We start from the raw sequence: 57,671 nt of genomic DNA on the forward strand, positions 1-57,671 counted from the left end.
CCTGCTGTGCCTGTGGTCAGGTGGGTACCTGCCCACACCCTAGGCAGGCACCCACCTGCGGCGACACCCGGCGTCCACGATCTGGGACCACGATGTGAGACGAGCTGCCTCTCGGCGGCTCCGGGAGCGTCCTAGACTGACGTGACCACCGCACGACGACGTCGGAGGCGCCATGCTCGACCGTGCTGCCGCGCAGGATCCCACCCGGTCCGCGCGTGAGGCGGGTCGCGCGCCCACGACCCGTGGCGGCGTCCGCCGGGACCGCCGGTCCGTCCGGACCGCCTACGACACGTTCCTCGGCACCGGCTGCCTCTCGCCCGGGGTCGACCCCCTCGTCGCCGCGTCGTGGCGCCGCAGCCTCAGCTCCGGCGTCGACCCCGACTCGCCGCGCGCCGCGGCCGGGCTCGCCGACCGCGAGCTGGACGAGTACCGCGCCACCCACCCGCTCGCGCCCCTCATGCCGGTCGTGCGCGACCTCGTCGTCGACGCCGCCCGCGACGACGGGCTCGTCGTCGCCGTGTGCGACGACGCCGGCCGGCTCCTGTGGGTCGAGGGCGACGCCCGCACGCGCACGACGGCGGAGCGCGTCGGGTTCGTCGCCGGCGCCGTCTGGCGCGAGGAGAGCGTGGGCACCAACGCGCCCGGTACCGCGCTCGCGACCCGGCGAGCCGTGCAGGTCCTGGGGGCCGAGCACTTCTCCCGGCCGGTCCAGTCGCTCAACTGCGCCGCCGCCCCCATCCGGGGGGCCGACGGCCGGCTCCTCGGGGTGCTGGACGTGACCGGCGGCCGCGCCGCCGCCTCGCACGTCGCGCTCTCGCTGGTGCGCGCGACCGTGGCGAGCCTCGAACGCGAGCTCGCGGCGCTCGGGCCGGGCAGGCCTGGTGGCCGCGCGGGGACCGGTGACAGCACCGCCCGGGCCGCGCTCCAGCTCCTCGGCACCCCGGTGCTCCACCGGCCCGGCGGCGTCCACCGCCTCTCCCCGCGGCACGCCGAGATCCTCGTGCTCCTGGGCGAGCACCCGCGCGGGCTCACCGCCGAGGAGCTGGCGGTGCTGCTGCACCCCGGCGAGCTGTCCGACGTCGCCGTCCGCGCCGAGATCTCCCGCCTGCGTCGCGTCGCCGGTACGCTGGTGGTCGGGTCGCGCCCCTACCGGCTCGCTCCGGGGGTGCGCAGCGACGTCGACGTCGTGCGCGAGCACCTCGCCGCGGGCGACCCGACGGCGGCGCTCGCCGCCAGCGCCGGCCCGCTGCTCCCGCGCTCGCTGGCTCCCGGCGTCGAGCGCGTCCGCGCGGAGCTGGCCGCCGAGCTGCGCTCCGCCGTCCTGAGCAGTACGGGTACCGCCGCCCTCGACGCCTGGACGCGCACCGACGACGGCGCCGACGACGTCGAGGCTTGGAGCCTCCTCGTGCAACGGGCCGAGCACGGCAGCCCGCTGTGGAGCCGGGCGAGGGCGCACCTCGCGGTGGTCGACGCGGCGCTGCGCTGAGGCGCCCCGGCACCGTTGCAACGGTGCTGCAACACCCCGCCCCTAGCGTGACGACCACGGCGCGCCGAGGCGCCGCCGTCGGGCACCGGACCGCAGGTCGCGGGCCCGACGAGGTGTGTACTGCGAGGAGGCAGCCAGCATGACCGTCTACACGCCCCCGGGGCAGCCCGGGTCGATCGTCGAGTACCGCAGCCGCTACGACCACTGGATCGGCGGGGAGTACGTGCCGCCGTCGAGCGGGGAATACTTCGACAACCCCAGCCCCGTCACCGGGGAGACCTTCTGCGAGGTGGCGCGCGGCAACGCCGACGACATCGAGCGGGCGCTCGACGCGGCCCACGGCGCGGCCCCGGCCTGGGGACGGACCTCCGTCACGGAGCGGGCCAACGTCCTGAACCGCATCGCGGACCGCATCGAGGCGAACCTCGAGAAGATCGCCGTCGCCGAGAGCTGGGAGAACGGCAAGCCGGTGCGGGAGACGCTCGGTGCCGACATCCCGCTCGCCGTCGACCACTTCCGCTACTTCGCCGGGGCGATCCGCGCCCAGGAGGGCTCGATCTCCGAGATCGACGGCGAGACGATCGCGTACCACTTCCACGAGCCGCTCGGCGTCGTCGGGCAGATCATCCCGTGGAACTTCCCGATCCTCATGGCGACCTGGAAGCTCGCGCCGGCGCTCGCGGCGGGCAACGCCGTCGTCCTCAAGCCGGCCGAGCAGACACCCGCGTCGATCCTCTACCTGATGGACATCATCGGTGACCTGCTGCCGCCGGGCGTGCTGAACGTGGTCAACGGGTTCGGCGCGGAGGCCGGCAAGCCGCTCGCCTCCTCGTCGCGGATCCGCAAGATCGCCTTCACCGGTGAGACGACGACCGGCCGCCTGATCATGCAGTACGCGTCGCAGAACATCATCCCGGTCACGCTCGAGCTCGGCGGCAAGTCGCCGAACGTCTTCTTCTCGGACGTCGCGGCGGAGCGGGACGACTTCTACGACAAGGCGCTCGAGGGCTTCACCATGTTCGCCTTCAACCAGGGCGAGGTCTGCACGTGCCCGTCCCGGGCGCTCATCCAGTCCGACATCTACGACCAGTTCCTCGGCGACGCGCTCGAGCGGACGAAGGCCGCGGTGCAGGGCAACCCGCTGGACACCGACACGATGATCGGTGCCCAGGCGAGCAACGACCAGCTCGAGAAGATCCTGTCCTACATCGACATCGGCAAGGCCGAGGGCGCCCGGGTGCTCACGGGCGGTGAGCGGGCCGACCTCGGCGGCGACCTCACCGGCGGCTACTACGTGACGCCCACGGTGTTCGAGGGCAAGAACTCCATGCGGATCTTCCAGGAGGAGATCTTCGGCCCCGTGGTGTCCGTGACCGACTTCGCCGACTTCGACGACGCGATCAAGACCGCCAACGACACCCTCTACGGGCTCGGTGCGGGGGTCTGGACCCGTAACGGCACGACGGCGTTCCGTGCGGGCCGCGCCATCGAGGCGGGCCGGGTGTGGACCAACTGCTACCACGCCTACCCGGCCGCGGCCGCGTTCGGCGGGTACAAGGGGTCCGGCGTGGGGCGCGAGAACCACAAGATGATGCTCGACCACTACCAGCAGACCAAGAACCTGCTCGTCAGCTACTCCGGCGTGCGTGACGGGTTCTTCTAGACCGATGGCCGACGCGACGCGCGTCGCCCTCACCGACGCCGCGGCCGAGCTGCTCGCTCGGCTGCGGCGCCGGCACGGCGACCTCATGTTCCACCAGTCCGGTGGCTGCTGCGACGGGTCCAGCCCGATGTGCTTCCCGGCCGGCGACTTCCTCACCGGCGACGCGGACGTCCACCTGGGCGACCTCACCGTGCCGGAGGCTCCCGGCGGGCCCGACGACGGCGGTGCCACGTTCACGGTGCCGGTCTGGATGAGCCGGGCCCAGTTCGAGTACTGGAGCCACACGCACCTGACCATCGACGTGGTGCCGGGACGCGGCGCCGGGTTCAGCGTGGAGGCACCGGAAGGCGTGCGGTTCCTCATCCGGTCCCGGCTGTTCACCGACGCCGAGGCGGAGGCGCTGCGCGGCTGAGCGCGCCTGGCGAGCTCGGGCCCGTCGTCCTAGCGTCGAAGGATGGCCACGAAGTCCGAGCACGACGACGACCGCTGGTCCCAGGACGTCACCGAGCACTCCGACGCGCTCGACCTCGAGGAGGACGTCTTCACCTGGGACGACCCCGCCCGGATCGCCCGCTCGCTCCAGCGGTCCGCCGAGGCGAGCGCCCGGCGCAAGGGAACTCCGTACCAGTCCGCGATGTCCATGCTGACCTTCTACCTGAACCGGGCCGGGTCCACCCTCCCGGAGGAGCGCCGCCGGACCTTGGAGCAGGCCAAGGACGAGCTACGCGCCGTGTTCGGGCGCTGAACCGCCGTCGACGGCTGCCGCACCCGGGTGACCGAGCGGGGTACCGCAGCAGGGCCCGGACCGGCTATGTTGCACTCCGTGAGCACCGAAGCAGAGGCCTTCCCGTCCGTGTCGTCGCTGCCCGCATGGCTCGTGCCGTCGGTGTACCTGAACTGGTCCACCGACTGGCTGAACGAGTCCATCGCGATCGCGACCCGCTCCCACGAGCACTCGCTGCCCGGCGGTCCGGACGGCCCCAAGCGGGGCGACGTCGTCGTCACCGTCCTCGGTGACGCCGGTGTCGTGGCGTCCGTGGAGCTGATGGGTTCGTCCGACGGCGACTCCTGGGTGACCGACGAGCTGTTCGGCCCCGACCGGCCCATCGTGTGGGCCGACCTCTTCGACGGCGCCGACGCCTACATCGGATCCTCCGGCTGGCTGCCCGCCGAGCACGCCCGCGCGGTGCTGGACGGCGTCGCCAACCAGTTCCACGACGGGCCCGTGCACACCATCGACCCGGGCGACTGCGCCGAGGGCACGGCGGCCCCCGACGTGCACGTGCTGCGCGTGCTGGGCCACCGGGCGGTGTCCGGCTGGGCCATGCGCCGCGAGGAGCGCTGCGCCACCTGCGAGCGGTTCGTGGACGTCCACGAGCTGCAGGCGCACGACGACGGCGCCGTCCGGCTGGGCACGACGACGGCCGGCGGGCGCACCCTCGAGCAGGTGATCCGCGACGTGCACCTCATGTGCCCGCAGTGCCACGACCTCATGCACGCCCACTCCGTGTCCGCCCAGCGCGCCCGGCTGCGGCCGCAGTGCCCCGGCTGCGGCGTGCGCGGCAAGACCAAGCGCATCGTGTGGGGGATGACCTTCTCCGACGACGTCGTCAGCTCCGAGCCCGACGTCGTCTACGGCGGCTTCGAGGTGCCCGTGCCGGCCCCGGACTGGTACTGCACCGAGTGCCACGCGAACTTCGGCAGCACCGTCGTGGCGTCCCGCGTCCTCGACGCCGAAGGGCCCGCGGTTCCCCAGCCCGTCACCGGGACGATCGCGCGCGTCGGGGAGGCCGACCTCGCCGCGGCCGAGGGAGAGCCGGAGGGTGCCGAACGGCGCTGGGAGCCGGCCGACGGCGTCTGACGATGCTCAGGCGGCCACGGGTCTGGCGCGGCGACGGCGCCGCACCAGCCCGTGGTCGAACGGTGGCACGTAGGGGGCGAGCCGGAGCGGCATGCCGGCCTCGAGCGGCGTGCGGTCGGCCTTGCGGTGGTTACAGGGTCGGCACGCGGCGACGAGGTTGAGCCAGGAGCTGTCGCCGCCCCGCGACCGGGGCACCACGTGGTCGACCGTCTGGGCGGGGCCACCGCAGTAGGCGCATGCGCCGTCGCGCCGCTTGATGCCGTCCTTGGTCACCGCCGGACGGCCGCCGCCGCGGTAGAGCCAGCGCATCGTCACGTACCGCACGAGCCGCAGGACCCGGGGGAGCGGATAGGGGCCGAACGACGCGCCCTCGACGAACTCCTCGACCACCGCGACCTCGCGCACGAGCATCGTGATGGCGTGCTTCACCGACACACGGTGCAGCGGCTCGTAGCCGGCGTTGAGGACCAGTACGTCGGTCACGGTCCTGCTCCCTCCTGCGGTGCGCGGGCCGGTCGGGCCAGCGCGGTGTCGGCGGCTCCCTCTGAGTCGGTGTCTCGGACGACGACGGTCCGGGCAGGACCGCCGGACGGGCGCGCTGTGGCGTCCGTCACGGAAAATGTAAGGGGCCAGGGCGCGAAGGTCCAGGCCTTTGCGCGCGGTTCTCGGCCCCGGCTCGCGTCCCCAGGTGCCGAATGTGCAGGTTCGGCCCGGTATGGATCGTTCACGCCGGTCCGGGCTCGGGGTCGCGCACGGCCTCGGCTGGGGGCCGTCCACAGGCTGGGACATGCGGTTCCGCCGGTGGGCGGTGGTCGCTAGGGTCGGTGGCTGGTCCTGGCCGCGCTGGCCTGTCTGACGCCCTGGAGACGCGATGATGCGCACAACCCGCCACGATCCCTCTGTCCTTGCGCCACGGCGGCCGGCCGCCGCTCTGGTCGCTGTGCTCGCGACAGGGCTGCTGGTAGCCGGCTGCACCGGCGCCGACCCCGAGCCGACGTCGGAGGCGTCGGAGCTGCCCCTGCCGGCGTCCGTCACGGCGTCGCCGTCCGCGACGGCGTCTCCCGAGCCATCGCCCGAGCCCTCGGACGAGGTCGCAGCGGCGGGCCCGGAGCGACCGGCCGCGATGGACAAGAAGGATGCCGAGGGAGCGGCGGCTGCGGCGAAGTACATCCTGTCCCTCGAGCAGCCGATGATGGTCACCGGGGACACCGCCGAGTGGGAGGCGCGGAGCCACCGGTCCTGCGAGTACTGCGAGTCCCGCCTCGATCAGGCCAAGACCATCGCAAAGCGCGGAGACGTGTTCACCGGCGGTGACGTCGAGGTGGTGGTGGACAAGGTGTACCAGCGCGATGTCGTGACAGGGATCTGGCCGATGGATATCACCGGCCACGAAAGTCCCACGACCATCCTTGATGCGTCAGGAGACACCGTCTTCACCTCCGAGGCGGGCGTGGCCAAGAGGCGTGCTGAACTGGCCCTCCGGGACGGCGAGTGGGTGCTGGTTGAACTCGGTCAGATTCCGGAGGAGTGAGCCATGTCGACGGCCTCTTTGCTCTGCGCCGCATGCTTCCTCTTCGCGCCCGCGATTCCACCGCTAGCGCTCGACACCGAGCCTGGGGGTGGCGCGGACGACCCCTACGAATCGTGGATCAGTGCCGGTGAGGATCCTGCGATGAATGTCGGTTCGACCCTCGAGGAGCAGCAAGCGGCCATCGACGGCTCCGGCGGCGATGGTGCCGACTCGGACACCGTCTACTTCCGGGCCACCGTCCATCAGTGCTGGCTGCGGGACCTGGACTACACCGTGCTGGCGGACGTCTGCGCCGAAGGCACCGAGATCGCCTACGACGGTCTGGAGTGCGACGAGGACTCCTACGAGCTGGCCGGACTCTGGGCTGTCACGAACCAGCCCGGAGGTGCCCAGACGCCTCCACAGCTGATCGACGAGGGCGCCTGCGTCACTCCCGCCGACCTCCTCGCGGCCGCCACCCGCGAGTTCAAGACCATGCCCATCGATCCGGCCGAAGTCACCCTGCAGGTCGAGCGCGACTGGGCCATCGTCAACTTCGGTGTGCACCCCCGCACCGACGACACCCCGCGGGTCATGGCCACGAACCTGCTCGGCGTGCCGGTCGAGATCCGCGCCGTGCCAGCCGAGTACACCTGGGACGCCGGCGACGGCACCGAACCCGTGGTGACCGACCACCCCGGCGGGCAGTGGGACACCAACACCGCGATCCACCTGCCGTACCCCGCGCCCGGCACCTACACCGTGAGCCTGACCACCACGTGGCACGGCCAGTTTCGCATCACGGGCACCCTCACCTGGACCGACGTCCCCGGCGAAGCCACCACGACCGACACCACCTACCCGATCGAGGTTCACGACGCCGAGGTCCGACTCGTGCAGCCCTGAGTGGCGTCCAGCCATCCAGTGTCGCAACCGGTCCAGCGCCCGACCTGACCAGCCGGAGGGTCTGTCGGGGCGGCCTCGAGCCAGCACCGGGTCGCCATGCTTCCCGGCGCACATCGAAAGATCGCCCGCGACCGTGCCTCAGAAGGGTGGGTCGCTCCCTCGCTCGTACCGACCCGGCGCCGGGCCGGCCCGAGGATCTGTCCGGCCGGTCGATGTCTCGTCGCCGCCGGAGTTCGGCACGGGGACCAGCTCCACCGCGAGGGACGCCGCCTCGGCCGCCCAGCCATCGAGCTGTCCGATCGCGTGGTCAGCAGCGCCAGGGCTCGTGAGATACGTGCGGCCCCGCGGTGATGTCCAGGCCAGCACTCCGCCGTCGAGCTGCTCGACGGTCCAGCGGCTCTCGTGCTTGAGCGTGTGATGCGCGCGGCAGAGGTGGGCGAGGTTCCCGGCGTCGGTGGTACCGCCGCCGGCCCAGTCCACCGTGTGGTCGACGTCGCAGCGTGCCGTGGGCACGGCGCAGCCAGGGAAACGGCACGTGACGTCGCGGGCAGTCAGGAACGCACGGAGGTCTGCCGGGACGACGTAGCGTCGGCGATCCACGGTGAGCATCGCGCCGTCGACGGGATCGGTCAGGACACGTCGCAGCGTGGGCGCACGGGCGGCCAGGTGCCGTGCCGCCTCGGCGTCCACCGGCGTGGCCCCGTCGAGCGTGCCGGGCTGCTCGCCGTCGCCGCTCAGGGTCTGTATCGGCACGGTGACGTGGACGATCGGGCGGACGCCGCGTGCCAGCGTCACGAGAAAGTCTGGTGGGCCGGGTGGCTGCACCGACGACGGCGCTGTCGTCGGGCAGCCAGCGGCCGGCCCGGGTTCATCGCCAGTCGGTTGCCCGTCGAGCAGGAGCGCCGCCAGCGTGGCGGCGCGCAGCTGCCCCGTACCGCGGGCATCACCAGAGGCTTTCGCCCCCGCCGCGGTACGGGCGAGACGGTCGTACGCCGCGTGGGCCACGGGCGTGGGGACGTGCGCGGTGAGCCATGACATGCCGTCCTTGCCGTCGTCCAGCCAGACGTCGGCCTTCAGTGCGGCGGCCTCCCGGCGCACCTCCGCGGGTACCGGGTGCAGCCGGTCCCTGGCCGTGCGCACCAGCGTGCCGAATCGACCCGGCGGCAGCGACGCGGCCCGTTCCAGCACGGCTGCCTCGACCTCGGCGGCGGCCGACGGCGGCAGGTCGGCCACGCCGTCGGCCAGCTTGGCGGCGTGCTGGTAGGAGATGCGGCCGGCGCACAGCGCCGCCATGGTGCCCGGAGCGCGGTCGGCCAGGACCTCGGCATCTGCGAGCAGTGCGCGTGCGCGGTGCTCGCTCACGCCGAGTGCACACGCCACCTCGGAGACGAGCGCACGGTGCGCCACCTGCGCGCGCCGCTGCGCCGTCGTCGATGCCACGCGGGCGACCGCGACGTCGAGCATCGCCGTGGGCTCGGTCCGGGCCGCGGCAAGGGCCTGACCGAGTGCCATGGTGCGGCGGCCCGCCGCCTGGTTCACCGCGACCTGCTCCGCGGCGGCGGCGTCCAGCGCGGCATCGAGGCTCGGGCCGTGGCCCGGCCCGCCGTCGTCCTGGTGCGTCGTCATGGTGACCAGTCAAGCAGCAGCCACCGACACTCACTCGAACACACGTACGAGTCGGCTCTGGCCCCTCGCCAGGGGTGGAGCAGTCAGGCCGCGTCGTCGAGAGCGAGCGGACGCACGGCACCGCCGGCGGCGACGAACAGGCCGTGCAACCGGAACCCGCGCTCGGCGGCCTGGGTGCGCAGGGCGGTGTTCCAGGCGCGATCGGCCGCGGTCACGGACTGCTCGCCGGGCCGCTCGAGCATCGCCACGACGGAGCCGCCCGGCACCGACTGCTGCGTCACCGACGCGATCACGCTCCCGAACCGGGCGGCGTCCTCCGGGCTGGGCCGTTCGGGGACGTCGCGCACGGGCACCGCGATGCCGGTGACGCGGTCGTCCGCGTCGAGCCAGCTCAGGGTGAGGATGCGCTCGCGGGGGAGGACCCCGCCGGACAGGAAGGTGGCGAGCTCGAGGACGGCGCCGTCGTCGGCCACCTTGTCGCCGGGGCGGAAGGATGCGGTGAGGTTCATGCCCGCTACCCTGCCGAACCGGCCCCCCCGCCCGCAGGCCTCGTCCACAAGCTTCGGCCCCGAGCCTGCCCTGTGGACGGTCTCGGGCGCCCGTCTCAGCGACGCCCGCGGACTCGGGCGATCTCCACGCGTCGGTCATCTCTGCCGGCGGAGCGCACCGTCTGGGCGTTGACCAGCAGACCCACCAGGGCGCCGAGCAGCAGCTCCCCGCAGACCACCCACGTTCCGGCGCGTAGTCCGTACGGGAATCGCTCGGTGGCACCGAGCGCGGCGCCGACCGCCCCGGATGCGAGGACGAGCAGCATCGGCCACCACCACGCCAGGCCGGAGTAGATGAGGAGCGCAGCACACAGGCTCAGCCCGAAGACGGTCGGTAGCGCCCCCGCTGACGCGCCCTGCCACCACGTCCCGGCGAGGTCGTCATAAGCCAGATCGTTCCCGTCGACCAGCTCGTCGGTCCACACCCAGGCGAAAACGGTGGCGAGCGCCCCCGTCACGCAGGCGACGGCCAGGATCGCCCCGACCCGCAGCCAGGTCCAGATGCGGTCGCGTCGGCCAGCGCCCATCAGTGTCCCCTCGTCGACCCCCGGTACCCGCACGCTACGGGACGACTTCGGCTCACGTGACAGGCCCGGCGCGCGAAAGTCGAGGTCCGGACCGGTATGGGCATCCATTCCGGTCCGGACCTCGACGTTCGGCGACGAAGGGGGAGGCGTCAGAAGTAGCGGGCGTACGCGCTCGTCGTCAGGAACGGCGGGAACTCGTCACCCATCGCCACCTCGCGGAAGATCGCCGCGGCCTCGTCGAGCCGGTCCCCGCGCGTCCGCGGCGTGGACCGCAGGAACTCACGGAGCATGGCGTCGCACAGCGTCCGGGTGATCGTCACCCCGTCGGCCGTGACGGTCCCGGAGTGCATCCACTGCCACACCTGCGACCGCGAGATCTCCGCCGTCGCGGCGTCCTCCATGAGGCTGTCCAGGGCAGCGGCCCCCGCGCCCCGCAGCCACGAGGCGATGTACCGCACCCCCACGGAGATGTTGGTCCGCAGACCCTCCTCGGTGATGGTCGCACCCTCCCGCCGGGCCGAGGCCACGTCGAGCAGCTCGGCCTGGCCCACCGTGACGTCGTCGCGCAGTCTCCCCACCTGGTTCTCGGCCGAGCCGAGCACGGCGTCGAACGCCTCGCGGGCGATCGGGATGAGGTCGGGGTGCGCCACCCAGGAGCCGTCGAACCCGTCGCCGGCCTCGCGCTCCTTGTCCGCGCGGACCTTGGCGAAGGCCTGTTCCGTCACCTCGGGGTTGCGCCGGTCCGGGATGAAGGCGCTCATGCCGCCGATGGCGTGGGCCCCGCGGCGGTGGCACGTCGCGACCAGCAGCTCGGTGTACGCCCGCATGAACGGCGCCGTCATCGTGACCTGCGCGCGGTCGGGCAGCACGTAGGAGTCGCCGCGGTTGCGGAAGCACTTGATGACGCTGAACAGGTAGTCCCAGCGCCCGGCGTTGAGCCCGGCGCAGTGCTCGCGCAGCTCGTAGAGAATCTCCTCCATCTCGAACGCCGCGGGCAGCGTCTCGATGAGCACCGTGGCGCGGACGGTGCCCCGCGGGATGCCGAGGGCGTCCTGCGCCAGCTCGAAGACCTCGTTCCACAGCCGCGCCTCGCGGTGCCCCTCGAGCTTGGGCAGGTAGAAGTACGGCCCCCGCCCGCGTTCGATCAGCTCGCGCGCGTTGTGGAAGAAGTACAGCCCGAAGTCGACCAGCGAGCCCGAGGCGGGCTGCGTGGAGCCGTCCGTCCCCGTGTACGCCAGGTGAGACTCGAACAGGTGCCAGCCCCGCGGCCGGAACACGATGGTCGGCATCTCGGTCAGCTCGGACGTACGCAGCGCGTACTGCTTGCCCGGGGTGCGGCCCCCGTCCGACGACGGCGCCTCGAACGTCAGGTCGCCGCGGATCGCGTCGCGCAGCGCCAGCTGGCCCGTGATGACGTTGGACCACGTGGGGGACTGGGCGTCCTCCGCGTCGGCCAGCCACACCTTGGCGCCCGAGTTGAGCGCGTTGATCGTCATCTTCGGGTCGGTGGGTCCGGTGATCTCGACGCGCCGGTCGGCGAGCCCGGGGGCCCCGGCGCTACCCGCGACGCGCCACGACGGGTCGTCCCGCACGGGCCGGGTGACGGGCAGGAAGTCCGGGTCGGCGCCGTCGGCGATCTCCCGGGTGCGGCGCTGTCGCGTCAGCAGCAGCTCGCAGCGGGCGTCCGCGAACTGGTCGTGCAGCAGGGCCAGGAACTCCAGGGCCTGCGGCGTGAGGATCTCGTCGGACCCGGGCTCCAGCGGGCCCACGACGTCGATGGTGCCCTCGGCCACGGTGGCCGAGTCGGACAGCGCGATGCCGCGGGGCGGCGTGGCCGGCGAACCGGTGGAGCGGGTGGAGCGGGGCAGGTCGGTGATCGTCATGGCAGGTTCCTCCTGGGAGGGCCGCCGCGGGGGTGGGACCCCGCGGCGGCGGGAAACGGGTGAGTCAGAACTGAGCGGCCTCGGTGGAGCCGGCGAGCGCGAGGGTGGAGGCGTCGGGGTTGAGCGCCGTCGACACGCGGTCGAAGTAACCGGTGCCGACCTCCCGCTGGTGCTTCGTGGCGGTGTAGCCGCGGGTCTCGGAGGCGAACTCGGCCTCCTGCAGCTGCACGTAGGCCGTCATCTGCTCACGGGCGTAACCGTGGGCCAGATCGAACATGGAGTGGTTGAGGGCGTGGAAGCCCGCCAGGGTGATGAACTGGAAGCTGTAGCCCATCGCCCCGAGCTCGCGCTGGAACTTCGCGATCGTGTCGTCGTCGAGGTGCTTCTTCCAGTTGAACGACGGCGAGCAGTTGTACGCCAGCATCTGGTCGGGGAACTCGGCCTTGACGGACTCGGCGAAGCGACGGGCGAGGTCGAGGTCCGGCGTGCCGGTCTCCATCCAGATGAGGTCGGCGTACGGCGCGTAGGCGTGGGCGCGGGTGATGCAGGGCTCGATGCCGTTGGTCACCTCGTAGAAGCCCTCGGCGGTGCGGTTGCCGGTGAGGTAGGGCCGGTCCCGCTCGTCGACGTCGGAGGTCAGCAGCGTGGCGGCCTCGGCGTCGGTGCGGGCGATGATGACGCTCGGCACGTCGGAGACGTCGGCCGCGAGGCGCGCCGCGTTGAGGGTCCGCACGTGCTGCTTGGTGGGGATGAGCACCTTGCCGCCCAGGTGGCCGCACTTCTTCTCCGAGGCGAGCTGGTCCTCCCAGTGCACGCCCGAGGCGCCCGAGGCGATCATCGACTTCATGAGCTCGTAGGCGTTGAGCGGACCGCCGAAACCGGCCTCGGCGTCCGCCACGATCGGCGCGAGCCAGTTGCGCGACGGTCCGTCCTCCGTGTTCTCGGCGACGTCGATCTGGTCGGCACGCAGCAGCGCGTTGTTGATGCGTCGCACGACGGCGGGCACCGAGTTGGCGGGGTAGAGCGACTGGTCGGGGTAGGTCTGGCCCGAGAGGTTCGCGTCGCCGGCCACCTGCCACCCCGACAGGTAGATGGCCTTGAGGCCCGCCTTGACCTGCTGCACGGCCTGGTTGCCGGTCAGCGCGCCGAGCGCGTTGACGTAGTCCTCGGTGTGCAGCAGCTCCCAGAGCAGCTCGGAGCCGCGGCGCGCGAGGGTGTGCTCCTCGCCCACGGACCCACGCAGCGCGACGACGTCCTCGGCCGAGTAGTCCCGCACGACGCCCGACCAGCGCGGGTCGGTCGCCCACTGCTCGGCGAGCGCCGCCGCGGTGGTGACCTGGTCGCCCGGGCGGGTGCCCTGAGCAGGTGCGGAGGTGGTGCCGTTCGTGGAGCCGGTCTCGAGCGTCGCGGTCATGATCGTGCCTTCCGGTCGTGGTGCCTTCGTCGTGAGGAAGGTGCCCTCGAGAACGACTCTGCGCCCTGCGCAACCCCCGCGGCCAGGATTCGTGAGAAGAAGTATCAGCATTCTTCTGCTTCCCAGAAGCAGTGGCCCATGTCACGCTGAGGCATGGCCATCACGACGACGAACCGGACCGGCGCGGCGCTCCCGCCGCCGGCCCCGACCGGCAGCGAGCCCGACGCCCTGACGATCGGCCGGCGCATCCGGCACCTGCGGACCCGTCGGGGAATGACCCTCGGCGAGCTCGGAGACGCCATCTCACGTGCGCCGTCACAGGTCTCCATGCTCGAGAACGGCAAGCGCGAACCCACCATCGCCCGCCTGCAGGCCGTGGCCCGGGCCCTGGGCACCAGCGTGGACGACCTGCTCTCGCCCGAGCCGCCGTCGCGCCGCGACGCGCTCGAGATCGAGCTGGAGCGAGTGCAAAGAGGCCCCCTCTTCTCCGCGCTGGGCGTCCGGCCCGTGCGGGTGGGCAAGTCGCTGCCGAGCGACGCCCTGGAGGCGATCGTCGCGCTGCAGGCGGAGCTCGAGCGGCTGCACCGGGAGCGTGCGCTGACGCCCGAGGAGGCGCGCCGCGCCAACACCGAGCTCCGGGCCGACATGCGCGCGCAGGACAACTACTTCCCGGACCTGGAGATCGTCGCGCGGTCCCTGCTGGACGACGTCGGGCACACGCACGGTCCGATGCCGCAGCGGGCCGCCGTCGACGTCGCCGCGCACCTCGGGTTCACGATCCACTACGAGCCGGACCTGCCGCAGTCGACGCGTGCGGTCATCGACCGGCGCAACCGGCGGGTCTACCTGCCGAGCAACGGCATCCGGGGGCGCTCGGACGCCCGGTCGGCCCTGCTGCAGGCGCTCGCCTCGCACGTGCTCGAGCACGCCGAGCCGGACGACTACGCGGAGTTCCTGCGCCAGCGGGTGGAGGCCAACTACCTGTGCGCGGCGCTGCTGCTGCCCGAGCGGGACGCCGTCAAGCACCTGCGGGAGGCCAAGGACGCCCGCGCCATCTCCATCGAGGACCTCCGCGACGCGTTCGCCGTGTCCTACGAGACGGCGGCGCACCGGTTCACGAACCTCGCCACGCGGCACCTCGGCATCGGGGTGCACTTCATGAAGGTCCACGAGTCGGGCGCCATCCACAAGGCGTACGAGAACGACGGCGTGCGGTTCCCCGCGGACGCCCTCGGCACCGTGGAGGGCCAGCACGTGTGCCGGCAGTGGACGGCACGGGTGGTGTTCGGGATCCAGGACCGGCTCAGCCCGTACTACCAGTACACCGACACCCCGACGGGGACCTACTGGTGCACCTCCCGCGTCTCCGACACCCCGGACGGCCGGTTCTCGGTCAGCGTGGGCGTGCCGTACTCGCAGGTCAAGTGGTTCCTGGGGCGGGAGACGACGGCGCGGTCCACCTCGCGCTGCCCGGACGACTCGTGCTGCCGCCAGCCCGCGCAGCCCCTCGCCGAGCGCTGGGCGGGCCAGGCGCTGCCCAGCGCCCGGCCGCACGCCTCGATGCTCGCGGCGATGCCGTCCGGCGCGTTCCCCGGCGTCGACACCACCGAGGTCTACGAGTTCCTCGAGCGGCACGCCCCGGCCGAGTGAGGCGCCGGCGGTCTCGCCTGGCGAGACCAGGCCCCTTGGATAGCATCGAGATCACCAGGGCACGGCCCGCTCACCACGCAGAACGAAGAGGTACATGACCGACGTCGCCGTCTCCGACCCGCAGGTCCTGGAGGCCGTCGAGGGTCTCCCGTCCGAGCTCCGTCGCCATGCGCGCCGGCTGCTGGAGGCCTACGCCGCGGAGGACCTCGTCGAGCGGGAGCCGCGCGACGTCGTCGGCGCCGCGGCCTCGACGGTCGAGCTCGCGTCGCACCGCGCGCCCGGGCAGACCCTCGTGCGGGTCTTCACCCCGACCGTGCGGGAGGACGGCTGGACCTCGCGCCGCACCGTCGTCGACGTCTGCACGGACGACGCGCCGTTCCTCGTCGACTCCGTCGACGCGGCGATCGCCCGGCACGGCTCCACGCTGCACCTGCTGCAGCACCCGGTGCTCGCCGTCCGCCGCGACGACGACGGCGAGCTGCTGGAGATCGGCGCCCACGGCGGGCGGCTCGAGTCCTGGATCCACGTGGAGACGGACCGGATCGCCGGCCAGGAGGAGCGGGAGGCGCTGGTCGCGAGGCTCCAGGACGTCGTGGCCGACGTGCACAGCTCGGTGGACGACTGGTCCGCGATGCGCCGGGCCTGCCTCGACATCTGCACGGACCTGCGCGTCCAGCCGCCCGCGAGAGTCGACCCGGCGTCGATCGCACCCACCGTGGAGTTCCTCACCTGGCTGGCGGAGGACCACTTCACGTTCCTCGGTTACCGCGAGTACACCCTCGACGCCGTGGACGGCGAGGACGTGCTGCGACCCCTGCCGCACACGGGGCTGGGCATCCTGCGCAAGGCGAGCCCCGCCGTCGTCCACCTGCGCCCGGAGGCGCGCCGGACTGCGCGCGAGCCGCGCCTGCTCACCATCACCAAGGCGAACTCCCGCGCGACGGTCCACCGGGACGTGTACCTCGACTACGTCGGCGTGCGCACCTTCGACGACGCCGGCAACGTCACCGGCGAGCGCCGGCTGATGGGGATGTTCACGTCCGCCGCCTACGCCTCGTCCGTGCTGACCCTGCCGATCGTCGCGCCGAAGGTGAAGGCCGTGCTGCGCGCCTCCGGCCACGCGCCGACGTCGCACTCCGGCAAGGACCTGCTGCAGGTGCTGGAGCAGTACCCGCGGGACGAGCTGTTCCAGGACACCGCCGAGCACCTGGCCGAGGTCGCGGGCGAGGTGACCCGCCTGCGGGAGCGCCGCCGGACCCGCATCTTCCTGCGCACCGACGAGTTCGGGCGGTTCGTCTCCGCCCTGGTGTACCTCCCGCGCGACCGCTACAACACCACGGTGCGCCTGCGCATCGAGGCGCTGCTGCGCGACGCGTTCGACGCGGAGCGGGTCGAGCACACCACCCGTGTGGACGACTCGCCGCTGGCCCAGCTGCACTTCGTGGTGCGCGTCCCGCGGGACGCCGGGATCCCCGCCGTGGACGAGGCGGACCTGCAGCGGCGTCTCGAGGACGTCATCCGCACCTGGGAGGCGGCCGTCGTCGACGAGCTGCACCATGTCCACGGCGAGGAGGCTGCGGCGGAGATCCTGAGCCGTTACGGGTCCGCCTTCCCGGAGGCGTACAAGGAGCAGGTGACCCCGCAGTCGGCGGTCGGCGACATGGCGCGCCTCGACGGGCTCACCGAGGACCACCCCATCGCGGTGCACCTCTACGCGCCGGACGGGGAGGACCCGAGCGTGCGCCGGCTCACCCTCGCGTCGCTGCGTGAGCACCGGCTCACGCAGGTGCTGCCGCTGCTGACGGACCTCGGCGTGGACGTCATCGACGAACGGCCGTACACGATCAGCCTCCCGGACGGCGAGACCCGGCACATCTCGGACTTCGGGCTGACCGTCCCCGACCCGGCCCTGTGGGGTGACGCGAGCACGGCCGCGGCCCTCGAGGAGACGTTCTGCGCCGTCTGGTCCGGCGCCGCCGAGAGCGACTCCCTCAACGCGCTGGTCCTGCACGCCGGGCTGCCGTGGCGCGACATCGTCGTCCTGCGGTCCGTCGGGCGTTACCTGCGCCAGGCCGGTTCGGCGTTCTCGACGGAGTACATCGACGCGGCGCTCGTCGCGCACCCGCAGATGGCCGCCGACCTGGTGCGGCTGTTCGCCGTGCGCTTCGACCCGGACCTCGACGCCGACCTCGCCGAGCGCGCCGAGCGGGCGCAGCAGGCGACGGACGCGCTGCTGGCCGGCCTGGATGACGTCGCCAGCCTCGACCACGACCGCATCCTGCGGGCCTTCGTGGGAGTCGTGGGCGCCGTCTGGCGCACCAACTTCTACGCCCGCGACGCCGCTGGCGAGCCGAAGCCGTGGGTCTCGATGAAGCTGGACTGCTCGCGCGTGCCCGACCTGCCGCCACCGCACCCCATGGCGGAGATCTGGGTGTACTCCCCGCGCGTCGAGGGCGTGCACCTGCGGTTCGGCAAGGTGGCACGCGGCGGCCTGCGCTGGAGCGACCGGCGCGAGGACTTCCGCACCGAGGTGCTCGGCCTGGTCAAGGCCCAGATGGTCAAGAACGCGGTGATCGTCCCGACCGGCTCGAAGGGCGGGTTCGTGGCCAAGCAGCTGCCCGACGCCGGCGACCGGGCCGCCTGGCTGGCCGAGGGCCAGGAGGCCTACCGGACCTTCATCCGAGGCATGCTGGACGTCACCGACAACCGGGACGGCACCGACATCGTGCCGCCGGAGCGCGTGGTGCGCCACGACGGTGACGACCCGTACCTCGTGGTCGCCGCCGACAAGGGGACGGCAGCCTTCTCGGACATCGCGAACGAGATCTCCCGCGAGTACGGCTTCTGGCTCGACGACGCCTTCGCCTCCGGCGGGTCGGCCGGCTACGACCACAAGGCCATGGGCATCACGGCCCGCGGTGCGTGGGAGTCGGTGAAGCGGCACTTTAGGGAGCTCGGCCACGACACGCAGTCGCAGGACTTCACCGTGGTGGGCGTGGGGGACATGTCCGGGGACGTGTTCGGCAACGGCATGCTGCTCTCCGAGCACATCCGGCTCGTGGCCGCGTTCGACCACCGGCACGTCTTCGTGGACCCCGACCCGGACGCCGCGACGTCGTACGCCGAGCGGCGCCGGCTCTTCGAGCTGCCGCGGTCCTCGTGGGCCGACTACGACCGGGACCTCGTCTCGGCGGGCGGGGGAGTGTTCCCCCTGTCGGCGAAGTCGGTCCCGGTGACACCGCAGATGGCCGAGGCCCTGGGCCTCGACCCGAGCGTCACGCGTCTCACGCCGGCCGAGCTCAAGAAGGCGGTGCTCCTGGCACCCGTCGACCTGCTGTGGAACGGCGGCATCGGCACGTACGTCAAGGCGTCCACCGAGACGGACGCCGAGATCGGCGACCGCGCCAACGACGCGATCCGGGTGGACGGTGCCGACCTCCGGGTGAAGGTCGTGGGGGAGGGCGGCAACCTCGGCGTCTCCCAGCGTGGCCGGGTCGAGGCGGCGCTCGCCGGTGTGCAGATCAACACCGACGCCATCGACAACTCCGCGGGTGTCGGCACGTCCGACCACGAGGTGAACATCAAGATCCTGCTCGGCGCCGTGATGCGGGACGGCCGGCTGGAGATCGACGACCGCAACGAGCTGCTGCAGTCCATGACCGACGAGGTCGCGGAGCAGGTGCTCCGCGACAACTACGAGCAGAACGTGCTGCTGGGCAACTCGCGGGCGAACGCGGCCGCCATGCTCCCCGTGCACGAGCGGCTGGTCCAGTGGCTCGAGGGACGGGGCGAGCTGGACCGCGAGCTGGAGTTCCTGCCCGACGGCGCGGAGGTCGCCGAGCGCGTGGCCCAGCGGCAGGGGCTCACCCGGCCGGAGTTCGCGGTGCTCGTGGCCTACGCGAAGCTCGCCCTCAAGGCGGACCTCACCGCGACCGACCTGGCGGACGACCCCTGGTTCGCGCGCACCCTGGCCGACTACTTCCCCGCCGAGATCACCGAACGGTACGCGCAGGACCTGGCCGACCACCCGCTGCGCCGCGAGATCGTGGTCAACTCCGTGGTGAACTCGATGGTCAACCGCGGGGGCATCACGTTCGCGTTCCGCGCGGAGGACGAGACCGGGGCGCCCACGGAGCAGATCGCCCGCGCCTTCGTCGCGGCCCGGGAGATCCTCGACCTGCGCGGGTTCGTCGCCGCGGTGGAGGCCACCGACAACGTGGTCGCGGCGCGCGTGCAGACCGATCTCTACCTGGAGCTGCGCCAGCTGCTCGACCGCACCGCCCGGTGGTTCGTGCGGCACCGCTCGGACCGGGTCGACGTCGGCGCGGAGATCGAGGCCTACGCCGGCCCCGTCCGCGCCTACGCCGGACGGCTGGACGAGCTCCTCCAGAGCGGTGAGCTGGACCGTTTCCGGGAGCGGGTCGCCAGCCTCGAGGCGGCGGGCTGCGGCCCGGAGCTCGCCCGGCGGGGGGCGGGCCTGCTCGGCTCGCTCACGCTGCTCGACGTCGCCGAGCTGGCGTCGCAGCGTGGCTGGGACCTCGATCAGGTGGCGCGGACCTACTTCACGGTGACGAGCCGCCTCGGCGTCGGCGACATGCTCACCGATGTCTCCGGGCTGCCCCAGGACGACCGCTGGGACTCGATGGCGCGCGCCGCGCTGCGCGACGACGTGTACGCCGTGGCCATCGCCCTCACGGCCTCGGTCCTGGAGTGCACGGGCTCCGGGGACCCCGCCGAGAGGTTCGAGCAGTGGCTCGAGGGCGGCGGCGCCCCGGCGGTGCGGGCCACGGAGGCGCTCACCATGGCCCGCGCCGTCGAGCGGCCGGGGATCGCCACGCTCTCCGTGGCGCTGCGCCAGCTCCGGTCTCTCGTGCGCTGAGGCCCACGGACCGCAGCGCACGAGGGTGGGTCGGTCAGCCCTCGAGGAGCAGCGCCTCGCCCTGGCCGCCGCCGCCGCAGAGCGCGACGGCGGCGCGGAGCCCGTCCTCCCCGGCCGCGCGACGCCGCGCGAGCTCGTGGGCGGCGTGCACGGCCAGCCGTGCGCCCGACGCCCCGATGGGGTGTCCCAACGAGATCCCGCCGCCGTGCGGGTTCACGATCTCCGGGTCGAGGCCCAGCGCCCGCGTCGACACGGCGGCCACGACGGCGAAGGCCTCGTTGATCTCGACGTGGTCCAGGTCGTCCGGGGTCCAGCCCTCGCGCGCCAGCGCCGCGCTGATCGCCCGGGCGGGCTGGGAGTGCAGGGAGGTGTCCGGCCCGGCGACCTGGCCGGCCGACCGCACGGTGGCCAGCACGGGTACCCCGGCCGCCTCCGCGCGCCCGCGGGTGGTCAGCACGAGCGCCGCGGCACCGTCGGAGATCTGCGACGAGTTGCCCGCCGTCAGCGTGCCGTCGGCGGAGAACGCGGGCCGCAGCCGGGCGAGCGCGTCGGCCGTGGTGTCCGGACGCACCCCCTCGTCCGAGGAGACGACGACGGGCTCGCCGCGCCGCTGCGGTACCTCGACGGGCGCGATCTCGCCGGCGAGCACGCCGTCCTTCGCGGCACGGGCGGCCCGCTGGTGGGAGGCCGCGGCCACCTCGTCCTGCTCGGCGCGGGAGACGAACACGTCCCCGGCGTTGTGCTCCTCGGTGCTCAGGCCCATGGCCTGCCCGTCGAACGCGTCGGACAGCCCGTCCCGCGCCACGGCGTCGACCAGGGTGGCGTCGCCGTAGCGGAAGCCGGCCCGCGCGCCCGGAAGCAGGTGCGGGGCGTTGGTCATCGACTCCTGGCCGCCGACCAGCACGACCGACGCCTCGCCCGTCCGCAGCAGGCGTGCGCCGTCGACGACGGCGGTCAGCCCGGACAGGCAGACCTTGTTGACGGTCACGGCGTGGACGCCCAGGGAGACCCCGGCGGCGACGGCGGTCTGCCGGGCCGGGTTCTGGCCCGCGCCGGCCTGCAGCACCTGGCCGAGGACCACGGCGTCGACGTCCTCGGCGAGGTCCCCGGCCGCGGCGAGGGCCGCGCGCGCGGCGACGGCGCCGAGCTCGACGGCGGACAGCGTGGCGAGGGCGCCGCCGAGCCGTCCCTGGGGCGTGCGGGCGGCGGAGACGACGACGACGTCGTCGGGTCGTGGTGCGGTGGTGCTGGTCATGACTGAACCTTTCGGGGTGTGTCGAGGTCGGGGTCGATCCGCAGGGGCGCCCCGGTGGCCGCGACGACCTCGTCGGCCGTCACCCCGGGAGCGAGCTCGCGCAGCACGAGGCCCTCGGCGGTCACGTCGATCACGGCGAGGTCGGTGATGATGCGGTCGACGACGCCGCGTCCGGTGAGCGGGAGCGTGCACGCGGACAGGATCTTGGGCGAGCCGTCGCGGGCGGTGTGGTCCATGAGGACGATCAGCCGCCGTGCACCGTTGACGAGGTCCATCGCGCCGCCCGGCCCCTTGACCATCTTGCCGGGGATCATCCAGTTGGCGAGGTCGCCGGTGGCGGACACCTGCATGGCGCCCAGGATCGCGGCGTCGATCTTGCCGCCGCGGATCATGCCGAAGCTCGTGGCGGCGTCGAACACGGAGGCGCCCGGCAGCAGCGTGACGGTCTCCTTGCCGGCGTTGATCAGGTCCGGGTCGACCTCGTCCTCGGTTGGGTACGGGCCCACGCCGAGCAGCCCGTTCTCGGACTGCAGCACGAGGTGCCGCCCGGGCGGGACGTGGTTCGGCACCAGCGTCGGCATGCCGATGCCGAGGTTGACGTACGAGCCGTCGGCGAGCTCGGCCGCGGCCCGGGCCGCCATCTGGTCCCGGCTCCGGCCGCGGCGGGGTGCGGCGTCCTCTGGCGGCGCGGTCTCCGGGGCCGACGACGCGACGTCGGGCCGGGTGGTGCGCTTCTCGATCCGCTTCTCGATCCCGGTGCCGACCACCACCACGCGGTGCACGTAGACGCCCGGCAGGTGGATCTCGTCCGGGTCGAGCTCGCCGGGCTCGACGAGCTCCTCGACCTGTGCCACGCACACGCGCCCGGCCATCGCGGCCTGCGGGGCGAAGTTGCGCGCCGAGCGGTGGAACACCAGGTTGCCGTGCCGGTCGCCCTTCGCGGCGTGCACCAGGGCGAAGTCGGTGCGGATCGCCTCCTCGAGCACGTACTCGGTCTCGGAGCCGTCCGGCGCTGAAGGGTCGGCGAAGGTCCGCACGTCCTTCGCCGGCGAGGCGACGGCCACCCCGCCGTCGGCGTCGTAGCGCTGCGGGAGGCCGCCGTCGGCCACCTGGGTGCCGACGCCGGCGCGCGTGTAGAAGGCGGCGATGCCGGACCCGCCGGCGCGGAGCTTCTCGGCGAGGGTGCCCTGCGGGGTGAGCTCGAGCTGCAGCTCCCCGGCGAGGTACCGGCGCGCGAACTCCTTGTTCTCGCCGACGTAGGAGGCCGTGATCCGGCGGATCCGGTCCGCGCCGAGCAGGACCCCCAGGCCCCAGTCGTCGACGCCGCAGTTGTTGCTCACGACCCACAGGTCGCGCGTGCCCTGGTCGAGCAGCGCCTCGATGAGCGCCACGGGGTTGCCGCAGAGCCCGAAGCCGCCGACGGCGAGGGAGGCGCCGTCGGGGATGTCGGCCACCGCGTCGGCGGCGGAGGAGAGCACCTTGTCTGGTCCCGGGTGCGGGGCGGTGGGCATGGCAACCTCCGGCGTCGTCGTCGACAGGGCGTCTCTGATGGTCCTCCGATGGTCACAGGCGCGCCATGTGCGCGCAACGCTCATCGAGGCACACCCGCTGTGCACGGATGCACAGCGGGCTACCGTGGAGCCATGCCGACACCGTCCGCCGACCACCTGCTCGTCCTGCTCGCCGTCGCGCGCACCGGGCGCTACACCGCGGCGGCCGCCGAGCTCGGCGTCACGCACACCACGGTGGCGCGGACCGTCGCCGCCCTGGAGCGCAGCCTCGGCGACCGGGTCCTCGTGCGCGGCACCGACGGGTGGGAGCTGACGGCGCTGGGCGAGCGGGCGACGCGCGCCGCCGAGGCGGTCTCCGACGCCGTCGGTCGCCTCGTCGCCGACGACGGCGAGGCCGACCCGGTCACGGGCGTGGTCCGGATGACCGCCACCGACGCGTTCAGCGCCTACGTGGTCCCGCCCGCCGTCGTCGGGCTGCGCCGCGAGCACCCCGACCTGACGGTCGAGGCGGTGACGGTGACCCGGCGTCCCGCCCAGCACCGGTCGGGGGTCGACATCGAGGTGGTGGTCGGCGACGCCCCCGCGCCACGGGCCCAGGTGGTGCCGCTCGGCGAGTTCGAGCTCGGGATGTACGCCTCGCGCGACTACCTCGCCGAGCACGGGACGCCGCAGACCGTCGCCGAGCTGGCCGGGCACGGGCTCGTGCACTTCATCGACTCGATGCTGCAGGTGGACGACCTCGACACCCCGCGCCGGCTCGTGCCGGGCATCCGTGACGCCATGACGTCCACGAACGTGTTCGTGCACGTGGAGGCCACGCGGGCAGGCGCCGGGGTCGGGTTCGTCCCGTGCCTGGCGGCCGACCGGCACAGCGACCTCGTCCGGCTGCTGCCCGACCAGGTCCGCGACCGGCTGCCCTACCGGGCGCTCGTGCACCCCGAGTCGTGGCGCCGACCTGCCGTCGCCGCGGTCCTCGTGGCGCTGCGGCGGCAGGTGGAGGTGCAGCGGGACGCGCTGCTGGGCCGCTGAGGGGCTCAGTGCTGGCTCAGTGCTCCTTGCGGTCCTCCTCGTCGCCGATGACCGTGGTCACCTCGTCCGGCAGGTCGTCGCGGTTCATGTCCGGCCCGCGCTCCTGCTTGGCGTCCCAGCGCAGCGTGAGCGCGCCCAGGGTCGCGGCGATGACGGACGCGATGAGGATGGCCGCCTTGGCACCCAGGGTGTGCTCCGAGCCGTGCCCGAACGAGAGCTCGGCGATGAGCAGCGACACGGTGAACCCGATGCCCGCCAGGAGGGCGACCGGCAGCAGGTCGCGCACACCGATGCCCTGGGCGAGCCGCAAGGGGGTCACCCGCGTGACGAGCCAGGTGGTTCCGAGGATGCCGAGCAGCTTGCCGATCACGAGGCCACCCACGATGGCGAGGACCACGGGCTGGCCGAGGATCTCGGCCGGGCCGCCGCCGTCGACCAGGTTGACCCCCGCCGAGAAGAACGCGAAGAGGGGCAGCGCCAGGCCTTGCGACCAGGGCTTGATCGCGTGCTCGTAGCGGTGCGTCCGCGTCTCGGTCTCCCCGTGGATCGGGCGCGCGGTGGCGGCGAAGCCCATGAGGACGCCGGCGATCGTCGCGTGCACGCCCGAGGCGTGCATGCAGGCCCACGCGACGACGAAGAGCGGCACGAGCACCCACCAGCGCGGGCTCCGCGTCCGGATGTACCAGGCGAACACCCCGACGACGGCGAGCGAGGCGCCGAGCCACGCGCCGTGGATGGCCTCGGTGTAGAAGACCGCGATGATGATGATCGCCAGGAGGTCGTCGACCACCGCGAGGGTGAGCAGGAAGGTGCGGATCGCGACCGGCAGGCCCTTGCCGAACACGGCGAGGACGGCGAGCGCGAACGCGATGTCGGTGGCCGTCGGGATCGCCCAGCCGTGCAGAGCGCTGGAGTCACCCAGGACGAGGATCGCGACCACGTAGAAGGCGGCCGGCACCACCATGCCGCCCACCGCGGCCAGCATCGGCACGCCGGCCTGCTTGGGGCTGCGCAGCGACCCGGCGACGAACTCGTGCTTGAGCTCGAGGCCGACGGTGAAGAAGAAGATCGCCAGCAGCCCGTCCGCCGCCCACGAGGCGAGCGAGAGGTCGAGGTGGATGTACAACGAGCCGAGGTAGGCGGGGCCGACGACGGTCTCGGTGAGCGTCGTGTACGCCTCCCGCCACGGTGAGTTGGCGAAGATCAGCGCCACGATCGCGGCGCCGATGAGGAGCGCGCCGCCCGTGGTTTCCCGGGAGAGGAAGCGGGACAGGCGCTGTCCGAAGGTCTGGGTGTCGACGTCGGTGCTCAGGGGAGGCTCCTGTTCGTTCGGGCGTGGTTCGAGCCGGCGTCGCAGCCGGTACCGCCGACCAGACTTCCCGGCTCACCTCGCCACAGCCTACCGGCCGCCACCTGGCGGGCCCGGGGCGTGAACTCTGGATGACGACTTCGCGACGCGCCGGTCCCGTGACGTCCGTCACGCCGTCGGAGTCGTAGCGTGACGCTCAGGACGCATTCCCTGTGCGTCCTCGGGAGGCCATCTGATGGAGTGCTCGCTCCGCGCAGGAGGGCCGGCCCCGGCTCCGCTGCACGACGTGCGCTCGGCCGGTCGCCCGCCCACTCCACCGTCCCGCTCTGCGCGAGGAGCACATCGTGGCCACTGAGAACACCAGCACCGACCTGCGGACGTTCGTCATCGACACGTCCGTCCTGCTGTCCGACCCGCGAGCCATCCACCGGTTCGCCGAGCACGACGTCGTCCTGCCCGTGGTGGTCGTCACCGAGCTGGAGGCCAAGCGGCACCACGCCGAGCTCGGCTACTTCGCCCGCAGCGCACTGCGGGCGCTCGACGACCTGCGGATCCAGCACGGGCGCCTCGACGCGCCCGTGCCGATCGGCACGGACGGCGGCACGCTCCGGGTCGAACTGAACCACACGGACCCGGAGGTGCTGCCCGCCGGGTTCCGCCTGGGGGACAACGACACGCGGATCCTGTCGGTCGCGGCCAACCTGGCGGCCGAGGGGCGGGACGTCACGGTGGTCTCGAAGGACCTGCCGATGCGGGTCAAGGCCTCCGCCGTCGGGCTGCGCGCGGAGGAGTACCGCCACGAGCTGGCGGTGGACTCCGGCTGGACGGGCATGCGTGAGATCACGATGACGGACGACCAGGTCGGGGCCCTGTACGAGGGCTCCACGGTCGAACTGGCGTCCCTCGACCCGCAGGTCGTCCAGGAGGCGGGCCCGCTGCTGTGCCACACGGGCCTCGTGATCCAGGGGTCCGCCGGGTCGGCGCTCGGGCGCGTCACCGCGGACAAGCAGGTGCGCCTGGTCCGCGGCGACCAGGACGTGTTCGGGGTGCACGGCCGCTCCGCGGAGCAGCGGATCGCCATCGACCTGCTGCTCGACCCGGACGTCGGCATCCTGTCCCTGGGGGGCCGGGCCGGCACCGGGAAGTCGGCGCTGGCGCTGTGCGCGGGGCTGGAGGCGGTGCTCGAGCGCCGCCAGCACCGCAAGATCCTGGTGTTCCGGCCGCTGTACGCCGTCGGCGGCCAGGAGCTCGGCTACCTGCCGGGCACGGAGTCCGAGAAGATGAACCCCTGGGCGCAGGCGGTGTTCGACACGCTGGGTGCGCTGGTCTCGCCCGCGGTGGTCGAGGAGGTCATCGACCGGGACATGCTCGAGGTCCTGCCGCTGACCCACATCCGCGGGCGCTCGCTGCACGACGCGTTCGTCATCGTCGACGAGGCCCAGTCGCTGGAGCGCAACGTGCTGCTGACGGTGCTGTCGCGCGTCGGCCAGGGATCGCGCGTGGTGCTGACCCACGACGTCGCGCAGCGGGACAACCTGCGCGTCGGCCGGCACGACGGCGTCGCGGCGGTCATCGAGGCGATGAAGGGCCACCCGCTGTTCGCGCACGTCACGCTGACCCGGTCCGAGCGGTCGCCGGTGGCGGCGCTGGTCACCGAGATGCTGGAGTCGCTGGAGATCTGACCCGCGGAGGCGCGCCGTCCTGGTGGAACCCCCCAGCCCCGCGCACACGGCGGCGCGCCTCACGCGTGATACCGACCGTAGCAGGTGAGGTAAGGCTTACCAAACATAGTCCGCCCTCCGAGACCCGCGGAGCCAGCGCTGCGGGTCTCGGAGGGCGGAGTGGCGTCAGGCCTGCGGGGGACGCGTCATCGACAGCACGTCGAGCGCCTCGTCGAGCTGCGCCTCCGTGACCTCGCCGCGGTCCACGAAGCCGAGCGCCACGACGGCCTCACGGACCGTCAGGCCCTCGGCCACCGCCTTCTTGGCGACCTTCGCCGCGGCCTCGTAGCCGATCACCTTGTTCAGCGGCGTGACGATCGACGGCGAGGACTCCGCGAACGCCCGGGCCCGCTCCACGTTGGCGGTCAGCCCGGAGACCGTCTTGTCCGCCAGCACGCGCGAGGCGTTCGTCAGCAGGCGGATCGACTCGAGCACGCCCTGGGCGATGACGGGGATCTGCACGTTGAGCTCGAAGGTGCCCGTCGCGCCGGCCCACGCCACCGTCGCGTCGTTGCCGACCACGCGGGCGGCCACCATGAGCACCGCCTCCGGGATGACCGGGTTGACCTTGCCCGGCATGATCGACGAGCCCGGCTGGAGGTCCGGGATGGCGATCTCGCCCAGGCCGGTGTTCGGGCCGGAGCCCATCCAGCGCAGGTCGTTGCAGATCTTCGTCACGGAGACGGCGATGGTGCGCAGGGCACCGGACAGCTCGACGAGGCCGTCACGGGCGGACTGCGCCTCGAAGTGGTCGCGCGCCTCCGTCAGCGGCAGGCCCGTGTCCTCGCGCAGCAGCTCGATGACGCGCTGGGGGAAGCCCGCCGGGGTGTTGATGCCCGTCCCGACGGCGGTGCCGCCCAGCGGGACCTCGGCGGCGCGGGGGAGCGCCGACTCCAGACGCTCGATGCCGTAGCGCACCGCGGCCGCGTAGCCGCCGAACTCCTGGCCGAGGGTCACCGGCGTGGCGTCCATCAGGTGCGTGCGCCCGGACTTCACGACGCCGGCGAACTCCTCCGCCTTGGCGGACAGGGCGTCGGCCAGGTGCTGCAGCGCGGGCACCAGGTCCCGCACGACCCCGGCGGTGGCGGCCACGTGCACCGAGGTGGGGAAGACGTCGTTCGACGACTGCGAGGCGTTGACGTGGTCGTTCGGGTGCACGTCGCGGCCCAGCGTCCGGGTCGCCAGGGTCGCGAGGACCTCGTTGGTGTTCATGTTCGACGACGTCCCGGAACCGGTCTGGTAGACGTCCACCGGGAAGTGCTCGTCGAGCTCGCCGGAGGCCACCCGGTCGGCGGCGGCGGCGATCGCGTCCGCGACGTCCCGCTCGAGCACGCCCAGCTCGGCGTTGGCGAGGGCGGCGGCCTTCTTCACCTGGGCCAGCGCCTGGACGTGGCCGCGCTCGAGCGGGGTCCCCGAGATCGGGAAGTTCTCCACGGCGCGCTGGGTCTGCGCGCGGTACAGGGCATGGGCCGGGACACGGACCTCGCCCATCGTGTCGTGCTCGATGCGGTACTCGGTCTCGGGCGCGTCGGCGCCGCCGGCGACGGTGTCGGAAGTCATGCGTCTATCGTGCCGCACCGGCGGCGCCGTCAGCGTGTGATAGGTGTCACGCGGCTCGGGGCAGCGGCGCCTCGCCGACGTCGCCCGCCACCTCGATCAGGCGGGCCGAGCCCTCGGCCAGGTCGTACTCGACCCCGACGATGGCCAGACGGCCCTCCGACACGGCCGCGTCGAGGGCACGCGAGTAGCCGCGGAGCGCTTCGACCGTGTGGCGCACGTGCGCCGTGCGCAGCCGGTCGGCGAACGCGCCGTCCTCGTCGTCGTCCGTGGAGGCTCCGGCGAGGTCCGCGATCGACGGGATCACCTTGTCCACCACCGACCGGACGAACCCGGGCGGCTGCTCGCCTGTGCGCAGGGTGTGCGCCGTGGCGCCGACGGCTCCGCACGAGTCGTGGCCCAGCACCACCACGAGCGGTGCGCCCAGCATCTCGACGCCGTACTCGATGGAGCCGAGCACGGTGGTGTCGACCACGTGACCCGCGGTGCGGACGACGAAGACGTCCCCGAGGCCCTGGTCGAAGATGATCTCGGCGGCCACCCGCGAGTCCGAGCACCCGAACACCACCGTGTGCGGGTGCTGCGCCGCCGTCAGCTCGGCACGGCGCACCGACATCTGGGACCGTTCGGCGGGCTCGTCACGGACGAAGCGCTCGTTGCCGGACCGCAGTGCGGCCCAGGCGTCCTTCGGGGTCATGCATCCTCCAGCTCGTAGGACCACGGCGGGTTCGCGCCCGCCCGGGAGACCGTCACCGCGGCGACCGCGACACAGCGTGCCAGCAGCTCCTCCACGGTGCGGTGGTCGACGGCGTGCAGCGCCTCGCGGCGGTCGGCCCCCAGGAGGTCGGCCGACCAGAGGCCGTCGAGCAGCGCACCCATGAACGAGTCGCCCGCGCCGACCGTGTCGACCACCTGGACGGACCGGGACGGGACGTGGACCTCGCCCGCCGCCGTCACCGCCGTCGCGCCCTCGCCACCGAACGTCACGACCACCAGGGCCGCGCCGAGATCGTGCACCCACGCACGCGCGACATCCAGCGGGGCGGTCCCCGCGGCCAGCCACTCGAGGTCTTCGTCGCTGACCTTCACGACGTCGGCCAGCCGGACCAGCGCCTCGACGTGGGCGCGGGCGTCCGCGGGCTCGCCCATCAGCACGGGACGGGCGTTGGGGTCGTACGAGATCGTCGACGTCGCGCGCGCGGACTGGACCAGGCGCCGCACGTCGGTGGCGCCCGGCTCGAGCACCGCGGCGATCGACCCCGTGTGGACCGCCAGCGTCTCGGCGGTGGCCCCGGCACCGGCGGGCACCCGCCACTCGAGGTCGAACTCGTACGTCGCCGAGCCGGCCGCGTCGAGCGTGGCCTGCGCGACCGAGGTCCGCGGCGCCCCGTCGCTGCCCGCCGTCGTCGTCACCGAGGACTCCGCCAGCCAGGCCCGCACCGCGTCCCCGCGGTCGTCGCGGCCGAGCCACGTCGCCAGACGGGCGTCGCGGCCGAGCCGGCCCAGCGTCAGGGCCACGTTGGCCAGGGAACCTCCCGGGTGCTCGGCGCTGGACCCGTCCGCGCGGTGCACCACGTCGACCAGCGCCTCGCCCACGGCGAGCACGTGCCGCGCCATCAGTCGTCCTCGGCGGGGCTCGTGGTGGCCTGCGCGGCGGCCAGGCGCTCGCGAGCGCCGTCGAGCCACTCCTGGCAGCGGGCGGCGAGGGCCTCTCCGCGCTCCCACAGGGCGAGGGAGGCCTCGAGCGGCTCGCCGCCGGCCTCGAGCCGCGCGACGACCTGGACGAGCTCGTCGCGCGCCTGTTCGTACGTGAGCGTCCCGACGTCGGGGACGCCGGCCTGCGTGGTGGGATCTGCGTCGGTCACGGGGACAGTCAACCGCACCGCACCGACACGGCGCCCGTCCGTCCGTCCGTCAGGACGCTCCGTCCTCCCGCCGAGCCCCTCGAGCCCCCTGGAACGGGCGACGCGCCGTTATCGCGTTGCCCCCGGTGCGTCCGACGGCGCACCATCAGCCCATGGGTCATCTTGAGGTCGCGCACGTGGAGTACGTGCTGCCGGACGGGCGCGCGCTGCTCGACGACGTCTCCTTCCGCGTCGGGGAGGGCAGCGCGACCGCGCTCGTCGGCCCGAACGGTGCGGGGAAGACGACGCTGCTGCGGCTGATCACCGGGGATCTCCTGCCGGACGCCGGCGCCGTGACCGTGAGCGGCGGGCTGGGGATCATGCCGCAGTTCGTGGGATCCGTGCGCGACGGCACCACCGTGCGGCAGCTCCTCGCCGGCGTCGCGCCGCCGCGGGTCCGCGACACCGCCCGCGCCGTCGAGGAGGCGGAGCAGGAGGTGATGGAGCTGGACGCCGGCGTCGACGGGGTGCCGGCCCAGATGCGCTACGCCCAGGCGCTCGCCGACTGGGCGGAGGTGCAGGGCTACGAGGCCGAGACGCTCTGGGACGTGTGCACGACGGCGGCGCTCGGCGTCGAGTTCGAGCGCGCCCAGTGGCGGGAGGTGCGGACGCTCTCGGGCGGCGAGCAGAAGCGGCTGGTGCTCGAGGCGCTGCTGCGCGGGCCCGACGAGGTGCTGCTCCTGGACGAGCCCGACAACTACCTCGACGTGCCGGGCAAGCGGTGGCTGGAGGAGCAGCTCCGCGCCACCCGCAAGACGGTGCTGTTCGTGTCCCACGACCGCGAGCTGCTCGCGCGCGCGGCGGACCGGATCGTCGCGCTGGAGCCCGGGCCGGCGGGATCGGACGCGTGGGTGCACGGGGCGGGCTTCGAGACCTTCCATGCGGCCCGCCGCGAGCGGTTCGCGCGCTTCGAGGAGCTGCGCCGGCGCTGGGACGAGAAGCACGCGCAGCTCAAGAAGCTCGTGCTGACCCTGCGCCAGCAGGCGGCGAACAGCCCCGACATGGCGTCGCGCTACCGCGCGGCGCAGACGCGTCTGCGCAAGTTCGAGGAGGCCGGCCCGCCGCCCGAGCCGCCGCGCGAGCAGGACATCCGCATGCGGCTGCGGGGCGGGCGCACGGGCACGCGGGCGGTCATGTGCGAGGAGCTGGAGCTCGTCGGGCTCATGGAGCCGTTCGACCTCGAGGTCTTCTACGGCGAGCGGGTCGCCGTCCTCGGCTCCAACGGTTCGGGCAAGTCGCACTTCCTGCGCCTGCTCGCGGGCGGCGACGTGGCGCACACCGGGTCCGCGCGCCTCGGGGCGCGCGTGGTGCCGGGCCACTTCGCCCAGACCCACGCGCACCCGGAGCTGGCGGGCCGCACGCTGCGCGACATCCTCTGGGAGGACCATGCGCAGGATCGCGGCAAGGCGATGTCGGCGCTGCGCCGGTACGAGCTCACGACGGCGGCCGAGCGGCCCTTCGACCGGCTCTCCGGCGGGCAGCAGGCCCGGTTCCAGATCCTGCTGCTCGAGCTCGCCGGGTGCACCGCGCTGCTGCTCGACGAGCCCACCGACAACCTCGACCTCGAGAGCGCCGAGGCGCTGCAGGAGGGCCTCGAGGCGTTCGACGGCACGGTGCTCGCGGTGACCCACGACCGGTGGTTCGCCCGCGGCTTCGACCGGTTCCTCGTGTTCGGTCAGGACGGCACGGTGCGGGAGTCCGCGGAGCCCGTCTGGGACGAGGGCCGCGTGGCCCGCGCCCGCTGACCGGACCTCAGGGGGCCGTGCCAGCGGTGCCGGCCGTGACGGTCGTGACCGTCGCGTCGAGGGCGCCGGCGGAGAGCCGCACGTGCACCGGGTCGCCCACGGTGACCTCGGCGGCGTCCCGGACCACCGCGCCGTCGCCACGCTGCACGACGGCGTAGCCACGGTCGAGCGTCGAGGCGGGCGACAGCGCCCGCACCTGACCCGCGAGGCGACCGATCTCCCCGGCGCCCTTGAGCAGGGCGGCGTCCAGGCAGTGCCGGGCGTGACGCAGGTGCTGGGCGACCTCCGTCTCCCGGGCCTGGACCATGCTCAGGGGCCGGGCGAGCACGGGGCGCGACCGCACGGAGTCGAGCCCGTGCTGCTCGCGCGCCAGCAGTGCCGTCACGGCTCCGCGGATCCGCTGGCGGGCCTGGGTCACGCGCTGCCGCTCCTCGGAGACGTCCGGCACGATCCGCTTGGCGGCGTCGGTCGGCGTGCTCGCGCGGTAGTCCGCGACGAGCTCGACCAGCGGCGTGTCGGTCTCGTGCCCGATCGCGCTGACCAGGGGAGTGGTGCAGGCGGCGACGGCCCGCACGAGCGTCTCGTTGCTGAAGGGCAGCAGGTCCTCGACCGAACCGCCGCCGCGCGCGACCACGATCACGTCGACCTCGGGCCGGGCGTCCAGCTCGGACACCGCCTCGCACACCTCGCGCACCGCGTTGACACCCTGGACCGCCACCTCCCGGATCTCGAAGCGCACCTGGGGCCACCGTGCCCGGGCGTTGACCACGACGTCGTGCTCCGCCTTGGACTCCCGGCCGCAGACGAGCCCGACGACGGCGGGCAGGAACGGCAGCGGGCGCTTCCGGTCGGCGTCGAAGAGACCCTCGGCCGCGAGCACCTTGCGCAGCTGCTCGATCCGCGCGAGCAGCTCCCCGACCCCCACCTGCCGGATGGCGGTGGCGCGCAGCGACATCCGGCCGGTCTTGACCCAGAACTCCGGCTTGGCCTGCACCACGACGTGGTCGCCGACGTCGGGCTTGCGGTCCAGGCCGTCGTAGGCGCGGGTCAGCATGTTGACGGGCAGCGAGGCCTCGACGTCCGTGTCGCGCAGGGTGACGAACTGCATCCCCGAGGTGCGGCGGTAGGTGTGCTCGACGACCTGGCCCTCGACCCACACCGAGGACATCCGGGCGACGTAGTCGCGGATCTTGGTCGACAGCAGGCGGACGGGCCACGGGCGCTCGGCCGTGGTCTCCGCGGCGCGCTCGGGCAGCGGCTGGGGGGAGTCGGGTCCGGGGCTGGCGTCGGTCACGCGACCCAGGATGCCGCACGCCACCCACAGCCGACGTGCGGTCGACGCTGCGACGGCCGTCACAGCCTCTCCACACCCGGCCTCCTAGACTGGTCGGGTGACGACGACTGCTCCGGCCCCCGCACCCACCACCACCAAGCGCGTGCTGCTCGCTGCGCCCCGTGGCTACTGCGCCGGCGTCGACCGCGCCGTGGTCGCGGTGGAGAAGGCGCTCGACGCCTACGGCGCGCCCGTCTACGTGCGCAAGGAGATCGTGCACAACAAGCACGTCGTCGACACGCTGCGCGAGCGCGGCGCGATCTTCGTCGAGGAGACCGACGAGGTGCCCGAGGGCGCCCGGCTCGTCTTCTCGGCCCACGGGGTCTCGCCGGCCGTGCGCGAGTCGGCGGCGGCCCGCAGCCTGGAGACGATCGACGCGACCTGCCCCCTCGTGACCAAGGTGCACAAGGAAGCCGTGCGCTTCGCCAAGGACGACTACGACATCCTGCTCATCGGCCACGACGGGCACGAGGAGGTCGAGGGCACCGCCGGCGAGGCGCCGGACCACGTGCAGGTCGTCAACTCTCCCGACGAGGTCGACAAGGTCGTGGTGCGCGACCCCGACAAGGTCGTCTGGATCTCGCAGACCACGCTGTCCGTCGACGAGACGATGGAGACGGTGCGCCGACTGCGCGAGAAGTTCCCCGAGATGCAGGACCCGCCCAGCGACGACATCTGCTACGCCACGCAGAACCGCCAGGTCGCGGTGAAGAAGCTCGCCCCCGAGTGCGACCTCGTCATCGTGGTCGGCTCGGCGAACTCCTCGAACTCGGTCCGGCTCGTCGAGGTCGCCCTGCAGGCCGGTGCGCGCTCGTCCTACCGCGTGGACCGTGCGACCGAGATCGACGACGCCTGGTTCGACGGCGTCACGACGGTCGGGGTGACCTCCGGCGCCTCGGTGCCGGAGATCCTGGTCGACGACGTCCTGCGGATGCTCGCCGACCGCGGGTACGGCGCCGTGGAGGAGGTCCGCACCGCGACGGAGGACCTCATGTTCTCGCTGCCCCGCGAGCTGCGTGCCGGGCTCAAGGAGTCCGGCGGGCAGGACGACCGCCCGCGTCCGAAGCGGCGCGAGCTGCCGATCCAGCCGGTCTGAGCGTCACCCGGCGGGCGGCCAGAACACGGGCACCAGGATCACGGTCGCGAGGATGACGAGCGTGGTCAGCATCCAGCCGAGGCGGGCGTAGTCCGTGAACCGGTAGCCGCCCGGGCCGTACACCATCATGTTGGTCTGGTAGCCGATGGGCGACAGGAACGACGCCGAGGCGGCGACCGCCACGGCGATCGCCGCACCCCGGGGGTCGACCCCGCCCGCGGCGGCGGCGTTGAGCGCGATCGGGAGCATCAGGAGGGCCGCGGCATTGTTCGTGATGAGCTCGGTGAGCACGATCGTGGCGAGCACGAGCCCGAGCAGGACGCCGTAGGGGCCCAGCGTGCCGGCCACCTGCACGAGCCCGCCCGCGATCGCCTCGGCCAGGCCCGAGCTCTCCATGGCCGCCGCCAGGCCGAACGCCGAGGCGATGACGAGGATCACGTCGAAGTCGATCGCCCGCCGCGCCTCGGACACGGTCAGGACCTTGCTGGCGAGGAGCACGGCGGCCGCGACCAGGGCCCCGTTGAGGATCGGCACGAGCCCGGTGGCGGCGAGGACGACCACGGCCGCCAGCAGCGCCACCGGGATCCAGGCGCGCGACGTCGCGACGGGAGGGCTCCCGTCGAGCTCCGCGACGAGCAGGAAGTCGGGCCGGTCGCGCCATCGGTCGCGGAACCCGGGGTCGCTGACGATGATCAGGGTGTCACCGAGGCGGATCCGTTCGGTGCCGAGCCGGTTGGCGACGAGCTGGCCGGACCGGTGGATCGCGAGCACGGCGGCCTGGTACGTGGACCGGAACCCGACGTCCTTCAGGGTCTTGCCGACGAGCGGCGACCGCTGACCCACGACGGCCTCGAAGTACCGGACGGCCGGCTCCTCGAGGTCCAGGACGTGCTCCAGCTCGGTGGACCGCAGGCCCGGGGTGTCCTGGAGGTCGACCACCCGGTGCGCGGGCCCGACGAAGTGCAGCCGGTTGCCGCCGCGCAGGACGGTCTCGGGGCGCACGGGCGCGATCACGGTGTCGCCGCGGTCCACGGAGGCGAGGAACAGCCCTTCGAGACGCCGCAGCCGCGCCCGCTCGACCGACCTGCCGTCCAGCGGGCCGCCGGGGACCACCTGCATCTCGAAGGAGAAGCGCCGGCCCTCCTCCTCGACCTCGGCGCGGGCCGACCTCCGGTCCGGCAGGGCGATCGGCGCCATGACCACCAGCAGCACGAGGCCGACCAGCGCGATGGGCAGACCGATCCGGGAGATCTCGAAGAAGCCGAGCTGGTCGAGGCCGAACGTCGTCATCTGGCTCGAGACGACCAGCGTCGTCGAGGTGCCGATGACGGTCAGCAGCCCGCCCATGATCGCCGCGAACGAGATCGGCATGAGGAACTTCGACGGCGCGATGTCACGCCGTTCGGCCCACGCGGACACCTGCATGACCAGCATCGCGACGACGGGCGTGTTGTTGAGGAACGCGGAGGCGGCCATCGTCGGCGGCAGGCTGCGCAGCAGCGGGCGGCGGTACGTGCCGCCGTCGCCCAGCGTCCGCTGCATCACCGGCGTGAGGGCGCCGGTCTTCTCCACCGCGGCCGCCAGGACGAAGAGGGCGGCCACCGTCACGGGGGCCGGGTTGGAGAAGCCGGAGAACGCCTCCTCCGGTGTGACCACCCCGAGGACCAGCACGGCGACGGCACCGCCCAGCAGCACCAACGAGGGAGCGATGCGGCCGCGCACGAGCAGCGCCAGCACCCCCGCCACCACGGCCAGCGTCACCCAGGCATCAACGCTCACGAACTTGCTCCACGGACGCGAGGGTACTGGGAAGCGGAGGCGTCACCCCGCCGCGGCGTCGGAGTCGTCCGCCGAGCGCGCCGCAGCCTCCTCGTCGGCTCGGCGGGCGGCCGCCCGCTCCAGGGCCCGGCGGTCGGCCTCCACCAGGGCCTCGAGGGCGGAGTCCGCGCTCACCGAGTCGATCGCGACGACGCCACCCTCCTCCGCGGCCAGCAGCTCCGGCTTGGTGATGGGCCGCGGCGTCTCCTCCAGGCCGCGCACCTCCGAGATCTCGTCCCGCGCGTCGACCACATCGAGCTCGACCATCCGACGCGCTGAGGTGAGCACGTTGCGCTCCAGCGAACCGACCATCGAGTTGTAGGCCTTCGTCGACGCCTCGAGCGAGCGGCCCATCTTCGTCACGTGGCCGGTCATCGTGACGAGCCGGGAGTGGAGCTCCTTGCCCACCTTCAGCACCCGCTGGGCGTTGTCCGCCAGCGCCTGCTGCCGCCAGGAGTAGGCGACGGTCCGCAGCAGGGCCAGCAGCGTGGCCGGGCTGGCCAGGATGACGTTCTTGCGTGCCGCCTCCTCCATCAGGGCCGGGTCGCGCTCCAGGGCCGCGGACAGGAAGGCCTCGGCGGGCACGAACATCACGACGAACTCGGGCGCCTGGTCGAACAGGTCCCAGTACCTCTTGGAGGCCAGGTCGTCGACGTGCTTGCGCACGTGCCGCACGTGGGCCGCCATGCGCTCCTCGCGCACTCTCGGGTCGTCGGCCTGCTGCGCCTCGAGGTAGCCGAGGAACGCAACCTTGGAGTCGACCACGATGTTCTTGCCGCCGGCGAGGTTGATCACCATGTCGGGCCGCAGCGTCTCGCCGTCGTCGTTGGTGGCCTGGACCTGGACGTCGAAGTCGACCTGCTCGATCATCCCCGCGGCCTCGACGACCCGCTGGAGCTGCAGCTCGCCCCACGCGCCCCGCTCCTGCGAGGACCGCAGCGCCGTGACGAGGTCGTTCGTCCCCTTGCGCAGCTCGGTGTTGACCTCGGCGAGGCTGCGCATGTTCTCGCTGAGCCGCGAGTCGAACTCGATGCGCTTCTTCTCCTGCTCGGCGACCTCGAGGCGCACCTGCTCCAGGCTCTTGCCGATCGGCTCCACGAGGGCGGCGAACGCCTGCTCGCGCTTGGCGAGGGTCTCGTCGCCCCGCATCGCGGACTGCTTGAGGCGCTGCTCGGCGAGGTCGAGGAACTGCTTGCTGCTGGACTGCAGCACCTCCCCGGCCAGCGAACGGAACTGCTGGGCCGTGCGCTCCTGGTCGCCCTTGACCTCGGCGACCTGGCGGTCGGCGTCCTGGCGGACCTGGGCGAGCTGCTTGTCCGCCTGCTCGCGGACCGCCGCGAGCTCCCGGGCGTGCTGCTCGCGGGCGTCCGCCAGCCGCCGCTCGAGATCCTGGCCGGACTGCTCGAGCTGGTCGCGCAGGGCGGCGGTCTCGCGCCGGGCGCCGGCGAGGTCGCTCTGCAGGCGCACGGCCTCCATCTCCCCGGACCGGTCCTGCCCGGTCGCGCGCAGGGCGTGCCAGAGCCAGCCGACGAGCACCCCCACCAGGAGGGTGCCGAGCGAGATCAGCAGTGCGGTCGTCGTCTCCATGCGCCTCAGGCTGCCACGGGGTACCGACACCCGGGTGGAGGCACTCGGGTGACGGACGGATCCGGTGCGGCCACGACCGCTACGGTGGTGCCCGTGACATCGCCTGACGACCCCTCCCAGGTGGCTGACCAGGGTGCCGACCAGGTCGCTCGCCGGGGTGCCGACCCCGGTCCCGCCACCCCGGGAGCTCCTGCACCGCCCGCGGCGCTGGGCCTGCGTGGCCTGTGGAAGAAGTTCGGGGACAAGATCGCCGTCGCCGGCATCGACCTCGACGTGCCCGCCGGCTCGTTCTTCGGGCTGGTCGGCCCGAACGGCGCCGGCAAGACGACCACCCTGTCCATGGCGACCGGGCTGCTGCGCCCCGACTTCGGCACGGCCCACGTGCTCGGGACCGACCTGTGGGCGCACCCCGACGAGGCCAAGGCGCGGCTCGGGATCCTGCCCGACGGCGTGCGGCTGTTCGACCGGCTCACCGGCGCCCAGCTGCTCACCTACGCCGGGCTGCTGCGCGGGCTCGACCGGTCGACGGTCGCCGAGCGCACCGAGGAGCTGCTGGTGGCGATGGACCTCACGGCCGACCGGGACACGTTCGTGGTCGACTACTCGGCCGGCATGACCAAGAAGGTCGCCCTGGCGAGCGCGATGATCCACGCCCCTCGCGTGCTCGTGCTGGACGAGCCGTTCGAGGCCGTCGACCCGGTCAGCGCCGCCAACATCCGCGACATCCTGCGCTCCTACGTCGACGGGGGCGGCACGGTCGTGGTGTCCAGCCACGTGATGGACCTGGTGCAGCGGATGTGCTCGCACGTCGCGATCATCGCCGGCGGGCACGTGCTCGACGCCGGCACGGTCGACGCCGTGCGCGGCGAGCAGACGCTGGAGGACCGGTTCGTCGAGCTCGTCGGCGGCCGCCGAGGGACGGAGGGCTTGGCGTGGTTGCGCACCTCGTCCGACTCCGGCTGAGGCTCCTGGCCAACACGCTGCGGCGCAGCGTGTGGCAGACGATCGGGCTCTGCTTCGCCGCGCTCTACGGGCTGACGGTCGTCGGCTTCTTCGTGGCGGCGTCGATCGCCGGCGGCCGGACCGACCCGGTGCTCACCGGGCAGGTGCTGACGGTGGTGGGGGCCGTCGTCGTGCTCGCGTGGTGGGTGGTGCCGCTGTTCGCGTTCGGCATGGACGCCACGCTGGACCCGATGCGGTTCGTCACGTTCGCGATCCCGCGCCGCCGCCTGCTCGCCGGGCTCGCGGTCGCGGGCGTCGTGTCGGTGCCGGCCGCGGCGACGCTGCTCGCCGCCCTCGGCAGCTCCTTCGCCTGGGCGAGCGACCCGCTCGCGCTCCTGGCGGCCCTGCTCGGCGCCGTCGCCGCCCTCGCGCTGTGCGTGGTGGGTTCGCGCGCGACGACGACGGCGCTCGCCCCGCTGCTCGACTCGCGCCGCTACCGCGAGATCCTCATGGTGGTGGCGATCGTGCCGCTCCTGCTGATCGGTCCGGCCGTCGCCTGGCTGTCCTCGGGTGCCGAGAAGTCCATCGGCCCCGAGGGCGTCACGGTCACCGCATCGGGCCCCGGTCCCGCGCTGCTCGAGGCGCTGACCCAGGTGGCGGACGTGGTCGCGTGGACTCCGTTCGGGGCGCCCTGGGCGTTCGCGGGCGCCGTGCACGACGGCGCGTGGTGGCTCCTGCTGGCCCGCATCGCCGTCGTCGTGGTCACCCTCGGCGCCGCGTGGTGGGTCTGGGACCGCGCGCTCGCCCGCGCTCTGGTGAGCCCTCCGCACAGCAGCAGCGGCCCGAAGGTCCGCGGCCTGGGCTGGTTCGCCCGGCTCCCGGCGACCCCCACGGGCGCCGTCGCGGCCCGGTGCGCCACCTACTGGGTTCGCGATCCGCGGTACGCGGTCTCGCTCGCGGTGGTGCCGCTGCTGCCCGTCGCGCTGGCGGTGGTCGGGCTGTCGACCGGCGCGGGGACCGGGTTGCTGCTCGTCGTCGCACCGTTGACGGCGTTCATCCTGGGCTTCGGGATCTCGAACGACGTGGGGTACGACCACACGGCGTTCGCGCTGCACGTCGCCACGGGCCTGCCGGGGCGGGCGGACCGGTGGGGGAGGGTGCTGCCGGTCGTCGTCGTCGGCGCGCCCCTGGTCGTCGCGATGGCCGTGGCGGCGACGGGTGCCGCCGGCAGGTGGGACGCGCTGCCGGCGCTGCTGGGCCTGTCGCTGGGCGTGCTGGGCGCCTCCCTGGGGACGTCGAGCGCCGTCTCGGCGCGGCTCGTGTACCCCGTGCCGAAACCGGGCGAGAGCGCGTTCAAGACGCCGCAGGGCGCGACGGTCGCGACGCTGGTGGCACAGTCGGTCGCCTTCCTGGTGGTGCTCGCGCTGGTGCTGCCGACGCTCGCCCTCGCTCTCGCCGCGATCCTGGGGGCGCCGGCCGGGTTCGGCTGGGCCGCGGTGGCCGTCGGGCTGGCCACGGCGGCCGGTGCGCTCGTCGTCGGCGTCCGCTGGGGCGCACGTGTCTACGAGCGACGCCTGCCGGACCTGCTGGCGCAGGTGACGGCCTTCCGCTGACGGGTGCTCCGGTGCCCACGCATCCGGGCGTGTCGCGCGGACCTGACAGACTGGTCCGCGTGAATTCTGCGAGCGACCGACCGGCAGCGACTCTTCCCGACGACTGGACGGCGGTGGCTCCCGACCTCGCGGACGCCCCCCGGCTGGGTGAGCTCCGTGCGCGGCAGGCCGCTCCGTACACGGGCTCGGCGGACGCCGACGTCCGGGCGGTCGAGAACGAGGTCGCCGGTCAGGCGTCGTGGACGCGGCGCCACGTCGTCCTGCGGGACGCCGACGGCGTGATCCGCGCGTGGGCGCACGCCCACGACCGTGCGGCGGGCCGCGCGGTCATCGGGATCGAGGTCGACCGCACGCTGGCGACCGGCCTCCAGGAGCAGGTGGCCGCCTGGTGCTACGCGTGGCTGGCCGAGGTCGGCGGAGAGTTCGCGCAGCTCCGCGGCACGGGGAGCACGCAGCTCGACGCCGGGGCGTTCGCCGGCGACGACGTCCTGCGCGGGTGGTTGTCGGCGGCCGGGTTCGACCACGTGCGCACCTGGTGGCAGATGACGCGGCCGGTGGAGCCCCACGAGGGCGAGCCGGGGGCGTTCCCCGTCCCCCACGAGGGCGTCGTCGTGCGCCGGGTCGCCCAGCACGACAACGGCATGCCGGTCGCCGAGGACCTCAACGCCGTCTACCAGGTCCTCGAGACCGCGTTCACCGATCACTTCAACTCCTACCAGGAGTACTTCACCGAGTTCGTGCAGCGCCTGCGGGAGGACCCGGGGCACCGCTGGGACCACTGGTGGCTGGCCTTCGCGGACGTCCCGTCCGTCCCCGGCGGCGAGCCGGTGCCCGTCGGAGCACTGGTGGGGTCGGAGTCCGGGCCGGACGTGTCCGGCAGCATGGGCACCTACATCGACTACATCGGTGCGCTCGCCGAGGCGCGGGGGCGGGGCGTCGCGACCGGCCTGCTGTACGCCGTGATCGCCGACGCGGCCGCCCGCGGCCGCCGCCGGGTGGGCCTGGAGGTCGACGCGGACAGCCCCACGGGCGCCGAGGCGCTCTACAGCAAGCTCGGCTGGCGCACGGCCTACGTCACCGAGTCCTGGCACCGCGACATCACGGTCGAAGGATGACGGTCCGCGGCTGAACGGCTGCTCCGGCCCCGATGCGTAGACTGGGCCGACGTGGCACTCACTATCGGCATCGTCGGCCTGCCCAACGTCGGCAAGTCCACCCTCTTCAACGCCCTGACCCGCAACACCGTGCTCGCGGCGAACTACCCGTTCGCGACGATCGAGCCGAACGTGGGCGTGGTGCCCCTGCCGGACGAGAGGCTCGGCCGGCTGGCCGAGATCTTCGGTTCCGAGCGAATCCTGCCCGCGACGGTGTCGTTCGTCGACATCGCGGGCATCGTCAAGGGGGCGTTCGAGGGTGAGGGTCTCGGCAACAAGTTCCTCGCCAACATCCGTGAGGCCGACGCGATCTGCCAGGTGACACGCGCGTTCGACGACGGTGACGTGGTGCGCGTCGAGGGCTCGCAGGACGCGGCCGGGGACATCGAGACGATCTCGACCGAGCTCATCCTCGCCGACCTCCAGACCCTGGAGAAGGCGCTGCCGAGGATGGAGAAGGAGGTCAAGATCAAGAAGGGGGACCCGGTCCTCTTCGCCGCGGCGAAGCAGGCCCAGGAGATCCTGGAGGCGGGCACCACCCTGTTCCAGGGGGCGAAGGCCGCCGGTCTCGACCTCGCCGAGATCGCCTCGCTGCAGCTCATGACGGCCAAGCCGTTCATCTACGTCTTCAACACCGACGACGCCGGGCTCGCCGACACCGCGATGCAGGACCGCATGCGCGAGCTCGTCGCTCCCGCCCACGCCATCTTCCTCGACGCGAAGTTCGAGTCCGAGCTCGTCGAGCTGGAGCCCGACGAAGCCGCCGAGATGCTCGCCGAGTCGGGGCAGGCGGAGGCCGGGCTCGACCAGCTCGCCCACGTGGGCTTCGACACCCTGGGGCTGCAGACGTACCTCACCGCGGGGCCCAAGGAGGCCCGGGCCTGGACGATCCGCAAGGGCTGGACCGCCCCGCAGGCCGCCGGCGTCATCCACACCGACTTCGAGCGGGGCTTCATCAAGGCGGAGATCGTCTCCTTCGACGACCTCGTCGAGCACGGGTCGGTCCAGGCCGCCAAGGCGGCCGGCAAGGCGCGCATCGAGGGCAAGGACTACGTGATGGCCGACGGTGACGTGGTGGAGTTCCGCTTCAACGTGTGAGCCGCCACCTTGACGATTCCTATAAACGGAAGATATCTTCCTGTTTGTGAAGCCTTCCGCGTCGCGGCTGACGCCGTTCGTGCGTTCGGACGCGGTCGGGGCGATCCTGGCCGAGACGCTCGGGCACCCCGACCGGGAGTTCACGCTGGCCGAGCTCGGGCGGAGAACCGGAGTCAGCGGTCCGGTCGTGCATCGCGAGGTCGGGCGGCTGGTCGACGGCGAGGTGCTTCGCGACCGACACCTGGGACGCAACCGGCTCGTCCGCGCGAATCCGGAGCACCCGTTGTTCACGCTGATGCGAGACCTGATCGCCGCGACCTACGGACCGGTCCCGGTGCTCCGGGAGCTCTTCGCGGGCCTGGACGGCGTCGAGCGGGTCATGATCTACGGTTCCTGGGCTGCGCGCCGGGCAGGGGAGTGCGGTCCGTTCCCTCGTGACATCGACGTGCTCGTCGTCGGCGACGCCCCTCGCAAGACGCTCGCGGCACTCGCGTCCGAAGCCGGGGACCGGCTGGACGCCGCCGTGAACATCTCTCGACTCGCACCTGATGACTGGCGTGTCGACGCGCCCTCGCCATTCGTCGCGACGATCCGCTCGCGTCCGGTCGTCGATGTGATGTCGGGTGACGTCCATGCCTGAGGTCATCGACCAGATGCTCGCGAATCGCCGGCTGGAGCGCGTGGCCGTCAATCGCGACCATGCGCTCAGCGTGATCGGCACCGCCGAGCGGCATGTCCGCACGGCCGAGATGCTCGCCGGCACGGACGATCACGCGATGGCCTTCACCGCCGCGTACGACGCCGCGCGCAAAGCCCTCGCGGCCGTCCTCGCCGTCGAAGGGATGCGGGTCCGCCCTGTCGGTGGAGCGCACCGCAACACGGGGATCGCGGTCGCTGCACTCGTCGGAGACCAGGCGCTGGAAGAGTTCGACTGGATGCGCCAGGTGCGCAACGCGACGGAGTATCCGGACGACGAGCACCCGACGGCGACGAGGCAGGACGTCGCGGAGGCGATCGACGCAGCGTCCGCGATCGTCGAGGTCTGCGCGCGGTACGTCCGATCCGGGGAATGAGGTCCCACCAGTTCGTCTCGTCGGCCGATCGGGCACGCGTGGAGCTCGCTGTCCACGTTGCCGCTCGTCGCCCGGCGTGCCACCGTGGCGGCGTGAGCAGCGGACGCGATGCGGTACGTCGCGCGTGGGCCGAGTTCGTCGGGCCGGAGGCGACGCCGGTCAACCACGCCCTGACCGCACTGACGACGGCGGTCGGCGCGGTGGTGGCGCCGGTGGTGGCCCGGCGACGCGGTGCGGCCCGTGCCGGCACCGTGGCGGCGTGCCTGCTCGCCGTCGACCTCAGCGGCGGCGCCTAGCCCACTACGTCTTCCTCCTGGGGTCGACGGCGGCGATCCGGCGCTACCCGGACCGGCGTCGTCCCCTGGGCGTCGCCCTCACCATCGGCGGTCTGCTGCTCGACGGCGCTCTCGGCCCGTCCGTCCGGGCCCCGTGGTTCGCCTGGGCCTACTACCCGAAGCTGCTGCTCGGGCACGCGGCGGCGTCGTGGTGGCCGGACGAGGTCCTGCGGGCCGCCGGCCAGCAGTGATGTCCGAGCGGGAAATCCGTTGCGCTCGCGAGGCCGCGATGACAGCGTCACGCAGATGACCGACACCGCACGGCTCCTCGCCGCGTACGACGAGCAGCTCCGCACCGACGCCGAGACGCCGTCCGCCCTGCGGGTGAGCCGCCGCGGACCGCTGTGGCTCGTGACGTTCGCCGGCGGGCAGGGGTTCGTGACCTACCGGGACCTCGGCGGCGCCGATGCGGCGGACGTCCGCGAGCTCGTCGCGGGGGCGCTCGACCACTTCCGCGCCGACGACGCGATCGACCGCGTCGAGTGGAAGACGCGTGGCCACGACCATGCCCCCGGCCTGCACGACGCCCTGGTCGACGCCGGGTTCCTCCAGGACGGGACCGAGTCGATCATGATCGGGCTCACCGAGGCGCTCGCCGTCGACGTCCCGCTGCCCGACGGCGTGACGCTGCGCAGGCTCACCACCGAGGCCGACGTCCGCGCCATGCAGGCGATGGCGGACGAGGTCTTCGGCGCCCCGCCGTCGGCCGGGCATGCCGAGGCGATCCTCCGCCGGCAGGCCGTGGACCCCGGCATGGAGCTGTGGGTCGCGGAGGCCGACGGTGAGATCGTGAGCGCCGGGCGGCTCGAGCCGGTCGCCGGCACCGAGTTCGCCGGGGTCTGGGGCGGGTGCACGCGCCCCACGTGGCGTGGACGCGGCATCTACCGGGCGCTGACCGCTGCCCGCGCCCGGTCGGCGCTCGCGGCGGGCACGCACATGATGCACAGCGACTCGACCGAGTTCTCCCGGCCGATCCTCGAGCGCTCGGGCATGGTGAAGGTGTCCACGACGACGCCGTACTGCTGGCGGCGTCCGGGGGCGGATCTCGGATGAGCCTCCAGGACGACCCGTTCGACCACCGCGTCACGAAGGACGGCCGCGTGCTCGTCAGCAGGGGCGGTCGGCTGGTCGTCGTGGTCGCCGGCGCGAAGGCCGCCCGGCTGGTCGCGCTCCTCGGTCAGGACGAGGAGCAGGACCAGGAGCTGCTCGCACGTGCCACCGGCAACTACCGCCGCGGCAACGAGAAGCGTGGCCACCGAGCCTGAGTGCCGAGTCTTTTTGCGGGGATTCGCCTTTCCATTCCCTTCCATAACATCGTTATATGACAGCGACGTGATGGAACAGAACCTCCTTGTTTCGCTTGTGTTCCGATGCAACCGGCGAAATCGTGCGCCATGCTTCTCGGCAGTCTCAGATCGGTAACGATCAAGTCGCAAAGTGTCGGGAAGGTGAATCCGGTCACCCGGGGCTGGGTACGGTGTGGCGAACACCACGGACCCTCCGAGGGTGAGACCGGACACAGCCACGAGCGTGCCGGCCGAGCACGGCGGGGGGTCCTTCCCCTTGAGGAGGAACCCAGTGAAGATCAGGCGAGCAAGCGCAGCCGTCGCGGCCGTCGCCGCGGGCGCCCTGCTGCTCTCGGCGTGCTCCAGCCCGGCAGCCGATGACGAACCGCAGTCGGAAGAGTCGATGGCGGAAGAGTCGATGGACGCGGAGCAGATCAGCGACCCGTGCAAGGTCGACACCGGCACCACGGAGACGGCCGAGGGCGAGGTCAAGTACTCCGTGGGCGAGGACGAGTTCCTCGGCTACAACACCCTCACGCCCGAGACGTACTCGACGTACAACAGTGCCGTCACCGAGCGCATGCAGGGCGCGTTCTGGTACTTCGGCGTCGACGGCACCATCTGCCACGACGAGACCTTCGGCACCTACGAGGCCATCTCCGAGGACCCGCTGCAGGTGCAGTACACCCTCGCGGACGACGCGGTCTGGTCCGACGGCACCCCGATCACGTACGCGGACTTCCTGCTCGACTGGGCCACGCAGGCGATCACCGCCGACGGCGCCGTCACCGAGGACGCGAGCGAGACGCCGCTGTTCAACCACGTCTCCGGCATGACGCTCGGTGACTACGTGCCCGAGGGCCCGCAGGCCGACTCCGCGGACGCCAAGATGTTCCAGTACGACTACGAGCGCATCTACGCCGACTGGGAGATCCTCGTCAGCGCGCCGCTGCCGGCCCACGTGGTCGCCGAGGAGATCGGCATCACCACCGAGGAGCTCGTCACCGCGATCCAGGACCTCGACATGGAGATCCTCGAGCAGGCTGCCGAGTTCTGGAACACGGGCTGGCTCTCCGACCCGGGCGAGCTGCCGGACCTGGCCCTCGTGCCGTCGTCGGGCCCCTACACCTTCAAGGAGGACGGCTGGGTCCCCGGTCAGTCCATCACCCTGACGGCGAACGAGAGCTACTGGGGCACCCCGGCGGCGACCAAGGAGCTCACGTTCCGCTTCGCCGCGGCGGACACGCACGTCCAGGCGCTGCAGAACGGCGACCTCGACGTCATCGAGCCGCAGGCCACGGTCGACACGGTGGCCCAGCTCGAGCAGCTCGGCGAGGCCGTCACCGTCACGACCGGTCAGACGCTGACGTGGGAGCACCTCGACTTCAACTTCAACAACGGCGTCTTCTCCGACAGCCTCGAGGCGCGTGAGGCGTTCGCCTACTGCGTGCCCCGCCAGAAGATCGTCGACGACCTGATCAAGCCGATCGACGACACCGCCGTGGTGATGAACGCCCGTGAGGTGTTCCCGTTCCAGGACAGCTACGAGGACGTCGTCTCGGCCTCCTACGACGGCCGCTACGACGAGGTCGACCTGGAGATGGCCGCGGAGAAGTTCGAGGCCGCCGGCCTCGAGGAGGGCACCGAGGTCCGCATCGGCTACTCGGCGCCCAACCCGCGCCGCGCCGACGAGATCGCCTCGATCAAGGCGTCCTGCGACCAGGTGGGCTTCAACATCGTCGACACCGGCTCGCCGGAGTTCTTCGACAAGGACCTGCCCAACGGTGACTACGAGGTCGCGCTGTTCGCGTGGGCCGGCTCGGGCCAGAAGGCCTCGGGCCAGAACATCTACGCGACGGACCAGCCGCAGAACTACGGCGGCTACTCCGACGAGGTCGTCGACGAGGCCTGGGACACCCTGGCCTCGACCGCGGACGAGTCGGTGCACCTGGAGCAGACCAAGGTGATCGAGAAGCAGCTGTGGGACACCCTGTTCGGCATCCCGCTGTTCGCTCACCCGGGGGTCGGCGCGTACAGCTCCGACCTGGAGAACGTGCGCGACACCGCCGCGCAGTCGGGCATCGTGTGGAACAGCGAGCAGTGGGCTCGCGCTTCCTGACGACCTGATGCACCAGCCGTGGGGCAGGGAGCACGACTCCCTGCCCCACGGTGTTGTTGCCAGGGCTCCGTGTCCCGGGCGACGGCACAAGGTCCTGTGCCGCGTGACCTCTCCGTCCCACCGATCTGACCGGCGGCAGACTCCCTGCCGCCCCCGAAGGGGCACACCGTGCTCAAGTTCATCCTCCGACGGCTCGGCATCTCGGTCTTCATCCTCTGGCTGGCGTCGGTCCTCATCTACTGGCTCGTGACGATCTCGGGCGACCCGCTGAAAGACCTTCGCGAGTCGAACGCGGACAACGCCGCGCAGCTCATGCAGGCGCGCATCGACCTCATGAACCTCGACCAGCCCTGGTACCAGCGCTACTGGGACTGGCTCCAGGGTGTCGGTGGATGCTTCACCGGGTCGTGCGACCTGGGCACCAACATCAACGGGTCCGACGTGCTGGAGCTGACGAGCCTCGCCGCCGGGTCGACCCTGCGCCTCGTCACGCTCGCCACGCTGCTCGCCATCGTGATCGGTGTCGCGCTCGGCATCCTGACCGCGATCCGGCAGTACTCGGGCTTCGACTACACCGTGACGTTCCTCGCCTTCCTCTTCTTCTCGCTGCCGGTCTTCTGGGCGGCGGTGCTGCTGAAGGAGTACGGCGCGATCCGGTTCAACGACTGGATCGCCAGCGGCGACATGGAGCCACCGATGGTGCTCCTCATCGCCCTGATCGTCGGAGTCGTCGTCGCGGCCGTGCTCGGGGGCAGCTGGCGACGCAAGCTGTACACCGCGGGCGCCACGTTCGCGTTCGTCGCCGTCGTGCTCTACGTGCTCAACGTCCTCGAGTGGTACCGCAACCCGACCTTCGGGCTCGCGATGGTGCTGCTCACCTCTCTCGGGGCGGCGGTGCTCACCACGGCGATCGTGGCCGGGCTGGGCAACCGCAGGGTGCTGTACGGGGCCGTCACCACCGCCGTCGTCGGGACCGTCAGCTACCTGCTGTTCGCGAACCTGCTGCTGGCGCCGTCGTCGTGGTGGGTGCTCATCGGCCTCTTCGTGCTCGCCGTGGCGGTCTCGCTCGGCGTCGGTGCGGCCTGGGGCGGCTACGCGCGCAAGCAGGCGATGCTCGTGTCGGCGATCACCGGCATCCTGACCTCGCTGGTCGTCGTCTTCGACATCCTCGTCGCGAACTGGTCGAGCTTCCTGGAGCTCAAGCCGCGGCCGATCTCGACGATCGGCTCGCAGACGCCCAACTTCACGGGTGACTTCTGGGAGTCGGTGCTGGACACGGGGATGCAGCTCGTCCTGCCGACCGTGCTGCTCACGCTGATCTCGGTCGCCTCGTACTCCCGCTACACGCGGTCCTCGATGCTCGAGACGATGAACCAGGACTACGTCCGTACCGCCCGCTCGAAGGGCCTGAGCGAGCGGGCGGTCATCACCAAGCACGCCTTCCGCAACGCGCTCATCCCCATCACCACGATCGTCGCGTTCGACTTCGCGAACCTCATCGGCGGTGCGGTGATCACCGAACGGGTCTTCGGCTGGAAGGGCATGGGTGCCTTGTTCATCGACGCCCTCAACGCCGTCGACCCGGCACCCGTCATGGCGTTCTTCCTCGTCACGGGGATCGCCGCCATCGTGATGAACATGCTGGCGGACATCGCCTACGCCTTCCTCGACCCACGGATCCGGCGGTGAGCGCCATGACCGGAACCCGTCTGCACCACCTCATCGGAGCGAGCCATGACTGACGCCGAGACCGTCACCACCGAGGAGAAGTCGTACAGCCAGGGCCAGCTCGTCCGGCGACGCTTCTTCCGTCACCGGGGCGCGATCGTCGCGATGGTCGTCCTGGCCGTCGTCATCATCGTGGCCTTCACCTCCCTCGGGATCGGTCCGATCCCGGGCTGGTGGGACAAGGACCCGGTCTCCCAGTACGAGAAGATCGGCACGGGCGCGCCCACCTGGGAGCACCCGTTCGGGCAGGACACGATCGGCAAGGACTACTTCGCCCTCGTGATGCTCGGCACCCAGAAGTCGATCATCATCGCCCTGGGCGTCGGACTGATCTCGACGGTGATCGGCACCGTGGTGGGTGCCTTCGCGGGCTACTACCGCGGCTGGGTCGAGGCGGCGCTGATGCGCCTGACCGACCTGCTCATCGTCATCCCCCTGCTCGTCCTCGCGGCGGTGCTCGGCAAGATCGCGAGCCCGTGGGGCATCTGGGGGCTCACCCTCATGCTCGGGATCGTGACGTGGACCGGGCTCGCCCGGCTCGTGCGCGGCGAGGTGCTGTCCCTGCGCGAGCGGGACTTCGTCGTGGCGGCGACCGCGGTGGGCACCGGGGCGCAGCGCATCATCTTCAAGCACGTGCTGCCCAACGCCGTCGGGACGATCATCGTCTCGGCCACCCTGGCGATCTCGGCGGCGATCCTGCTCGAGACCTCGCTGAGCTTCCTCGGCTTCGGTGTGCAGCCGCCCGACACGTCGCTGGGCCTGCTCATCTCCCAGTACCAGACGGCGTTCACCACGCGTCCGTGGCTCTTCTGGTGGCCGGGTCTGATGATCCTCGCCATCGCCCTGAGCGTGAACTTCATCGGTGACGGTCTGCGCGACGCGTTCGACCCCCGCCAGAACAGGACCAAGGCCTGATGACCACCCTCGACATCACCTCCTCGTCCGACGCCACCTCGACCGGCGACGCCGTCCTGTCGTTCACCGACCTCGAGGTCACCTTCGGCACCGAGTTCGGCGACGTGCGCGCCGTCAAGGGCGTCTCCCTCGAGGTCCACCCCGGTGAGGTGGTCGCCCTGGTGGGCGAGTCCGGCTCCGGCAAGTCGGTGACCTCCACGACGGCGCTCGGCCTGCTCCCGTCCAACGCCCGGGTCTCCGGCACCGTGCGGGTCGGCGACAAGATCGTGGGAGACCTCGACCAGGCGGGGCTGCGCAAGATGCGCGGCAACGACATCGCCATGGTCTTCCAGGAGCCGATGACGGCGCTCAACCCGGTGCTGACCATCGGCGACCAGCTCACCGAGGCGCTCCAGCTGCACGGCATCGCCTACGGCAGGCAGGCGACGGCCCGGGCGGCCGAGCTCCTCGACATGGTCGGCATCCCCGAGGCGGAGCGCCGGCTCAAGCAGTACCCCCACGAGCTCTCGGGCGGGCAGCGCCAGCGCGTCGTCATCGCGATGGCGATCTCCTGCGACCCCAAGGTGATCGTCGCCGACGAGCCCACCACGGCGCTCGACGTCACGGTGCAGGCCGACATCCTCGACCTGCTGCGGTCCCTGAAGGACAAGCTCGACACCGGCATCCTGCTCATCACCCACAACATGGGTGTGGTGGCGGACATGGCGGACCGCGTCGCAGTCATGCTGAAGGGGGACCTCGTGGAGACGGGGACCGCCGAGCAGGTCCTGACGGACCCGCAGCACGAGTACACGAAGCGGCTGCTCGGCGCGGTGCCCCACCTGGGCGAGGGGACCGGGCAGGCCGACGTCGCGGTGGCCGGTGGCGAGGAGCAGCGCCGTCCGGCGCCGGCGCTCGCCCTCGAGAACCTGGTCATCGAGTACCACCGGCTCGGCAAGCCGGCGTTCCGCGCCGTCGACGACGTCTCCTTCACCGTCGGCCAGGGGGAGATCGTGGGACTGGTGGGGGAGTCCGGCTCGGGCAAGTCCACGATCGGCAAGTGCGCGCTGGGCCTCATCCCGGCCCGCTCGGGCAGCGTGCGCATCCTCGGCGAGGACTTCGGCGCGCTCAGCAAGAAGCAGCTCAAGGACCTGCGCCGTCGCATCGGTGTGGTCTTCCAGGACCCGGCCGCCTCGATCAACCCGCGCTTCCCGGTGGGCGAGGCGATCGCCGAGCCGCTCGTGGTGCACCAGGTGGGGGACGCCGCCTCCCGCCAGCAGCGGGTGATGGACCTGCTCGACGCCGTCGAGCTGCCGCGGGCGTGCTACAACCGCTACCCGCACGAGCTCTCCGGCGGTCAGCGCCAGCGCGTCTCCATCGCTCGGGCGCTCACCCTGGAGCCGGATCTCCTGGTGGCGGACGAGCCGACGTCGGCGCTCGACGTCTCCGTCCAGGCCTCGGTGCTGGAGCTGTTCACGTCGTTGCAGCAGCAGTTCGGGTTCGCCTGCCTGTTCGTCAGTCACGACCTGGCGGTCATCGACCTCCTGGCCCACAAGGTGGTCGTGCTGCAGGACGGCCGGATCGTGGAGCAGGGCGACCGCGACGCGGTGCTGCGCCACCCTCGCGAGGACTACACGAAGCGGCTGCTCGCGGCGGCACCCGTGCCCGACCCGCTCGAGCAGCAGCAGCGGCGCGAGGACCGGCACCGGCTCCTGGCCGAGCTCGGCGACGAGGTCGTCGAGCTGCGCGTCGACCCGACGTCCCGGGACGACCGGCCCGCGCGGCGGAAGACACCCGGCGCCGAGGGTGGAAACCCGCTGGGCGGGGCGTTCCACGGCGGCTGACAGGTGCTCCGGTCCGCGGTACGGCGGGCAGGTGCCCACCGTGGCCTGCTGAGCCTCGTCGCCCTGCTCGTCGCCGTGGTCGCGGCGACGAGCGGGGTGATGCTGGGCGCCGTGGCCGCGTCCACGACGGACGCCGCACGCGCGGCCCTCGCAGCGCCCGAGCCGGCGAGCCTGACGGTGACCACGCGCGTCGCTCCGGACGCCGCCACGCAGGACGCGCGCGTCCGGGACCTGGTCGCCGAGCTCTTCGGCGACGCGCCGCTCGACGTCGTGCGGTCCGAGACCGCCGACGGGACGGACACCCCGTTCGTCACCTGGGTGATCACCCCGGACCTGGGGTCGCTCGCGCCGGGAGACCTGGCCGGGCTCACCGCCGGCGGTGACGGGCTGCGGAGCGTCCTGCGGGAGGCCGACGGCGTGGCGGTGCGCGGCGTCGTCGTCGAGGGAGACCTCGGCGAGCGTGCCGCCGTGGTGCACGCCGCCCAGCGGGACGCGGGTGCGGTCGCCGCGGTGCCGGTGGCGCTGCTCGCTCTCACCGCGCTGGTGGCGCTGACGCAGGTGGCCCGCCTCCTCGCCGCGACCCGGCAGTCCGAGGTCGAGATCCTCGTGGCGCGGGGAGCGGCCACTCGGCAGCTGACCGCGGCGGGTCTCGTCGAGGCCGGCGTCGTCGCCGTGCTCGCCGCGGGCGCCGGTACCGCGCTCGCGGTGGCGGTCCTCGTCGCCCGCGGGGCGTCCCCGACGGCGAGCGTCGGGTGGACGGGCGCCCTGACGGCGGCGAGCGCCGTCGCCGTCCTGACGACCGTCGTCGCGGCGCAGGCCCGCGCCGTCGCCGGGCGGGAGGCCGCCGACCGGTCGGGACGCCTGCGGCAGGTCGCCGCGCTCGGCACCGTCGTCGCGGCGGTGGGACTCGGTGCGGCCGGTCTGCTGCGCCTGCGGTCCCTCGGGTCGCCGCTCGTCGTCGTGCCCGACGGCGTCCGGACCGACCCGCTCGCCGCCGCGGCCCCGGCGCTGCTGCTGGCGGCGCTCGGCGTGGTCGTCCTCGCCCTGCTGGGCCCGGCGGCGCGGCTGGGGGCGGCGCTGGCTGCGAGGGGTCGGGGCACGACGGCGGTGCTCGCGGCCCGGCAGGTGGCACGGCGGCTGCGCGTCGTCGTCGTGGGCGTCGTGCTGCTGGTGCTCGCGTCGGGCTCGGCGGTGCTGGCGGGCGCCTACGCCGGGACGTCGGAGCGGGCGCGCGCCGAGGCGATCACGCAGCAGGTGGGCACCGACGCGCGGGTCACGGTGCCGGCGCCCGGCCGGCTGAGCGCCGAACGACCGCCACCCCGTGCCGACGAGCTGGCGGCGCTCGACGGGGTCGCCGCCGCAGCGCCGGCACTCGTCGTCGACGCGACCGTCCGGGGCGAGGCCGTGGGCCTCACCGCGCTGCCGGCGGACCAGGTGGCGGCCGTGGTGCGCACCCCCGATGCGGCCGTGCTCGCCGCGCCGCTGCGTGGGGTATCACCGTTCGCGGCCGCACCGGTGCTGCCGGGCGAGGCGACGGCGCTGCGCGTGGCCCTGGACGCCGCGGTGAGCAGCGACGTCGACGAGCGACCGGAGACGGCGACGGGCACGGCGACGGGTACGGAGCCGGTCGAGGTCGAGGTGTCGGCCTGGCTCTCCGCCGCCGACGGGACCCTCCGCGTCGTCGAGGCGGGGTCGGCCGAGCTGGCCGAGGGGTCGAGCACCGCCGGTCTGACGGCGAACCTTCCGGCGGGCGTGCCGGCCGGCGCGCGGCTCGTGGCCCTGGACCTCGCCTTCCAGGGGGTCCCGGGGCCGCGCCGGGCGACGCTCGAGGTGTCGGTCGCGGCGATGGTGCCGGACGGCACGGTGTCAGACGGCACGGGGTCGATCGAGGTGCCCCTCGACGTGTCGGCCTCCCGTTGGGCACCCACGGCCGTCGGGTCGGCCGGGCTCGCGCGGGCGGCGGACGGCACGCTCGGGCTGGACGCGGTGCTGGACTCGACGCAGACGTCGCGGCTGCGCCTCGTGGCGGAGGGCCCGACCGGCTCGGGCGCCACCGCTCCTGTGCCGGCTGCCCCGCCGGCGGTCCCGGCGGTGGTCAGCGAGGCCGCCGCGGAGCGGTGGGATCTCCAGGTCGGCGACACGCTCGAGATCACCACGGCCGGCTCGACCGTGCCGCTCCAGGTAGCGGGTGTGACGCCGGCGGTACCGGGCCAGCCGGTCCCTGAGGCCGCTCTGGTGGACCTCGCCGCCCTCGACGCGACGCTCCTGCGCACCGCGGCGCAGCTCCCGCGGCCCGCCGAGGTCTGGCTGGCCGCGGCGGAGCCCGACGACGCGGCGGCGGTCGAGCGGCTCGCCGCCGCCGCCCGGCCCGCGGCCGTGGAGCACGCTCCGGCGCCGCAGGACGTGGAGGTCGTCACCTCCGGTGGTGGGGGGACGGACGCGGCCGCGCCGGTGCGTCTCGCCTTCACCCTCGCGGCGGCGGGGGCGGCGGCGCTCGCCGTCGTCGGGCTGGCCGTGGTGGCGGTCGCCGGGCTGTCGGGGCGCCGCGACGAGGTCGTCGTGCTGCGCGCCGCCGGCGTCGGGCCGCGGTCCCAGGCGGCCGGGCGGGCGCTGGAGACGGCGATGGTCGGCGGGACGGCGCTCGGTGCCGGCGTCCTGGCCGGCTGGTCCGTCGCGGCGGCGACCGTGCCCGGTCTGGCCGGGGCGACGCTCGCTACCGTCGCCGTCGGGGCCACGCCGACCGTCCTGGTCGTCGACCCGGGCCTGACCGCCGTGCTGGTCGGGGCCGCCGTCGCCGGGACGGCCGCCGTGGTCGCCGTCGCCGCGGGGCGGGTCGCGGCGCAGGCGCGCGACACGACCTACCGCCCGGAGGTGCGATGAGCCTGCTGCTGCTGGTCCGCCGCCACCTGCGCACGGCCGCGGGGCCGACCGTCGCGCTGGCCGTCATCGCGATGCTCGCCGCCACGGTGACGTCGGCCGTGCCGCGCGCGGTCGCGGCCCTGCACGTGGAGCAGCTCGCGCACGCCACGGCGCAGGCCTCGGCGATCGCCCGGGACGTCATCGCCACGAGCCCGGGGGTCCCGGGATACGGCGCGGGCTACGTGGCCGACGACGGCCCGGTCCTGGGCGCGACGGGTGCGGGCTCGGTCGATCCTCCCCAGCCGGACCTGGACGGCTACCGCGACGGTCTGCGCGCGCTGGCCGCCGCCCAGCCCGGGCCGCTGGCCCGTGTGCTGGGGGAGCCGGACCTGCTCGTCTCCGGCGAGCGGGTCGACGTCCGCCCGGTCGAGGGCAACGACGTCGCCGCGCCCCGGATCGTCCTGCGCGCGGGCGCCACGGCGCGCGACCAGGTGGAGCTGGTCGAGGGCAGGTGGCCGGAGCCGACGCCCGTGGTGGCGGACCGGGACGCGATGCTGCCGGGCCCCGACGGCGTGGTGGACGCCGAGCCCGTGCCCCTCGAGGTGGCGATGTCCACGGCGAGCGCCGCGGAGCTCGGCTGGACCCTCGGGTCGGTGCACCCGACCGACGACCCGTTGCTGCCGCCCGCCGAGCTCGTCGGCACCTGGGAGCCGCGCGACGCGTCGGCCGACTACTGGGTGCACGGCCCGCTCGCGGTGACCCCCGAGGTGGTCCTGGACCCGAACGTCGGCAAGATCGCGACGGCCGCCGTGTTCGCCGACCCCGGCACGCTGGGCGCCTGGGTCACCGGCCCGACCACCCGGATCTGGTTCCCGGTGGACACGAGCGCCGTGACGTCGGCGGACGCGCCGGCGCTCCTGGCCCAGCTCCGGGGCCTCACCGCCACGACCTCGACGCCGGTGGAGGGCGACGCCGTCACGCTGGAGCCGACCTCGGGCCTGGTCGACGTGCTGGAACGCGTGCTGGGCCAGCGCCAGGGGGTGGACGCCGTCGTCGCCGTGCTCGCCGTCGGCCCGCTCGGTGCGCTGGTGGCGGTCCTGGTGCTGGCGGCCGGGCTGGTCCTGGACCGCCGCCGGAGCGCGCTGGCGCTGGTGCGTGCGCGGGGCGCCTCGGGCGTCTGGGCGCGGGGCGTGGTGGCCGTCGAAGGGCTCGTCGTCGGGCTGCCCGCGGCCGTGGCCGGCACGGCGCTCGGGCTGGTCGTGGTTCCGGGCCCGGTCTCGCCCGCCCAGCTGGTCGCGGCGCTCGGCTGCGGTCTCGCCCCGGCGGCGGCGCTGGGGGCGGTCGCGACGTCGCGGGGAACGCGAGCGCGCCGCGCGGACCTCGACGTGGTGCCCGTCCGACGGCGGCGCCACCGGCTGCTCGTGGAAGCCGCGGTCGTGCTCGCGGCGGGGCTGACCACGGCGCTGGCGCTCGACCGGGGCGTGGTGGCCGGCGCGGACGGCACCGGGCCCGCCGTCGACCCGTTGGTCGTCGCGGCGCCGCTGCTGGTGAGCGTCACGGCGGCCCTCGTGGTGCTGCGACTGGTGCCGCCCGTCGTGCGGGGGGTCGAGCGGGTGCTCGCCCGCCGCGCCGACCTGGTGCCGTTCCTCGGGGCCGCCCGGGTGCGGCGCGACGCCGCGGGCGGGCTGCTGCCGGCTCTCGCACTCGTCCTCGCCGTCGGTGTCGCGGCGTCCTCGACCGTCCTGGCCGCCACGGTGCGCGACGGCGTCACCCGTGAGGCGTGGGGCGCCGTCGGCGCCGACGTCCGGGTGGCGGGTCCGCTGATGGACGACGAGACGGTGTCGACGCTCGCGGGTGTGGCCGGGGTGGCGGCCGTCGCGCCGGTCGTCGACCTGGGCCGCGTCCAGGTCGAGGACGCCGGTGGGACGACCACGGTGACGGTCTACGCGACCGACGCCGAGGCGCTCGCGGCCGTGCAGGCCGAGGTGCCGGGCGCCCCCGAGCGGTCGGCCGCGCTCGTGGCGCCCGACGGCGGCACGCTGCCCGTCGTCGCGGCCGGCGACCTCGCCGACGGACCGCTGCGGTGGCCGGGCGGGCAGGAGGTGGCGGTGCTCGAGCGCGTCGACCGGCTGCCCGGGTTCCCGCCGGCGACCGCGGCGCTGCTGGTCGACGCCACGACCGCCGCCGCACGGCTCGACGTGGGCGCGGGCTCCTCCCGCCTCGCCCTGCTGGGGCTCGACGACGGCGCCACGGCGGCCGACCGGGCCCGCGTCGAGCGGGAGGTCGCGGCGGTCGAGCCGAACGCCGTCGTCGACGACCCGGTCGCCGGGGAGCGTGCGTTGCTCTCGTCGCCGTCGGCGGCGGGGCTCCGGACCGCCTTCGTGCTCGCCGTCGTGCTGTCAGCCCTGCTCGCCGCGGCGACGGTGGTGCTCGCCCTCGTGCTGGCGGCCCCGGCGCGGCGACGCCTCCTCGCGGTGCTGCGCACCCTCGGGCTGCCCCCCGGGGCGGAGCGGGGGATCGTGGCGTGGGAGACGGCGCCGTGGACCGCCGCCGGTCTGCTGGCCGGGGGCGCGCTCGGCTGGGCCGTGCCCGCGCTCGTGCTCGCCGTCGTCGACCTCACGCCGCTCACCGGCGGCGACACCGCACCGCCGCTGGTCGCGGACCCGCTCTGGCTCGGTGCGCTGGCCCTCGGCCTGGTCGGGGTCGTCGCCATCGGGGCGGCCGTCGCGGGGAGGCTCGGGCGCCGGCGCGACGTCGACCAGCTGCGGGCCGGGACGGACTGAGCAGGCGGATGAGACAGGGAGGGACGGACGGATGAGCGAGATCCTGTGCAGCGGGCTGGTACGCATCTTCGCCACCGACGGTGTGGAGGTGCAGGCGCTGCAAGGCCTGGACCTGCGCCTCGAGG

Annotated in this window: 46 protein-coding genes (1 of these 46 running past the window's edge); 30 read left to right on the forward strand and 16 right to left on the reverse strand. The window is 73.2% G+C overall.

Translation table 11 applies throughout. From position 1 onward, the window contains the following. The first annotated feature begins 172 nt into the window (after positions 1-172). From MWU57_RS07185 to MWU57_RS07205, 5 genes are all read left to right on the forward strand, one after another. Entirely contained in the window at positions 173-1,486 is a 1,314-nt protein-coding gene (locus MWU57_RS07185) for a helix-turn-helix domain-containing protein (RefSeq protein WP_246908367.1), read from the forward strand. Positions 1,487-1,625: 139 nt separating this feature from the next. Next, a complete protein-coding gene (locus MWU57_RS07190) occupies positions 1,626-3,149 on the forward strand; it encodes an aldehyde dehydrogenase family protein (RefSeq protein ID WP_246908370.1) in 1,524 nt (507 codons plus the stop codon). A 4-nt stretch (positions 3,150-3,153) separates the two neighbouring features. Beyond that, on the forward strand, positions 3,154-3,561 hold the full coding sequence (locus MWU57_RS07195) for a DUF779 domain-containing protein (RefSeq protein ID WP_246908373.1): 408 nt from the start codon (positions 3,154-3,156) through the stop codon (positions 3,559-3,561). 42 nt (positions 3,562-3,603) lie between these two features. After that, positions 3,604-3,894, forward strand: a complete 291-nt coding sequence (locus tag MWU57_RS07200) for a DUF3175 domain-containing protein (RefSeq protein WP_246908376.1) — start codon at positions 3,604-3,606, stop codon at positions 3,892-3,894. A 78-nt stretch (positions 3,895-3,972) separates the two neighbouring features. Next, positions 3,973-5,010: a hypothetical protein gene (locus MWU57_RS07205; protein ID WP_181340724.1), complete on the forward strand. Its 1,038-nt coding sequence runs from the start codon at positions 3,973-3,975 to the stop codon at positions 5,008-5,010. A 6-nt stretch (positions 5,011-5,016) separates the two neighbouring features. On the opposite strand, the gene MWU57_RS07210 is transcribed toward MWU57_RS07205, so the two are convergent. Continuing rightward, on the reverse strand, positions 5,017-5,493 hold the full coding sequence (locus MWU57_RS07210; protein WP_106266900.1) for an HNH endonuclease: 477 nt from the start codon (positions 5,491-5,493) through the stop codon (positions 5,017-5,019). Between the two features lie 388 nt (positions 5,494-5,881). On the opposite strand from MWU57_RS07210, the gene MWU57_RS07215 reads away from it, so the two are divergent. Next, on the forward strand, positions 5,882-6,541 hold the full coding sequence (locus MWU57_RS07215) for a DUF6318 family protein (RefSeq protein WP_246908377.1): 660 nt from the start codon (positions 5,882-5,884) through the stop codon (positions 6,539-6,541). A gap of 141 nt (positions 6,542-6,682) precedes the next feature. Further along, entirely contained in the window at positions 6,683-7,426 is a 744-nt protein-coding gene (locus tag MWU57_RS07220; RefSeq protein ID WP_246908378.1) for a PKD domain-containing protein, read from the forward strand. 138 nt (positions 7,427-7,564) lie between these two features. Here MWU57_RS07220 and MWU57_RS07225 read toward each other — a convergent pair whose 3' ends face one another. The 5 genes from MWU57_RS07225 to aceA all read right to left on the reverse strand — a co-directional run bounded on the left by MWU57_RS07225 (position 7,565) and on the right by aceA (position 13,424). Then, entirely contained in the window at positions 7,565-9,052 is a 1,488-nt protein-coding gene (locus tag MWU57_RS07225) for an HNH endonuclease signature motif containing protein (protein ID WP_246908379.1), read from the reverse strand. Positions 9,053-9,135: 83 nt separating this feature from the next. Beyond that, positions 9,136-9,561 carry a hypothetical protein gene (locus MWU57_RS07230; RefSeq protein ID WP_246908381.1) on the reverse strand — a complete coding sequence of 142 codons (426 nt, stop codon included), beginning with the start codon at positions 9,559-9,561 and terminating at the stop codon, positions 9,136-9,138. Between the two features lie 95 nt (positions 9,562-9,656). Next, a complete protein-coding gene (locus MWU57_RS07235; RefSeq protein WP_246908383.1) occupies positions 9,657-10,127 on the reverse strand; it encodes a hypothetical protein in 471 nt (156 codons plus the stop codon). A gap of 149 nt (positions 10,128-10,276) precedes the next feature. After that, a complete protein-coding gene (gene aceB, locus MWU57_RS07240) occupies positions 10,277-12,010 on the reverse strand; it encodes a malate synthase A (protein WP_246908385.1) in 1,734 nt (577 codons plus the stop codon). Positions 12,011-12,074: 64 nt separating this feature from the next. Then, positions 12,075-13,424, reverse strand: a complete 1,350-nt coding sequence (gene aceA, locus MWU57_RS07245) for an isocitrate lyase (protein WP_106266887.1) — start codon at positions 13,422-13,424, stop codon at positions 12,075-12,077. Between the two features lie 153 nt (positions 13,425-13,577). On the opposite strand from aceA, the gene MWU57_RS07250 reads away from it, so the two are divergent. Together MWU57_RS07250 and MWU57_RS07255 are read left to right on the forward strand one after the other, a co-directional pair. Next, a complete protein-coding gene (locus MWU57_RS07250; RefSeq protein ID WP_246908387.1) occupies positions 13,578-15,074 on the forward strand; it encodes an XRE family transcriptional regulator in 1,497 nt (498 codons plus the stop codon). Between the two features lie 94 nt (positions 15,075-15,168). After that, positions 15,169-19,953 carry an NAD-glutamate dehydrogenase gene (locus tag MWU57_RS07255; RefSeq protein ID WP_246908390.1) on the forward strand — a complete coding sequence of 1,595 codons (4,785 nt, stop codon included), beginning with the start codon at positions 15,169-15,171 and terminating at the stop codon, positions 19,951-19,953. Positions 19,954-19,987: 34 nt separating this feature from the next. On the opposite strand, the gene MWU57_RS07260 is transcribed toward MWU57_RS07255, so the two are convergent. Both MWU57_RS07260 and MWU57_RS18545 read right to left on the reverse strand, forming a co-directional pair. Further along, a complete protein-coding gene (locus tag MWU57_RS07260) occupies positions 19,988-21,208 on the reverse strand; it encodes an acetyl-CoA C-acyltransferase (RefSeq protein WP_246908392.1) in 1,221 nt (406 codons plus the stop codon). Continuing rightward, the gene (locus MWU57_RS18545; RefSeq protein WP_374108533.1) at positions 21,205-22,719 is read right to left on the reverse strand and encodes a 3-oxoacid CoA-transferase; all 1,515 of its coding nucleotides are present in this window, start codon (positions 22,717-22,719) and stop codon (positions 21,205-21,207) included. The genes MWU57_RS07260 and MWU57_RS18545 overlap by 4 nt, the downstream gene beginning before the upstream one ends. Positions 22,720-22,851: 132 nt before the next feature. Between MWU57_RS18545 and MWU57_RS07275 the strand changes: the two genes are divergently transcribed. Further along, positions 22,852-23,748 (forward strand): LysR family transcriptional regulator, encoded by an 897-nt coding sequence (locus tag MWU57_RS07275; protein WP_246908394.1) that lies wholly within the window; start codon positions 22,852-22,854, stop codon positions 23,746-23,748. A 16-nt stretch (positions 23,749-23,764) separates the two neighbouring features. Here MWU57_RS07275 and nhaA read toward each other — a convergent pair whose 3' ends face one another. Next, entirely contained in the window at positions 23,765-24,961 is a 1,197-nt protein-coding gene (gene nhaA / locus MWU57_RS07280) for a Na+/H+ antiporter NhaA (protein WP_246908396.1), read from the reverse strand. 440 nt (positions 24,962-25,401) lie between these two features. Here nhaA and MWU57_RS07285 point away from each other — a divergent pair, with 440 nt between their 5' ends. Then, the gene (locus MWU57_RS07285) at positions 25,402-26,739 is read left to right on the forward strand and encodes a PhoH family protein (RefSeq protein ID WP_106266871.1); all 1,338 of its coding nucleotides are present in this window, start codon (positions 25,402-25,404) and stop codon (positions 26,737-26,739) included. A 165-nt stretch (positions 26,740-26,904) separates the two neighbouring features. Here MWU57_RS07285 and MWU57_RS07290 read toward each other — a convergent pair whose 3' ends face one another. The 4 genes from MWU57_RS07290 to MWU57_RS07305 are packed head-to-tail and all read right to left on the reverse strand — an operon-like array spanning position 26,905 to position 30,200. After that, entirely contained in the window at positions 26,905-28,338 is a 1,434-nt protein-coding gene (locus tag MWU57_RS07290; RefSeq protein WP_106266870.1) for a class II fumarate hydratase, read from the reverse strand. 46 nt (positions 28,339-28,384) lie between these two features. Next, positions 28,385-29,032 carry a carbonic anhydrase gene (locus MWU57_RS07295; protein WP_246908398.1) on the reverse strand — a complete coding sequence of 216 codons (648 nt, stop codon included), beginning with the start codon at positions 29,030-29,032 and terminating at the stop codon, positions 28,385-28,387. Continuing rightward, complete coding sequence (locus tag MWU57_RS07300; protein WP_246908399.1) at positions 29,029-29,952, reverse strand: carbohydrate kinase; 924 nt, start codon at positions 29,950-29,952, stop codon at positions 29,029-29,031. The genes MWU57_RS07295 and MWU57_RS07300 overlap by 4 nt, the downstream gene beginning before the upstream one ends. Continuing rightward, positions 29,952-30,200, reverse strand: coding sequence for an exodeoxyribonuclease VII small subunit (locus MWU57_RS07305; RefSeq protein WP_106266864.1), 249 nt, complete (start codon positions 30,198-30,200; stop codon positions 29,952-29,954). Before MWU57_RS07305 ends, MWU57_RS07300 begins: the two co-directional genes overlap by 1 nt. 152 nt (positions 30,201-30,352) lie before the next feature. On the opposite strand from MWU57_RS07305, the gene MWU57_RS07310 reads away from it, so the two are divergent. Beyond that, positions 30,353-31,984 carry an ABC-F family ATP-binding cassette domain-containing protein gene (locus tag MWU57_RS07310; protein WP_246908401.1) on the forward strand — a complete coding sequence of 544 codons (1,632 nt, stop codon included), beginning with the start codon at positions 30,353-30,355 and terminating at the stop codon, positions 31,982-31,984. A gap of 7 nt (positions 31,985-31,991) precedes the next feature. On the opposite strand, the gene xseA is transcribed toward MWU57_RS07310, so the two are convergent. Continuing rightward, complete coding sequence (gene xseA / locus MWU57_RS07315) at positions 31,992-33,278, reverse strand: exodeoxyribonuclease VII large subunit (protein ID WP_246908403.1); 1,287 nt, start codon at positions 33,276-33,278, stop codon at positions 31,992-31,994. 97 nt (positions 33,279-33,375) lie between these two features. Here xseA and MWU57_RS07320 point away from each other — a divergent pair, with 97 nt between their 5' ends. Continuing rightward, positions 33,376-34,413 (forward strand): 4-hydroxy-3-methylbut-2-enyl diphosphate reductase, encoded by a 1,038-nt coding sequence (locus tag MWU57_RS07320; RefSeq protein WP_106266860.1) that lies wholly within the window; start codon positions 33,376-33,378, stop codon positions 34,411-34,413. A 3-nt stretch (positions 34,414-34,416) separates the two neighbouring features. Here MWU57_RS07320 and MWU57_RS07325 read toward each other — a convergent pair whose 3' ends face one another. Then, complete coding sequence (locus MWU57_RS07325; protein ID WP_106266858.1) at positions 34,417-36,192, reverse strand: SLC13 family permease; 1,776 nt, start codon at positions 36,190-36,192, stop codon at positions 34,417-34,419. Between the two features lie 42 nt (positions 36,193-36,234). Beyond that, on the reverse strand, positions 36,235-37,818 hold the full coding sequence (gene rmuC, locus MWU57_RS07330) for a DNA recombination protein RmuC (protein ID WP_106266856.1): 1,584 nt from the start codon (positions 37,816-37,818) through the stop codon (positions 36,235-36,237). Positions 37,819-37,938: 120 nt separating this feature from the next. Here rmuC and MWU57_RS07335 point away from each other — a divergent pair, with 120 nt between their 5' ends. The 17 genes from MWU57_RS07335 to MWU57_RS07415 all read left to right on the forward strand — a co-directional run. Next, the gene (locus MWU57_RS07335) at positions 37,939-38,781 is read left to right on the forward strand and encodes an ABC transporter ATP-binding protein (RefSeq protein ID WP_374108535.1); all 843 of its coding nucleotides are present in this window, start codon (positions 37,939-37,941) and stop codon (positions 38,779-38,781) included. Further along, positions 38,751-40,373, forward strand: a complete 1,623-nt coding sequence (locus tag MWU57_RS07340; RefSeq protein ID WP_246908405.1) for a hypothetical protein — start codon at positions 38,751-38,753, stop codon at positions 40,371-40,373. The genes MWU57_RS07335 and MWU57_RS07340 overlap by 31 nt, the downstream gene beginning before the upstream one ends. A gap of 59 nt (positions 40,374-40,432) precedes the next feature. Further along, positions 40,433-41,488, forward strand: a complete 1,056-nt coding sequence (locus MWU57_RS18375; protein ID WP_246908407.1) for a GNAT family N-acetyltransferase — start codon at positions 40,433-40,435, stop codon at positions 41,486-41,488. 51 nt (positions 41,489-41,539) lie between these two features. Continuing rightward, positions 41,540-42,625 carry a redox-regulated ATPase YchF gene (gene ychF / locus MWU57_RS07350; RefSeq protein ID WP_246908409.1) on the forward strand — a complete coding sequence of 362 codons (1,086 nt, stop codon included), beginning with the start codon at positions 41,540-41,542 and terminating at the stop codon, positions 42,623-42,625. 46 nt (positions 42,626-42,671) lie between these two features. Next, the gene (locus tag MWU57_RS07355; protein WP_246908411.1) at positions 42,672-43,265 is read left to right on the forward strand and encodes a hypothetical protein; all 594 of its coding nucleotides are present in this window, start codon (positions 42,672-42,674) and stop codon (positions 43,263-43,265) included. Next, a complete protein-coding gene (locus tag MWU57_RS07360) occupies positions 43,258-43,698 on the forward strand; it encodes a HEPN domain-containing protein (protein WP_125206506.1) in 441 nt (146 codons plus the stop codon). The genes MWU57_RS07355 and MWU57_RS07360 overlap by 8 nt, the downstream gene beginning before the upstream one ends. 92 nt (positions 43,699-43,790) lie before the next feature. Further along, complete coding sequence (locus MWU57_RS07365) at positions 43,791-43,994, forward strand: hypothetical protein (protein ID WP_246908414.1); 204 nt, start codon at positions 43,791-43,793, stop codon at positions 43,992-43,994. After that, on the forward strand, positions 43,958-44,224 hold the full coding sequence (locus tag MWU57_RS07370; protein ID WP_246908417.1) for a hypothetical protein: 267 nt from the start codon (positions 43,958-43,960) through the stop codon (positions 44,222-44,224). Before MWU57_RS07365 ends, MWU57_RS07370 begins: the two co-directional genes overlap by 37 nt. 55 nt (positions 44,225-44,279) lie before the next feature. Further along, positions 44,280-45,086, forward strand: coding sequence for a GNAT family N-acetyltransferase (locus tag MWU57_RS07375; RefSeq protein ID WP_246908420.1), 807 nt, complete (start codon positions 44,280-44,282; stop codon positions 45,084-45,086). Continuing rightward, positions 45,083-45,298 carry a hypothetical protein gene (locus tag MWU57_RS07380; protein WP_106266840.1) on the forward strand — a complete coding sequence of 72 codons (216 nt, stop codon included), beginning with the start codon at positions 45,083-45,085 and terminating at the stop codon, positions 45,296-45,298. Before MWU57_RS07375 ends, MWU57_RS07380 begins: the two co-directional genes overlap by 4 nt. A gap of 313 nt (positions 45,299-45,611) precedes the next feature. Further along, positions 45,612-47,438 (forward strand): ABC transporter substrate-binding protein, encoded by a 1,827-nt coding sequence (locus tag MWU57_RS07385; RefSeq protein ID WP_246908423.1) that lies wholly within the window; start codon positions 45,612-45,614, stop codon positions 47,436-47,438. A gap of 168 nt (positions 47,439-47,606) precedes the next feature. Continuing rightward, on the forward strand, positions 47,607-49,127 hold the full coding sequence (locus MWU57_RS07390) for an ABC transporter permease (protein ID WP_246908426.1): 1,521 nt from the start codon (positions 47,607-47,609) through the stop codon (positions 49,125-49,127). A 45-nt stretch (positions 49,128-49,172) separates the two neighbouring features. After that, positions 49,173-50,081, forward strand: a complete 909-nt coding sequence (locus tag MWU57_RS07395; RefSeq protein WP_246908429.1) for an ABC transporter permease — start codon at positions 49,173-49,175, stop codon at positions 50,079-50,081. Further along, the gene (locus tag MWU57_RS07400) at positions 50,081-51,904 is read left to right on the forward strand and encodes an ABC transporter ATP-binding protein (RefSeq protein ID WP_246908431.1); all 1,824 of its coding nucleotides are present in this window, start codon (positions 50,081-50,083) and stop codon (positions 51,902-51,904) included. Before MWU57_RS07395 ends, MWU57_RS07400 begins: the two co-directional genes overlap by 1 nt. 3 nt (positions 51,905-51,907) lie before the next feature. Beyond that, entirely contained in the window at positions 51,908-54,784 is a 2,877-nt protein-coding gene (locus tag MWU57_RS07405) for a hypothetical protein (RefSeq protein WP_246908432.1), read from the forward strand. Continuing rightward, positions 54,781-57,546 carry an FtsX-like permease family protein gene (locus tag MWU57_RS07410; protein ID WP_246908434.1) on the forward strand — a complete coding sequence of 922 codons (2,766 nt, stop codon included), beginning with the start codon at positions 54,781-54,783 and terminating at the stop codon, positions 57,544-57,546. The genes MWU57_RS07405 and MWU57_RS07410 overlap by 4 nt, the downstream gene beginning before the upstream one ends. Before the next feature lie 31 nt (positions 57,547-57,577). Beyond that, positions 57,578-57,671, forward strand: partial view of an ABC transporter ATP-binding protein gene (locus tag MWU57_RS07415; RefSeq protein WP_246908436.1) — the 5' portion only. It continues 785 nt past the right edge of the window; only the first 94 of its 879 coding nucleotides appear in the window; it begins with the start codon at positions 57,578-57,580; its stop codon lies off the right edge, out of view.

It is taken from the genome of Isoptericola sp. S6320L (assembly GCF_023015685.1).
Classification (GTDB): domain Bacteria; phylum Actinomycetota; class Actinomycetes; order Actinomycetales; family Cellulomonadaceae; genus Isoptericola; species Isoptericola halotolerans_A.

What these genes read in the sequence shown, in the direction of transcription:
- MWU57_RS07235 (WP_246908383.1), bottom strand. Translation starts at nt 10,127, where the DNA reads ATGGGCGCTGGCCGACGCGACCGCATCTGGACCTGGCTGCGGGTCGGG.
- MWU57_RS07200 (WP_246908376.1), top strand. Translation starts at nt 3,604, where the DNA reads ATGGCCACGAAGTCCGAGCACGACGACGACCGCTGGTCCCAGGACGTC.
- MWU57_RS18545 (WP_374108533.1), bottom strand. Translation starts at nt 22,719, where the DNA reads ATGCCCACCGCCCCGCACCCGGGACCAGACAAGGTGCTCTCCTCCGCC.
- MWU57_RS07290 (WP_106266870.1), bottom strand. Translation starts at nt 28,338, where the DNA reads ATGACTTCCGACACCGTCGCCGGCGGCGCCGACGCGCCCGAGACCGAG.
- MWU57_RS07260 (WP_246908392.1), bottom strand. Translation starts at nt 21,208, where the DNA reads ATGACCAGCACCACCGCACCACGACCCGACGACGTCGTCGTCGTCTCC.
- MWU57_RS07225 (WP_246908379.1), bottom strand. Translation starts at nt 9,052, where the DNA reads ATGACGACGCACCAGGACGACGGCGGGCCGGGCCACGGCCCGAGCCTC.
- MWU57_RS07360 (WP_125206506.1), top strand. Translation starts at nt 43,258, where the DNA reads ATGCCTGAGGTCATCGACCAGATGCTCGCGAATCGCCGGCTGGAGCGC.
- MWU57_RS07190 (WP_246908370.1), top strand. Translation starts at nt 1,626, where the DNA reads ATGACCGTCTACACGCCCCCGGGGCAGCCCGGGTCGATCGTCGAGTAC.
- MWU57_RS07295 (WP_246908398.1), bottom strand. Translation starts at nt 29,032, where the DNA reads ATGACCCCGAAGGACGCCTGGGCCGCACTGCGGTCCGGCAACGAGCGC.
- MWU57_RS07230 (WP_246908381.1), bottom strand. Translation starts at nt 9,561, where the DNA reads ATGAACCTCACCGCATCCTTCCGCCCCGGCGACAAGGTGGCCGACGAC.
- MWU57_RS07300 (WP_246908399.1), bottom strand. Translation starts at nt 29,952, where the DNA reads ATGGCGCGGCACGTGCTCGCCGTGGGCGAGGCGCTGGTCGACGTGGTG.
- MWU57_RS07255 (WP_246908390.1), top strand. Translation starts at nt 15,169, where the DNA reads ATGACCGACGTCGCCGTCTCCGACCCGCAGGTCCTGGAGGCCGTCGAG.
- MWU57_RS07275 (WP_246908394.1), top strand. Translation starts at nt 22,852, where the DNA reads ATGCCGACACCGTCCGCCGACCACCTGCTCGTCCTGCTCGCCGTCGCG.
- MWU57_RS07380 (WP_106266840.1), top strand. Translation starts at nt 45,083, where the DNA reads ATGAGCCTCCAGGACGACCCGTTCGACCACCGCGTCACGAAGGACGGC.
- aceB (WP_246908385.1), bottom strand. Translation starts at nt 12,010, where the DNA reads ATGACGATCACCGACCTGCCCCGCTCCACCCGCTCCACCGGTTCGCCG.
- MWU57_RS07220 (WP_246908378.1), top strand. Translation starts at nt 6,683, where the DNA reads ATGAATGTCGGTTCGACCCTCGAGGAGCAGCAAGCGGCCATCGACGGC.
- MWU57_RS07410 (WP_246908434.1), top strand. Translation starts at nt 54,781, where the DNA reads ATGAGCCTGCTGCTGCTGGTCCGCCGCCACCTGCGCACGGCCGCGGGG.
- rmuC (WP_106266856.1), bottom strand. Translation starts at nt 37,818, where the DNA reads ATGGAGACGACGACCGCACTGCTGATCTCGCTCGGCACCCTCCTGGTG.
- MWU57_RS07395 (WP_246908429.1), top strand. Translation starts at nt 49,173, where the DNA reads ATGACTGACGCCGAGACCGTCACCACCGAGGAGAAGTCGTACAGCCAG.
- MWU57_RS07400 (WP_246908431.1), top strand. Translation starts at nt 50,081, where the DNA reads ATGACCACCCTCGACATCACCTCCTCGTCCGACGCCACCTCGACCGGC.
- MWU57_RS07195 (WP_246908373.1), top strand. Translation starts at nt 3,154, where the DNA reads ATGGCCGACGCGACGCGCGTCGCCCTCACCGACGCCGCGGCCGAGCTG.
- MWU57_RS07185 (WP_246908367.1), top strand. Translation starts at nt 173, where the DNA reads ATGCTCGACCGTGCTGCCGCGCAGGATCCCACCCGGTCCGCGCGTGAG.
- MWU57_RS07215 (WP_246908377.1), top strand. Translation starts at nt 5,882, where the DNA reads ATGATGCGCACAACCCGCCACGATCCCTCTGTCCTTGCGCCACGGCGG.
- aceA (WP_106266887.1), bottom strand. Translation starts at nt 13,424, where the DNA reads ATGACCGCGACGCTCGAGACCGGCTCCACGAACGGCACCACCTCCGCA.
- MWU57_RS07375 (WP_246908420.1), top strand. Translation starts at nt 44,280, where the DNA reads ATGACCGACACCGCACGGCTCCTCGCCGCGTACGACGAGCAGCTCCGC.
- MWU57_RS07310 (WP_246908401.1), top strand. Translation starts at nt 30,353, where the DNA reads ATGGGTCATCTTGAGGTCGCGCACGTGGAGTACGTGCTGCCGGACGGG.
- MWU57_RS07250 (WP_246908387.1), top strand. Translation starts at nt 13,578, where the DNA reads ATGGCCATCACGACGACGAACCGGACCGGCGCGGCGCTCCCGCCGCCG.